Raw genomic sequence first — 55,376 nt, 5'->3', positions numbered from 1 at the left:
TCGTCCCATATCCGCGACTGCGGCCCGTCGATCACCGCCGTCACCACCTCCTCCTCGCGATGCGCGGGGAGGCAGTGGAGGAACACTGCATCGGGCCTGGCGCGCGCCATCAGCGTCTCGGTGACCTGATAGGGCATCATCGCCGCGAGCTTCTCCTCGGCATGCGCCTGGCCCATCGAGATCCAGGTGTCGGTGACGACCACGTCGGCGCCCTCGACCGCGCGCAGCGGATCGCGGTCGACGCTCACCCGCGCATTGGTGCCGGCGAGCGCGGCATTGGCCGCGTCGATCCAGCGTTGCTCGGGGTCATAGCCGGCGGGAATGCCCGCCACGACCGAGAATTTGAACAGCCCGGCCGCCTCGACGATCGAGTGCAGCACGTTGTTGCCGTCGCCGAGCCACGCCCATTTGAGCCCGGGCAGCGCCTTGCCGCTCTCGATCACCGTCTGCAGGTCGGCGACGATCTGGCACGGATGCGAGGCATCGGTGAGGCCGTTGATCACCGGCACGCTGGCGTGGGCCGCCATCTCCTCCAGCTTGGCGTGATCGTCGGTGCGCACCATGATCGCGTCGCAGAAGCCCGAGAGCACGCGTGCGGTGTCGGCGATCGTCTCACCGCGGCCAAGCTGGCTGGTGGTGCCGTCGAGGATCAGCGCCGACCCGCCGAGCTGGCGCATCGCCATGTCGAAGCTGACGCGCGTGCGGGTCGAGCTCTTCTCGAACACCATCGCCAGCACGCGGCCGGCGAGCGGGGCGTCGGTGTCCGGCTGCCCCTTCGGCCAGCCGGCGCGCGCGACTTTGCGATCGATCGCGTCCGCCAGGATGGCGGCGACGCCGTCCGCGCCGGCGGAGGCAAGGTCGAGGAAATGGCGCATCTTAAATCCTCCCCAAGCTTGTCTTGGGGAGGGGGACCACGCGCAGCGTGGTGGAGGGGCGGCGACGCAGTCGCCGGGCACCCGCGCCACGATCACGCCGCTGCGCGGCGCCCCTCCACCGCGCTACGCGCGGTCCCCCTCCCCGAGCAAGCTCGGGGAGGATTTGGAAGGCCTCAATCATCGCTGGCCGGCGCATAGGTCCGCGCCCCTTCGCTCAGCTTCTGGATGCACTCGGCGATATGGCTCTCGTCGATGATCAGCGGCGGCAGCACGCGGAACACATTCTCGCCCGCCGCAACCGTCAGCAGCCCGTGGTTGTCGCGCAGATGCGCCACGAACTCGCGGCTGACCGCCGGCTCCTTCATCTTGATGCCGAGCATCAGACCCTTGCCGCGGATTTCCTCGAACAGATGATCGTGGTTGGGGATCAGCTGCTCGAACGCGGCGCGCAGGCGCTCGCCCATGCGGGTGACATGCTCGAAGAAGCCCGGCTCCAGCATCACGTCGAGGATCGCCTGCCCCGCCGCCATGCCCAGCGGATTGCCGCCATAGGTCGAGCCGTGGGTGCCGAACGTCATCCCCTTCGCCGCCTCCTCGGTCGCCAGGCACGCGCCGAGCGGGAAGCCGCCGCCGATGCCCTTGGCCGCGGTCAGGATGTCGGGGGTGATGCCGTAATGCTCATAGGCCCACATCTTGCCGGTGCGTCCGTAGCCGCACTGGATCTCGTCGAGGATCAGCAGCAGGCCGTGCTCGTCCGCGGCCTTGCGCAGGCCCTGGATGAACTCGGGGGTGCCGGCGGTCATGCCGCCCTCGCCCTGCACCGTCTCGACCAGGAAGCCCGCGGTCTCGTCGTCGATCTTCGCCAGCGCGCCCTCGAGGTCGTTGAACGGAACGTAGTCGAAGCCCGGCAGCAGCGGCTCGAAGCCGTCGCGCATCTTCGCCTGGTCGGTCGCTGAGATCGCACCGAGCGAGCGGCCGTGGAAGGCGTTCTTGAAAGTGATCAGCTTGTGCCGCTCAGGATTGCCGTTGGCGTAGTGATAGCGGCGCGCGGTCTTGATCGCGCACTCGATCGCCTCGACCCCCGAGTTGGTGAAGAACACCGTGTCGGCGAAGCTGTTGTCGACGATACGCTGCGCCAGCGCCTCCCCCTGCGGCGAGCCGTAGAGGTTGGAGACGTGCATCAGCGTCGCCGCCTGCTCCTGGATCGCCTTGGTGAGGTGCGGATGCCCGTGACCGAGCGCGTTCACCGCGATCCCCGCGGCGAAGTCGAGATACCGCTCGCCTCGCTCGCCGATCAGATAGCAGCCCTCGCCTCGCACCGGCCGCACCCCGCACCGGGGATAGACGGGCATGAGGGGAGTGATGGCCACCGCGGGTCTCCTTTGTCAAAAAGCAAAGGGCGGCCCAGCCGGACCGCCCGGAGCGCGCTTTTATCGGGGAGCGGGCCGGGGGGTCAACACCGCCGTCCGCGCTTGGGCTCAGCTCTTGATCTTCCACCCCTTGCGCAGCAGCGCGTAGCAGACGAGACCGAGCACGACGTCGAGCAGCAGCACCACGGCGCTGCCGACCCACAGCGGCGAATCGGAATGGCCGATGAAGCCGTAGCGGAAGCCCGAGATGATGTAGAAGAACGGGTTGAGGTGGCTGACCAGCTGGAAGGCGGGCGCGAGCTTGTCGACCGAATAGAAGGTGCCCGACAGCAGGGTCAGCGGACCGACCACGAAGTTGGTGACCGCCGCCGAATGGTCGAACTTCTCCGCCCAGATCGACGTCAGCACGCCGATCAGCGAGAGGAACAGCGCGCCGAGAAAGCCGAACCACAGCACCGCCAGCGGATGCGCGGGTATGACGTGCACGCCGGGCCACAGCATCATCGCCGCCCAGATGGCGGCCCCGACCATGAACGCGCGCGTCACCGCCCCGCCGACCAGCGCCGCCAGCAGTTCCGACGTGGAGAGCGGCGGCATCAGATAATCGACGATCGTCCCCTGGATCTTGCCGACCAGCAGCGAGAAGCTCGAATTGGCGAAGGCGTTGGTCAGCATCCCCATCACGATCAGCCCGGGCGCGACGAAATCGGCGAAGGGCACCTGGGCGCCGCCGACATGCACGGGGCTGCGCGCGCCGACCGCGACGGTGAAAACCGCGAGATACAGGAGGTTGGTGACCGAAGGCGCCCAGATCGTCTGGAGCTGGACCTTGAAGAAGCGGCGCACCTCCTTGATATAGAGGGCTCGAAGACCGCCCCAATTGACGTTCCGGATGACGGGCACGCCAGGGGCGGGGATCAAGGGATTTTGCACGGGCTGGGGCTGGTCGGCCATCGTGGCGTCACCTATGCGCTGCCGCGGCTCCCCGCAACCCGGGGATGTGAAGAAGGACGGATATGAGCTGGAGCGAAGAGCGGATCGAGACGCTGAAGACGATGTGGGAAGCGGGCCAGACCGCGAGCCAGATCGCCGAGGCGCTGGGCGGGGTCAGCCGCAATGCGGTGATCGGCAAGGCGCATCGCCTGGGCCTGCAGCCGCGCCCGTCGCCGGTGAAGCCCAACGAGCCCGACGCGGCGCCAGCCCCGGTGAAGGCCGCACCTGCACCTGCGCCCGCGCCTGCCGCCGAGGCTCCGGCCGCTCCCGCCGCGCCGCGTGCGGCTGCACCGGAGCCGCGCCCTGCGCCCGACCAGCCGGTGCTGCGCTCGGTCGGCCCGGGCGGCTTCGTCCGCCAGAACCCTGGCGAGCAGGCCCCGCCGATCGCCCCCGCGCCGCCGCGCCGCCTGGTGCCGGCCAAGCCCAGTGAGGCGATCGCCGGCAAGACCACGCTGCTCGATCTCAACGACAAGATCTGCAAATGGCCGATCGGTCACCCCGGCGAGCCCGACTTCCACTTCTGCGGCGACAAGGTGAACCCCGGCTTCCCCTATTGCGTCGCGCATTGCGGCCATGCCTATCAGGCGCAACTGCCCCGCCGCGACCGCCGTCCGCCGCCGCCGCTGCCCTACGGCGGCCCGCGCGTGCGCTGAATCCCACGGACGTCCTTCTATCGTCACCCCGGACTTGTTCCGGGGTCCACCGGACGGCGAGCTCAAGTTTCGAGGTTCCAGCTGGAACCTCGGTGTCAGTCTTCGTGGAGACGTGGATGCCGGAACAAGTCCGGCATGACGGATTCGTGCAAGCTGATCGGGACGATCGAGTCTCGCCCTAGCTCAGCGATTCCCGCGCTTCGCGGAGCAATTTGGTCGCACTGCCCAGCCGGCGCCTGTCGAGCTTCGCCAGGAACTCGTCGGCCGTCGCGCGGCTGACCTTGTTGAGCGTGTCGAGCAGCGGCCTTGCGCTCTCGGTGAGGCGGATGCCCTTGGCGCGCCGATCATGGGCGACCGGCACCCGCTCGATCAGCCCCTGCGCCTCGAGCGCGTGGAGCTGGCGCACCAGCGTCGGTCCTTCGATCCCCACGATGTCGGCCAGCTCGCGCTGCGTCATCACCTCGGTCGACTGGTCGAGCCAGTAGAGCACGGTCGATCGTGCCAGCGTCATGCCGCAGGGTTTCAGCCGCTCATCCAGTTTGGCACGCCATCGACGACTGAGCAGTACGGATTCGCGGATGAACTCAAGCTCCGCGTGATCGGGAAGGTAAGCCATGGCGCACCTTGCCACGAAGTGCTTCAAAAGCAAGTTGTTGCCGGACAGCCCGCCGCGCCGGTGAGTTCCGGATCGGAACGCGCGCGAAACCGGCACCATTTCGGCGCCTCCCCGGACCTGCGATCGAGAGCCGGTGATTGGATGCGGCGCCGTGGCACCGAAACGGAGCAATCCGAATATTCTCCGGCAAGGCGCGGCGGGGTTTGAATTGGGCCGTCCTCTAGCCGGCGAGCCATCTATGAGCATCTGCGGCCGCGCCGCGACCGATCCCGACGCCCCGCTGCCGATCGACCGCACGCTTCGCGCGGTCACGATCGGATCGGCGCGCACAGCGCGGCAATGGAGCGCGGGCGGCGTTCGGCTGGCGGCCGCCGACGATGCCGCGCTGGCAACCGCGCCGGGCGAATACGCCGCGCTGTTCGACGGGCAGCTCCACAATGCGGCGGAGGTGATCGCGGCGCTCGGGCCGGGTGCGCCGGCACGCAGCGGCCCCGCCGAGCTCGCGCTCGCCGCCTATCGGCGTTGGGGCGAGGACTTCGCCGATCGCCTGATCGGGGACTATGCCTGCGCGGTCTGGGATGGGGAATCCCGCCGTTTGGCGCTCGCGACCGATCCCGGCGAGATGCGGCCGCTGTTCTACTGGATCGGCCCCCACGGCGAGCTGCGCTTCGCGAGCGAGATGGGGGCGCTGTGGAGCGAGGGCGACGTCCCCCGCAGCCTCGACGAGGACCGCATCTGCGAATGGCTGACGCTGCTGCCGATGGAGGCGGGCCGCACGCTCTTTTCCGGCATTGCGCGCGTGACCGGCGGCAGCGCGGCGGTCTGGGAGGCGGGCAGGTCGCGCACCACCCGCTGGTGGCGGCCCGAACGGCTGCCGACATTGCGCCTTCGCGACGACGACTATCCTCGCGCCGTGCTGGCTTGTCTGGAGGAAGCGGTCGCCTGCCGCATCGCCGGCGACGAGCGTATCGGCAGCCATCTGAGCGGCGGGCTCGACAGCAGCGGAGTGACCGCGCTCGCCGCCCGGCGCCTGGCCGGCGAAGGACGCAGCCTGACCGCCTTCACGGCAGCGCCCGACCACAGCTTCATCGAGCGGCCCGGGCGTTTCGGCGACGAATGGGGTCATGCCGCCCGGGTCGCGGCGATGCACGCCAATATCGAGCACGTCCGCATCTCGAACACCGACACCCCGTTGGAGGAAGTGCTCGACCGCCGCACCCAGGTGCAGGACGTGCCATTGCTCAATCTCTCCAACACCGTCTGGGGCAGCGCGATCGACCGCGAAGCGCGCGATCGGCGGATCGGCGTGATGCTGATCGGGCAGATGGGCAACATGAGCTTCAGCTACGACGGCGGCGAACTGCTGGGCATGGAGATGCGCCGCGGCCGCATCGACCGGGTGGCGGCGACGCTGCTTGCTATCCGCCGAGCGCAGCATTGGCGCTGGGCGACGCTGGCGGGTGCGTTCGCCGATGCCGCATTCCCCGACCTCGCGCGGCGGCTGCGCAAGCTGGTCGGCAAAGGTCCGCCCGAGTTCTTCGATTGCTGCGCGATCAACCGCGATTTCCTGCGCGCGCGCGGCCGCGAGGGGGAGGTGCTCGCCTATGGCGGCGACCTTCGGCGCCTCAGCGGCGGCGACAGTCGGATGCTGCGCCTCGGCGTGCTCGCCCGCAGCAGCATCCGCGGCGATTTCGCGCGGACCAGCCGACGCCTTTATGGCGTCGATACGCGCGATCCGACGATCGACCGGCGCCTGTTCGAGCTGTGCCTCACCATTCCCGAGGAACAGTTCCTCCACCACGGCGTGCATCGCTCGTTGGCGCGCCGGGCGCTGCGCGGCATCATTCCCGATTTGCTGGTCGACGAATATCGCAAGGGGCTGCAGGCGGCCGACTGGGCGCATGGCTTCGAGGCGGCGCTGTCGGGGCTCAAGGCGGAGGTCGCGCGGCTGCGCGAGAGCCGGGGGTCGACGAAGTGGATCGACCTCGACCGCGTCCAGCGCATGTTGGATGCCTGGCCGGGCGCCGATGCGGCCGGGCGGCTGATGGCGACCGAATATACCACCGCCGTCAGCCGCGCGATCGCTACCGGCCGCTTCATCCGCAAGATCGAAGGAGGCAACGCCTGAGCCGGCGGCCGAGCCTCGCCGAACGCTGGCAGGCGCGCCGTCCCGACGAGCGGCGGGCGTTGATCGAGGCATGCCTGACGCTCGCCGCCGCCTCGTTGCTGGTGAAGTGCCTGCCATTCCGTCGGATCGCCCGGCTTGCAGCGCATCCGCCCGCCGGACGCGCGCCGGTCGATCGGAAACAGGCCGCCGATACCGTCGCCTGGGCGGTGCGCGCAGCGGCGAAGCGCGCCCGCTTCCGCGCGGTCTGCATCGAGCAGGGGCTCGCTGCGCAATGGATGCTGCGCCGTCGCGGCATCGCGGCGACGATGCACTATGGCGTCGCACAGGATCCGGCACGCGGCCTTATCGCGCATGTCTGGGTGCGGATCGGCGAGCATGACGTGATCGGCGGCGAGACCGCCGGCCGCTTCACGCCGCTCGCGCGTTTCCCCGATGCGCCGCCGCTGCCCGGCTGATCGCCGTCACACGTCCTGCACCAGCCGGCCATACAGCTCCGGCCGGCGATCGCGGAAGAAGCCGAAGGCGGCGCGGTGGCGCTTGACGCGGTCGAGGTCGAGCGTCGCGGTGATCACGCCCTCCTCCTCCCGGCCCAGCTCGGCGAGGATGTCGCCGCGCTCGTCGGTGATGAAGCTGGTGCCGTAGAAGGTCTGCCCATGCTCGGTACCGACGCGGTTGGCGGCGACCACCGGCACCACGTTCGACACCGCGTGCCCCACCATCGCCCGGCGCCACAACCGCGCGGTGTCGAGGCCCGGATCATGTGGTTCGCTGCCGATCGCGGTCGGGTAGAACAGCACTTCGGCGCCCATCAGCATCATCGCGCGCGCGGTTTCGGGATACCATTGGTCCCAGCACACGCCGACGCCCAGCGTCGCGCCAGGCCCGTCCCACACCTTGAAGCCGGTGTTGCCGGGGCGGAAGTAGAATTTCTCCTCGTAGCCCGGGCCGTCGGGGATGTGGCTCTTGCGATAGACGCCGGCAACCTTTCCGTCGGGGCCGATCATCGCGAGGCTGTTGTAGTAATGCGGCCCGTCCGCCTCGAAGAAGCTGGTCGGGATATGGATGCGAAGCTCCGCGGCGAGCGCCTGCATCGCCTGGACCGCCTTGTGCTCGCCGACCGGCTTCGCGTTGGCGAACAGCCCCTCGTCCTCGACGCGGCAGAAATATTCGCCCTCGAACAGCTCGGGCGGCAACACCACCTGCGCGCCCTTCCCCGCCGCCTCGCGCACCATCGCGGAGACGCGCGCGACATTCGCATCGATATCGTCGGTGAAGGCGAGCTGGAGCGCGCCGACGGTGATCTCGGTCATCGGGTTCTCGGAATCTGTTGCGAAATGCAGTGGAAGCTGCCGCCGCCGGTCAAGATATGATCGGCGCGCAGCCCGACAACCTCGCGGTCCGGGAAAATCCGGCCGAACGCCGCCACCGCCGCCTGGTCGTTGGGCTGGCCGTAGAGCGGCACCACCACGCTCGCATTGCCGATGTAGAAGTTCATGTAGCTCGCCGGGATGATCTCCTCCTCGCGGCTCAGCACCCGGCCGGGCGAGGGTACGCGGGCGACTTCGATATGGCCGAAGCGCTCGGCGGTCTCGGCGGCGGCCTGGTAGACGCGCCAGTTGGGGTCGTTCTCGAACGCTTCAGGAATCGCAAGCACGCCCGGCGCCACGAACCGGGCGAGATTGTCGACATGCCCGTCGGTATGGTCGTTGAGCAGCCCCTCGCCCAGCCACAGCACCGAGGTGATGCCGAGATCGCGCTTCAGCCGCTCCTCGACCTCGGCGCGGCTCATGCCGGGATTGCGGTTGCGGTTGAGCAGGCATTGCTCGGTGGTGACGATCAGGCCGGTGCCGTCACCGTCGATCGCGCCGCCCTCGAGGATCCAGTCGCACGCCTCGGTCTCGATGCCGCGCTGCGCCGCGAGCCGCGCACCAATGTCCTCGTCGCCGGGGAGGTCATATTTGCCGCCCCAGCCGTTGAAGCGGAAATCGCGCGCAGTGCCGTCGCCGGTGACGATCGCGGCAGTGTCGCGCAGCCAGATGTCGCCGAACGGCTCCATCACCACGCCGGCGAAGGGCGCGAGCCGCTCCGCCGTCTCGGCTGCCTCGATATTGGCGGCGACCAGGAGCACCTTCTCGCCGCGCCCGTCCGCGTGGACCGCGCGCGCGAACGCCGCGACCTCCGCCTGAGCCGGTTCGAGATCGCGCTCCCACAGCTCGGGATGGCTGGGGAAACCGATCCATACCGCCTTGTGCGGCGCCCATTCGGGAGGAGGGGGACGAGTCATGCGCGCGCCCTTAGCGCCCGGCGCGGCTCTTGTCGCGGATCGCGCGGAACTCGTCGCCCGGCACCCAGTTCGGCCAGGCGGTCGAATTCCCCAGCTCCCGGCCGATTTGGTAGAACAGCGTCAGGTCCTGGACGACGCCCGACCAGTCCCAGTTGGGATCATATTCGTCCTTCGGGCCATGATAGCGGTTCTTGGTATAATCCTCGGCGGCCGCCTTCCCCGCCGCGACGCCGCCTTTCACGAGATCGTCGCCCGAATCGACGTAGAGCATCGGCACGCCATGCTTGGCGAAGCTGAAATGGTCGGAGCGGTAGTAATAGCCGTTCTGCGGCATCGGATCGGGATCGGCGCGGCGCCCCTGCGCGGCGAGCGCGCGGTTCAGATAGGCATCGAGCTCCGACTTGCCCTTGCCGATCACCACCACGTTCCGCGACGGCCCCGCGAGCGACAGCGCGTCCATGTTGATGCCGCCGACGGTCCGGTTCAGCGGATAGACCGGATGGTCGCCGTAATAAGCGGAACCGAGCAGCCCCGATTCCTCGGCCGTCACCGCCAGGAAGACCTGGCTGCGCGCCGTCGGCCCCGCCTTGGCGTTCGCCTCGGCCAGCGCGACCAGCGCCGCGGTGCCTGAGGCATTGTCGATCGCGCCGTTGCAGATGTCGTCGCCGTCCGGCGCCGCCTCGCAGCGGCCGAGATGATCCCAATGCGCGCTGTAGAGCAGATATTCGTTCGGCGCCTTGGTCCCCGGCAGGATGCCGATCACGTTCTTCGACGCATGCTTGCGCACGCCGACGTCGAAGCCGACCGACGCCTTCACGCCGGTGAGCGGCACCGCCTTGAATCCCTTGACCTTGGCGGCCGCAGCGAGCTTTGCGAAGTCCTGTCCGGCGCCCGCGAACAGCGCCTTCGCGGCATCGAGCTGGATCCAGCCGATCGCGGCGCTCTGGTCCATATGGCCGTTGGCGGCATCGGCGACCTGCTGCGGCCCGGTCCAGCTCGACTGGACGACGTTCCAGCCATAGGCGGCCGGCACGGTATCATGGACGATGATCGCCGCCGCCGCGCCCTGCCGCGCCGCTTCCTCGAACTTGTAGGTCCAGCGGCCGTAATAGGTCATCGCGCGGCCGTTGAAGGGGCCCTCCAGCGTCGCGCTCTCGTAATCGGGATCGTTGACCAGGATGACGACGGTCTTTCCCTTGACGTCGACGCCGGCATAGTCGTTCCAGCCCTTCTCGGGCGCGTTGATGCCATAGCCGACGAAGACGACGTCGCTGTCCTTGACGTCGATGCGCGGCGCCACGCGATAGCTCGCCACCACCATATCCGGGCCGTAGCGCAGCGACTGCGGTGCGCCGGCGCCGGTGAAGACCAGCGGGCTCACGTTCTTCGCGGTGAGCTCGACCAGCGGCACGTCCTGGAACCAGCTGCCGTTGTTGCCGGGCTTGAGTCCCGCCTTGGCGAAGCGGTCGGCGAGATAGGCGAGCGTCTTCTCCTCCCCGGGCGTGCCGGGGGCGCGGCCTTCGTAGGCGTCGGAGGAGAGGGTCTTGGTCACCTCCTTGAGTGTGTCGGTGGAGATGGGCGTGGTTTGGGCGAACGCCGGGACGCTGGAAAGCGTCAGGCCGGCCATGATCAACAGGCGCATCTATGGTCTCTCGTGACGAACGAAATCATGTTGTGGCAGCGCGCCCGCACCGTCGCAAGCGCTTGCGGTCCTCCAGCGGAATGCTAGCCTAGCATAGGAACGAGTTGGGGGACTCAATGAGGAAATTGCTGGGATACGTCGCGATCGCCGTAGCGATGGCGACACCGGTCGCTGCGGTGCGCGCGGCGGACGATGTCGCGATCCGGTTCGGTGCACGCGACAATGTGCTGGACGTCAGCATCTCTCCGGACGGCAAGTCGCTAGTCATCCTGCAGCCGAACGGGGCGCGGGGCACGGTCGCGTCGGTGGTACGGCTCGACGGAAGCGGGCCGCCGGCGATGAAGGGCATCCTCTACGCGAGCGGGAACCCGGAACGGCTGACCTATTGCCGCTGGGCAACCAATGATCGGTTGGTCTGCGGCCTCTATATGATCGATACCGTGTACGGGAAGAAGCGGGCGGGCACGCGGCTCCTTTCCGTCAACAGCGACGGGAGCGACCAGAAAGCCTTGACGGCCCGCGGCAACGACCGCTCGCTCGGCATCGTGCTGGGCGGCGGCAACGTGATCGACTGGTTGGGGGACAACGAGGACGGCTCGGTTCTGATGGCGCGATGGTTCGTGCCGGAGGCAACGACCGGCCACATCATCAGCAGCGAGCGCGAAGGCTATGGCGTCGAGCGCGTCAATACCCGGACCCTCGCTCGCAGGATGGTGGAGGCGCCCAACAAGCTGGCGGTCGACTTTGTTACCGACGGCCATGGCAACGTGCGGGTGATGGGGATCGCGCCGCGCAACACGGTCGGCCAGTCGAAGAGCTTCGTGGAATATCGCTATCGCAAGAAGGGCAGCAGAGAATGGCTGCCGCTCGGCACGGTCACCTACTCCAATTATCACGCCACCGGCTTCGAGCCTTATGCGGTCGATCCCGATCTCGACGTTGTCTATGGGCTGGAGGCCGTCGGCGGCCGGACCGGGCTCTACAAGATCGCGCTCGACGGAAGCCTCAAGAAGGAGCTGGTGTTCGCGGCGCCCGGTGCCGACGTCGACGAGCTGCTGACGATCGGCCGTCACGATCGTGTCGTCGGCGCACGATGGGTTACCGACAAGCGCAGGGCCGCAATGTTCGACCCCGAGCTCAGCCGATTCTCGGCGTCGCTGTCCAAGGCGCTGCCGGGCGCGCCGCTCGTCAATATCGTCGATGCCAGCGCGGACGAGCAGAAGCTGATCCTCTTCGCCGGCAGCGATACCGACCCGGGCCGCTTCTATCTTTATGACAAGGTAACCAAGCACCTGTCCGAAATCCTGCCGGTGCGGCCGCTGCTCGCGCAGGCCAAGCTCGCGGCGGTGAAGCCGATCAGCTATCCCGCCGGCGACGGCACGATGGTGCCCGCCTATCTGACGCTGCCGCCCGGGAGTGACGGAAAGAACCTTCCTGCGATCGTCCTACCGCACGGCGGCCCAACCTACCGAGACGAATGGAACTTCGACTGGCTGCCGCAATATTTCGCCAGCCGCGGCTACGCGGTGATCCAGCCCAATTATCGCGGATCGAGCGGCTATGGGATGGAATGGTTCCAGCAGAACGGCATCCGATCATGGCGCACCGCGATCGGTGATATCGACGATGCCGGGCGCTGGCTGGTCAAGTCGGGGATCGCCGATCCGTCGAAGTTGGCGATCGTCGGCTGGTCCTATGGCGGCTATGCCGCGCTGCAATCGGCGGTGGTCGATCCCAGCCTGTTCAAGGCGGTCGTCGCGATCGCGCCGGTCACCGATTTCGGTATCGTCCGCGAACAGGAGGAACGGGATGGCGGCGAGACGCCCGAAACGCTCGACGCGATCTTTGGAGACGCGGCCACCGCGCAGGAGGGTTCCCCGGCACGCCATGCCGATCGCTTCATCGCGCCGGTGCTGCTGTTCCACGGCGATGTCGATCAGAATGTCGCGATCGGCCAGTCGCGGCTGATGCAGGATCGCCTGAAGGATGTCGGCAAGAAGGTGGAGCTCGTCGAGTACAAGGGACTCGACCACCAGCTCGACGACAATGTCGCGCGCGCGGATATGCTCGATCGCGCGGACAAGTTCCTGCGCGCGTCGATGGGGATGTGAGATGCGAAAAGGGCGGCGCCTTGCGGTGCCGCCCTTTCGTTTGTCCGGAAATGCGCCGCGGCAAAGCCGCGTCGTCGGACGGCGCTTTCGGCGCCGCCGGCCGTTCGCGCTGAGTGTTCGCTCGAATTTAGCTGGCGCTAAATTCTTGCATCAGCGCGAATAGAACTCGACCACCAGGTTCGGTTCCATCTTCACCGGATACGGCACCTCGTCGAGGGTCGGCACGCGGGTGAAGGTGACCTTGGCATTGCCGTCCGGGGCCACATAGTCGGGGATGTCGCGCTCGGCGAGGCCCTGCGCCTCCATCACCAGCGCCATCTCCTTGGCCTTGTCGCCCAGGGTGATCTCGTCGCCCGGCTTCACCTGGCGGCTGGCGATGTTGCACTTGACGCCGTTGACGCGGACGTGGCCGTGGCTGACGAGCTGGCGCGCGGCGAAGATCGTCGGCGCGAACTTGGCGCGGTAGACCACCATGTCGAGCCGGCGCTCGAGCAGGCCGATCAGGTTCTGGCCGGTGTCGCCCTTCATGCGGGCGGCCTCGACATAGGCCTTCTTGAACTGCTTCTCGGTGACGTCGCCGTAATAGCCCTTGAGCTTCTGCTTGGCGCGCAGCTGGATGCCGAAGTCCGACATCTTGCCCTTGCGGCGCTGGCCGTGCTGGCCGGGGCCGTATTCGCGCTTGTTGACCGGGCTCTTCGGGCGACCCCAGATGTTCTCGCCCATCCGGCGGTCGAGCTTGTACTTGGCGCTGTTGCGCTTCGACATCAGTAAATCCTTGCAATTGCTAACGACGTTCGTCCCGGTATGCCGCTCTGCTGATCCATGGAGGAAGGCAGGGCCACCGCTTCACCGGGATGCGGGGCCGATTGCGAAGGCGCGCGCCTAGCCGCGCTTTCCCGCCAAGTCAAGCTGGACAGACCCCGCGCCGCCCGCCATCAGCCGCGCCCATGACAGAGATCCTCGATCCCGAAGACTGCACGACGATGCTGGAGGTGCGCGCCGGCGTCGACGACGTCGACCGGCGGCTGATCGCGCTGCTGAGGCGCCGCTTCGGCTATATGGACGCCGCCGCGCGCATCAAGCCGGAGCGGAGCCATGTGCGCGACGAGGCGCGAAAGGCCCAGGTGATCGCCAACGCACGCGCCGCCGCTGAAGCGACCGGAATGCCGGCGGACGCGATCGCCGAGCTGTGGGACCGGCTGGTCGAGGCCTCGATTGCCTACGAATTCGAGAAGTTCGACGCGCGCTGACGATCAGCGCCTGGTTCCTGGCCGCGCTATTTCATATCCAGCCCCTGCAGGCCGGTCCGACGCCGCGCGAAGGATTCCTGCGCCCGCTCGGTCATTGCGTCCCATTCGGCCTGAGTATGGCATTCGCGGGCGAAGAAATAGGATCCGGTCACTTGCGTGCGCCGACAGATCTTCTTCTCCTTGGCCGGTTTTTCGGTTGCAGCTGCTGCCTGGTCCGGCGCAGGTGTGGAAGGTCCCTGACCTGGCGCTGCGGCGGAAAAAGCCATTGCTGCAACCAACACGAGCAAAGACATTATCGAATCCCCCGATAGATCCGGGCATGCTATGCCGTTTCCTACAAAAGAGAAGAGTTCCTGCCGAATGCCGCGATCGCCGAACCGCAAGAGCGGCTGACGAGGCGTCGATCATCTATGATTTCGCGATGTTCGGCCGGCGCTGAACGATTTCCGCTATCGGGTCGACATGCTGCGAAGGTCCTGCATGCGCTCGACGCTCGTGCGATTGGCGGCGTCGATCGCATCCCACTCGGCACGGGTGTGACAGACGCGCTTGCCACCCATGATGCTGCCGGTCGGAGGAGCCTCCCTCCGGCAGATCTTGCGGTCGGGATCGTCCTTCTTCTCAGTCGCGGGCGCAGGGCCCTGCGCTTGAGCAGTCAGTGGAACGGATGCGAGAGCGACAAGCGCAAGCAACCTCAACGGCATCATAAAGACCCCCACTTGGCCGATTCGCAATATTGTTAGCTTGCTCGCTGACGAAAATCATCGATCAGATGCGCGGCCGCTTCTTCCCGTCGAGCGCCGACAACACGCCGCGCAGGGTCCGCAGCTCCTGGCTCGACCAGGCAGGCTTCGTCAGCAACGTACGCAGCGTCCGCTTGGTCGCGGGAACACGGTCGGGCGGGTAGAAATAGCCCGAGCGATCAAGCATCGCGTCGAGCTGTCCGATCAGGCCGTCGAGTTCCTCCTGCGGCGCCGGTGGATCGAGCTCGACCGCAGGCGGGCTCTTGAGGGCCGCACCCTTCGACCATTCATAGGCGACCAGGATCACTGCCTGCGCCAGGTTGAGCGAGCCGAACTCGGGGTTGATCGGCACCGTCACGATCGTGCGGGCGAGCGCGACATCATCGGTCTCGAGTCCCGACCGCTCGGGGCCGAACAGAATCGCCGAGCGGCCCGCCTCGCTGCGGATCGAGCGTGCGGCCTCTTCCGGCGTCACCACCGGCTTGGTCACGCCGCGCTTGCGCACCGTCGTCGCATAGACGTGCGCACAGTCGGCCACCGCTTCGGCGACGCTGTCGAACACGCGCGCGTCTGCGAGCACCACGTCGGCGCCGCTCGCGGCGGGGCCGGCGGCGGGATTGGGCCAGCCGTCGCGCGGGGCGACCAGGCGCATCTCGGTCAGCCCGAAGTTGAGCATCGCCCGCGCCGCCTTGCCGATGTTCTCACCAAGCTGCGGACGGACCAGGACGATGGCGGGCGGAAGCAAGTCGGCGCTCACCCCCGCCCCGCCTCGCTGACGTTGCCGGCGAACTCCTCGAAATCCTTGGCCTCGCGGAAGTCCTTGTAGACGCTGGCGAAGCGGATGTAGGCGACCGAATCGAGCGCCTTCAGCCCGTCCATCACCAGCTCGCCGATACGGCTCGCCGGCACTTCGCCATCACCCTGGGTCTCGAGCTGGCGCTGGATGCCGGAAACGAGCTGCTCGATCTGCGCCGAATCGATGCCGCGCTTACGGCAGGCGACGGTGATCGATCGCACCAGCTTGTCGCGGTCGAACAGCTGGCGGCGTTCGTCGCTCTTGAGCACGGTGAGCTCGCGCAGCTGGATGCGCTCGAAGGTGGTGAAGCGCGCGCCGCACGCCTCGCACTGCCGCCGCCGCCGGATCGCCGCCCCGTCCTCGGTAGGGCGGCTGTCCTTCACCTGGCTGTTCTCATGGGCGCAGAACGGGCAGCGCATTTTATTGCTCCTCGCGGAGAAGCGGCACCAGCCCGCTCCCCCACCCGGCCACCCATCTAGGATAGCTTGCTTGGGTGGCCGGGTGGGGGAGCGGGCTGGTGCCGGACGCGCGCACGCGCATCACGCATCAGGATAGATGGGGAAGCGCTCGCACAGCGCGCGCACCCGTTCGCGGACATTGGCCTCGACCTGCGCGTCGCCAGCCTCGCCGTTCTTGCGGAGGCCGTCGAGCACGTCCGCCACCATGTTGCCGATCTCTCGGAACTCGGCCGGGCCGAAGCCGCGCGTGGTGCCGGCGGGCGATCCGACGCGGATGCCGCTGGTCTTGACCGGCGGCAGCGGATCGTTGGGGATGCCGTTCTTGTTGCAGGTGATCGCGGCGCGCTCCAGCGCCTCGTCGGCATCCTTGCCGGTGACGCCGAGCGGGGTCAGGTCGACCAGCGCGAGATGCGTGTCGGTGCCGCCCGAGACGAGGTTGGCGCCGCGCTCGGCCAGCGTCGCGGCCAGCACCTTGGCATTCTCGACCACCGCCGCGGCATAGGTCTTGAACTCGGGCCGCAGCGCCTCGCCGAACGCGACCGCCTTGGCGGCGATGACGTGCATCAGCGGCCCGCCCTGGAGGCCCGGGAACACCGCCGAGTTGATCTTCTTGGCGATCGCCTCGTCATTGGTGAACACCGCGCCACCCCGGGGCCCGCGCAGCGTCTTGTGCGTGGTGGTGGTGACGACATGGGCATGGCCGAACGGCGAGGGATGGACGCCGCCGGCGACAAGGCCCGCGAAATGCGCCATGTCGACCATGAAATAGGCGCCGACCTCGTCCGCGATCGCGCGGAAGCGGGCGAAGTCGATGTGGCGCGGATAGGCCGAGCCGCCGGCGATGATCAGCGTCGGCCTGTGCTCCTTCGCCAGCCGCTCGACCTGGTCGAAGTCGATGAGGTGCGTGTCCGGCGTCACGCCGTACTGGACGGCGTTGAACCACTTGCCGCTCATCGCCGCGCGCGCGCCGTGAGTCAGGTGCCCGCCCGAATCGAGGCTGAGGCCCATGATCGTGTCGCCGGGCTTGGTCAGCGCCAGCATCACCGCGCCGTTGGCCTGCGCGCCCGAATGCGGCTGGACGTTGGCGAAGTCGCAGCCGAACAGCGCCTTGACGCGATCGATCGCCAGCTGCTCGACCTCGTCCGAGGGATGGCAGCCCTGGTAATAGCGCTTGCCGGGATAGCCCTCGGCATATTTGTTGGTGAACACCGATCCCTGCGCTTCGAGCACCGCCCTGGAGACGATGTTCTCGCTGGCGATCAGCTCGATCTGATGCTGCTCGCGGTCGAGCTCATGCGCGACGCCGGCGAACACCGCCGGATCGGCGTCGGCAAGATTGCGGGTGAAGAAACCGTCCGGCTGGACGTCGCTGAAAAGGGCGTGGCTGCTCATCGGGCATCTCCGTCAAGGTCGGGGGCGCCGAGCTTCTCGACGCGGCGGGTGTGGCGGTCACCGAGGAAATCGGTGGAAAGGAACGCGGTCACGCAGGCCTTGGCCATGTCGATACCGGTCAGCCGCGCGCCGAGCGCGATCACATTGGCATCGTTGTGCTGGCGGGCAAGCGCCGCCGAATAGGGTTCGGAGACCAAGGCGCAGCGGCATGCGCGCTCGCGGTTGACCGCGATCGAGATGCCGATGCCCGACCCGCACAGCGCGACGCCGCGCTCGGCCTGACCCTCGGCGATGGCGCGCGCGAGGCGGTAGCCATAGTCGGGATAGTCGACGCTTTCCGTGCTCTGAGTGCCGAGGTCGAGCACATCGTGCCCTTCCCCGCTCAGCCATTCGGCCAACGTCTGCTTGAGGGCGAACGCGGCATGATCCGCGGCAATGGCGATGCGCATGAAGGCGGCGGTTGTCCTTTGCGAAGGAATGTGGCGCCCACCTAGTCCTTCGCGGGCGCGAATGCCACCCCGATCGTGCATCTGGCCGCCGCTGCGCGTCACGAAACTGACACCATGCTGGCCTAGCGCCAATGGAATCCGTAAGATACGGGCTTTCCAAGCGGAGCATCGAGTTCAGACATGGGGTTGTCAGCCAAGGCGCCGGGCAACCGCGCCGTCCGCGGGGCGGTTCACCGCCATGAGCATCTCTCGAAACAGGGGCTGCTCGAACGCGCCTTCACCTTCGCCTTCCGCGGCCTGGTCTATGCCCAGATCTGGGAGGATCCCGAGGTCGACATGGAGGCGCTGGCGATCCAGCCGGACAGCCATGTCGTCACCATCGCCAGCGGCGGCTGCAACGTCCTCTCCTATCTCACCGCCAACCCCAAGGCGATCACCGCGGTCGACCTCAACACCGCGCACATCGCGCTCAACAAGCTGAAGCTCGCCGCGGCGAAGCACCTGCCCGACTATCCGGCGTTCCACCGTTTCTTCGGCGAGGCCGATTCGAAGGAGAACATCCGGGCGTACATGCACCATGTCCGCCCCCATCTCGACGAGACGACGCGGCGCTATTGGGAAGGCCGCGAGCTGATCGGGCGGCGGCGCATCTCGGGTTTCGCACGGGGTTTCTACAAGCGCGGGCTGCTCGGCGGCTTCATCGGCCTCGCGCACCTGATGGCCAAGGCCTATGGCGTCGATCCCAGGGTGATGCTCGAGGCCCGCACGATCGACGAGCAGCGCGAGATCTTCCGCACCAAGTTCGCCCCCTTCTTCGACAAGAAGTTCGTGCGCTGGGTGATCGACCAGCCCGCCTCGCTGTTCGGGCTCGGCATCCCGCCGGCGCAATATGAGTCGCTCGCCTCCGACGATCCGGAGGGGATGCGCACCGTGCTCCGGCGGCGGCTGGAGAAGCTCGCCTGCGATTTCGACCTCGCCGACAATTATTTCGCCTGGCAGGCGTTCGGCCGCGGCTACGGCAAGTCCCCCGAAGCGCCGCTGCCGCCCTATCTCAAGCCCGAGAATTATGCGGCGGTGGTCGAGCGCGTCGACCGCGTCGAGATCCGTCATGTCAACATGACCGAGCATCTCGGCTCGCTGCCCGACCAGTCGCGCGACCGCTATATCCTGCTCGACGCGCAGGATTGGATGACGGACGCGCAGCTGACGGCACTGTGGGCCGAGATCACCCGCACCGCCCGGCCGGGCGCGCGCGTGCTGTTCCGCACCGCCGCCGCGCCGTCGCTGCTGCCGGGCCGCATCCCGCAGGAGCTTCTCGACCGCTGGGATTATCGTGCGGAGGAGTCGCTCGACTACACGCGGCGCGACCGGTCGGCGATCTACGGCGGCGTCCATCTCTACGTGCTCAAGTAGATGGCGGAGGGCGACGCGCGCGACCATGCGCGCCATATGGATGCGATCTATCGCAGCCAGCGGCACGTCTACGACCTCACCCGCAAATATTATCTGCTCGGCCGCGACCGGCTGATCCGCGAGCTGGCGCCGCCGCCCGGCGGCAGCGTGATCGAGGTCGGCTGCGGCACCGCGCGCAACCTGATCGCGGCGGCGCGGGCGTGGCCGGAGGCGCGCTTCTATGGCTTCGACATCTCGGAGGCGATGCTGGAGACCGCGCGCACCTCGGTCCGCCGCGCGGGGCTGGACGGGCGGATCACGCTCGCGCAAGGCGATGCCACCAGCTTCGATCCCAAGGCGCTGTTCGGCTTCGACGCGCCCGACCGGGTGTTCATGAGCTACACGCTGTCGATGATTCCCGACTGGCGCGGCACGATCGCGCGCGGCGCCGAGGTGCTGGGACCGGGCGGACGACTCGCGATCGTCGACTTCGGCCAGCAGGAGGGCCTGCCCGCCGCGTGGCGCCGGCTGCTGTTCGCCTGGCTCGCCAGGTTCGACGTGACGCCGCGCGCGGAGCTCGAATCGGCCGTCCGGACGGTCGCTGCCGACCGCGGCCTGGCTGCCGACTTCCGCCCGCTTTACCGCGGCTATGCGTGGAGCGCCGCGCTGTCGCGCGCCTGACGCAATTCGCTCGAAATAGCGGCCGTTATCCCGTAAGAAGCGTTGAGGCCAGAAGCCAACGGCCCAACGTGGATAGGACGGGATGTCTGGAGACCTGGGCGAGCCGAACCGTTCGCCGAAAGCGCAAGCGGCTCCGCTGCACGAAGCGGGTGAGGCCTATCGCCCCCGCCACGGCGGTCATGAGCCGCAGATCCCGCCCTTTCCGGTCGACGAAGCCAATCGCCTGATCGAGTTCGGCTCGCGCTGGGCTGGGCCGCTGGTCTTCGTCCTCGCGCTCGGCGGACTCGGCTGGTTCCTGATCGGCTGACCTGATCGGCTGACCTGATCGGCGGGCCCGCGCGGCCGCCGTCCGGCTCCGGCCGGCTCTCGGCGAATCCCTCTCCAGGCACAGGTCGTCCCAAATCGGCGTAATCCGGCCGGGGTATGGCTTGCACCAAAACGGCGGCTGTGTCCTGCTGCGCCGCAGCACGGTTGCGCGCGGATTCACCATCGCGGGCGGCCGGGCGATCCCAAGGGGTCTGTTCGCGTCAATAACAATAGGTGTCGCATGTCAAAGATTGACCTAGCGATCCAAGGATATCCGAGTCGCCCTTCGATAGGGTCGGCTGCCCGGCGCAGCGCCAAGGTCTGGCTGTGCCTGATGCTGATCGGCGCCGATGCGCTCGCGCTGCTGGTCGGCTTCGCCATGGGCCTGCAGGTCGAGCAGCCGGGCAGCGTGTCCGGCCATGCCTGGTCCTCGCTCCTCGGCGGGATGGTCGTCTATGCCGGCGTCGCCTTCCAGAACCAGGCCTACAACCCGCGCTGCCTGACGAGTCCGACCAAGAGCTGCCGCGCGGCGCTGCTGTCGTTCGCCGCGACGGCGCTGATCTTCCTGCTCGCGGTGTTCTCGCTCAAGGTGACCGGCCGGCTGCCGCGGTTCGCGCTGTCGATCGGCGTGATCTCGACGGTCGTGGTGCTGATCAGCCAGCGCCTCCTCATCTGCCACATCGTCCGCCGGACCTGCGGCGACAAGCTCGAGGCCGAGCTGGTGATCGTCGACGGTGGCACGGTGCCCGACGAATGCCTGGGCAGCGACATCATCGATGCCGGCACCATGGCGCTGCGCTCCGACCTCGACGACCCCTATATGCTGAACCGCCTGGGCACGATCCTGAGGCACTATGACCGGGTGGTGATCAGCTGCACGCCCGACCGCAAGGCCGAATGGGCGCAGGTGCTGAAGGGCGCCAACATCCTCGGCGAGATCATCGTGCCCGAGATGAGCGAGCTCGGCCCGCTCGCGGTCCACGATCTGGGCGGCACGCCGACCGTGGTGGTGTCGCGCGGGCCGCTCAACCTCGCCAATCGCGCCAAGAAGCGCGCGCTCGACATCGCGCTCACTGTGCCGGTGCTGATCGTGTTGTTGCCGGCGATGATCGCGGTGGCGATCCTGATCAAGCTCGACTCGCCCGGCCCCGTCTTCTTCCGCCAGGAGCGGATGGGCCGCGGCAACCGCATCTTCCACATCCTCAAGTTCCGCTCGATGCACGTCGAGACCAGCGATTCGGACGGCACCCAGTCGACCCGGCGCGACGACGACCGCATCACCCGCGTCGGCCGCGTCATCCGCAAGACCAGCATCGACGAGCTGCCGCAGCTCATCAACGTGCTGCTCGGCGACATGAGCCTGGTCGGCCCGCGCCCCCATGCGCTCGGATCGAAGGCGGGGGACGAGCTGTTCTGGCGCGTCGACCGCCAATACTGGCATCGTCACGCGCTGAAGCCCGGCATCACCGGCCTTGCCCAGATCCGCGGCTTCCGCGGCGCGACCGAACATCGCCACGATATCGTCAACCGGCTCAAGGCCGATCTCGAATATCTCCACGGCTGGAGCCTGCTGCGCGACGTCGGCATCCTGGCCCGCACGGCCCAGGTTCTCGTCCACCGCAACGCTTATTGATTTGACCGCCGCCGGCGGATCGGGCGGCCGGCGGCAAGAATGCGTTAACTATTTTCGTCCAGAGACCACCGCGGCAACGAGGATCGGCGCGGTGGAGCATCTGACGAAGACGAGGGAAGCGACCCGGCTTCCGCATACGGGTCCGTGGACGATGCAGCCGTCCGCGTTCGACGCCGACGATTCCGCGCTGGAGCGGACGATCCAGGCGGTGTCCCGCTGGGCCGGCATCCTCGCTTTCGCAGGTGCGCTCGGGGCGATTCTCTTCTGGCTGATACGCTGATCTCTTCCGGGTGAATCGGCGGCCTGGCGCTCATCCTTTACGGCTGCTCCTGCCGGATTAACCAATAAGCCGTGCTGGCAGCGCGACCAGTTGCATTACGCCCGATGGGCAGGGCAGCCTTAACACTATAGCATGACCCGCATTGCTGCACTGCAATGAGGTCAAGAGCGCGTGCTTTGCTCTGGCGACAAGTATTTAGGTCGCAAATCTTTCGCAGGTGCGAAAGATAACGAAAGGACTCGGCCCTGTGTCGTTGCTGCGTTGCAGCAATCGGCGCTGCTCGCCGTCGGTCTGGCGTTCGGCGCCGGGCTGGCGTCGCCAGCCTATGCCCAGACCGATCCACAGGTTCAGGACACTATCCAGGCCAACGGCGCCAAGCCCGTCCCCAAACCGCCTCTGCAGATCGAGGCGTCGCTGGAGGCGGCCTATGACGACAACATCTATCGCGTCGACGATCGCACCACCGATCCGACCGACGATATCATCGTCACGCCCACCGTCCAGGTCACCTACGATCGCGACAACGGCATCCGCCGGCTGACGCTGCGCGGCCTCGCCGGCTACGACTGGTTCACCTCGAACGGCGGGCGCAGCAAGCCGCGGTTCGAGATCGAGGGGAGCGGCCGCTTCCTGGTCGCCGGCACCTGCGCGATCAGCCCGCTCGCCAATTATCGCCAGCAGCGCGCCGACTATGGCGACCTCAACTCCGCGACCGAGAACCTTCAGAAATTCTCGACGCTGGGGGTGTCCGCCGACTGCAAGCGGCCCGGCCTCTATCCGGTGGTCGCCTGGCAGCGCGACACGACGCGCAACGGCGATGGCTTCGAATATGCCGACCAGACCAGCAACCGCTATCGCGGCGGCATCGGCTACGATCGCCCGAGCCTGGGGTCGATCACCGCTTATTACGAGCACGTCACCGCCAATCGGCCGGGACTCGGGCTCGAGAACCGCAGCGACGCGGTCGGCGTGTCCTTCGAACGGTCGGTGTCGCCGCTGACCGAGATCAAGACCGACGTGCGCTACATGCACGTCGACAGCACTTCGGCCGCGGTGGGCGAATACAAGGGTCTCGCCTGGGATCTCAGCGTCGCCACCACCGCGATCCCGCGCGTCAAGATCACCGCGACTAACGAGCGGACGATCGTCAACGACAGCCTGATCGCGACCGGCTTCGCCATCCGCACCGCCTTCCGCCTGCAGGCCGACGTCAGCCTCAGCGAGCTGACCTCGATCGGCGCCTATGGCGAGTTCGCGCGGCGCGACTTCCGCCAGGACGCGGCGATCCGCCCGTTCAGCTACACCCGCGACCAGGTCAAGCAGTACGGCATCGTCCTCCGCCGCAAGCTCAACGACCGCTTCTCGCTCGAGGGAGGAGTCTCCCGCTTCGATCGCGAAACCAACAGCGATGTTTCCAACTACGGCGCCACCCGCGTGACGCTCGGCATAACGATGAGGTCTTGAACGATGAGGATATTGTCCTGGTCGGAGGCCAAGCTCGTGCACTGCATGGCCTCCATCGCGATTCTGGCCGCTGCCGCCCCGGCAGTAGCGCAGACGCCCGCCGCCCAGGCGCCCGCCGAGGTCGCCCAGGCCCCTGCGCAGGCGACGCAGGCAGCGGCGCCCGCCGCTGCCGCCACCACTCCGCCCGCGCCTACCGCCGCGGCGGGCCCCGGCTACAAGCTCGGCCCCGACGACGAGCTCAAGATCAGCATCTACGGCCAGCCCGACCTGTCGGTCACCACCCGCGTCAAGGCGGACGGCACCGTGCGCCTGGCGATGCTCGGTTCGATCCCCGCGGCGGGCAAGACCACGGTGCAGCTCGCCGAGGCGATCTCGGCCGGCTACAGCCAGGGCGGCTATCTCAACAATCCGCAGGTCGCGGTCGAGGTCTCGCAGTTCGTCAGCAACTTCGTGACCGTGCTCGGCAACGTGCCGCAGGCGGGCAACTATCCGCTCGACCGCTCCTACAGCGTCGCCGCGATGCTGGCGAAGGCCGGCGGTGCCAACGCCACCGGCGCCAATGCGGTGATCCTGACCCCGGCGGACGGCAGCGGCCCGGTGCGCATCTCGCTCGCCGACATGAGCGCGGGCGCCGGCCGCACGCTGAAGCCCGGCGACATCCTGTTCGTGCCGCCGGCGGAGAAGGTCTACGTCTACGGCCAGGTCCAGCAGGCCGGCGCGTTCAACTACGTGCCCGGCCAGACCTTCCGCCAGGCGCTGGCATTGGCCGGCGGCCCGACTCTCGCGGGCTCGACCCGCCGCATCAAGGTGCGCCGCGCCGGGAAGGAGATCGAGGACATCAGCCTCGACGACCCGGTGCAGCCAGAGGACGTCCTGATCATTCGCGAAAAGCTGTTCTGACGACGTTCCGGCGCCGCACCGGCGCTGATTTGGAGATGCGAGCATGAGCTGGAGCAAGCGATTGCAACGGTGGCTTCGGGCATTGGCGGGCGGCGCGGACAGCGGCCGCCGCATCCCCGAGGCCGTCGATTTTCCCCCGCTGCCGCTGCCGGAGGCGCCCGAGCCCCGGCTGTCGATGGCGACCGAGCCGGCGGCGCCGAAGATTGCCTACCGCCGCAACGCGGTGTTCACGGCGTTCAACACGGCGGTGCCGGTCACCGACCGCCACGGCCTCGCCGGCCGGCAGCGCGAGCTGGCGCGGCTGGTCGACGCGGTCGTCAACCAGCACAAGCACGCGCTGATCTTCGGCGCGCGCGGGTCGGGCAAGACCTCGCTCGCGCGCGTGTTCGGCGACCTCGCCGACGAGGCGGGGTGCGTCGCGCTCTACGGCTCGGCCAACGCCGATGCCGACGTCGACGCGCTGTTCCGCCCCTTCCTCGCCGAGCTGCCGCTGCGCGGGAATGCCGCCACCCAGGCGCCGCTCGACGTGCAGCAGCTCGGCAATCTGTTCGTCCAGAACCTGTCGCAGCGCGCGGTGCTGATCATCGACGAGTTCGATCGCGTCTCGTCGGAGCGCACCAAGCAGGACGTCGCCGCGCTGCTCAAGCTGCTCTCCGACATCCAGGCGCCGGTGCAGGTCGTGCTGGTCGGCATCGCCGCCAACGTCGACGGGCTGATCGCCGCGCATCCGTCGCTGCGCCGCCATCTCTATGCCCAGCCGACCCCGCCGATCGAGCGCGACGACCTCGCCGCACTGCTCGAACTGTGCGCCAAGCAGGCCGGGATCGCCTTCGAGGAGCAGGCGACGCAGACGATCGCCTCGGCCGCGATCGGCTCGCCCTATCACGCCCGGCTGTTCGGGATGCACGCAGCGCTGATCGCCGAGGCGGCCGACCATGAGGTGGTCACGCTCGCCGACGCGCGCCGCGGCCTCACCGATGCGGTCGCCGAATGGAGCGAGCTCACCCCCGGCCCGCACGCGCTGTTCGAGCGCGCGCTGGCCGAGGCAGGCCCGCTGCGCGGCGTGGTCGCGCTCGCCGGCGTACTGGCGGCGCACTCGCCCGCGCTCACGTTCGAGCGGATGACCGCGGCTGCCGCCGACCTGTTCGGCGATCAACTGAGCCGGCCGGAGTCGATTGACCGCGCAATCGGCCTGATCGGGCCGGCGCTGCGCGATACGCCGGTCACCGGCGAGTTCCAGTTCGAAGATTCGCTCGCGCCCCAATTCCTCGTGCTGATGGCGAACGGCACCGGTCGGATGACCGCCACGCCCGCTCATACGAGCGACAGCAACCGGGCGCGCGAGCTTCTGCAGGGAGTGGCAGGGCTATGACCGTCAGGGCAGCCGATCTCGTCGAAGCGCTGAAGGCGCGGTGGAAGCTGGTCGCGGCGATCGCGCTCGCGGTGTTCCTGGTGGTCGCGGCCATCACCTTCGTGATGCCGCGGCAATATCTCGGCAGCTCGTCGCTGCTGCTCGATCTGTCGCAGACCGATCCGACCGACAATGAGCAGCAGCCGGGCGCCCGGGTCGAGGTCGATTCGATCCTGGCGACCCAGGTCGATCTCATCCGCAGCGCCAAGGTGACCAACGAGGTCGCGCAGCGCGCCGGCTTCGTCGATGCGACGCCCGCCGACCTGCCCCCCGACGCGCGGCTGCAGCAGGCCGCCGCGCGGGTGCGCGCCGGGCTCAACGTCACCACCGGGCGGCAGAGCAACGTGCTGCAGATCCAGTTCCTCGACCCCGATCCGCAGGTCGCCGCCCGCGTCGCCAACCTCGCCGCCCGGATCTACATGCGCGAGCAGGTCGGCCTGCGCGCCGCCGCGGCCAAGGGTCTCGCCGAATGGTTCGAGGCGCGCACCGCCGACGTGCGCCGCCGCTACGAGCTGGCGCAGAAGCGGCTCTCCGACTTCCAGCGCGCGCACGACATCATCGGCGTCAACCGCATGGATCTGGAGGCGGAGAAGCTCAAGAACCTCTCCGCCTACCTCACCCAGGCCCAGGCCGACGCCGCTCAAGCCCACTCCAAGTCCGGATCGGGCGGCGTGTCCGACGTCCAGACCGCGCTGGTCGTGCAGAACATCGAGGAGGCGGTCGCCACCTCCTCGGCGAAGGTCGCCCAGCTCGCCAAAACGCTGGGTCCCAACCATCCGCAGATGGTCGCCGCCAAGGCCGAGCTCGCCGAGCTGCAGCAGCGTCTCAGCGCCGCCCGCGCCAATCAGGCGACGGCGATGACCGCGAACAGCTCCGCCGCCAGCCGGCGCGAGGCCGAGCTGCGCGCGGAGATGGCGGCACAGGAGGATCGCATGATCCGCATGTCGGGCGTGCAGGACCAGCTGATGGTCATGCAGCGCGACGTCGAGGCGGCGCGCCAGACCTACGACACCGTCCGCCAGCGCTTCAACGAGGCGGCGCTCAAGAGCCAGATCTCGCAGCCCAACGCGACCATGCTCGACGAGGCGACGGTGCCGCTGCTCCCGGCGCGGCCGAACATACCGTTGTTCCTGATCGCGGGCCTCGCGCTCGGGATGCTCGCCGGCGTCGCCGCGATCGTGCTGAGCGAGATCCTGCGCCCGCGCGTCCGCACCGCGGGCGGCCTCGCCGCCGCGACCGAGGTCGAGGTCATCACCGATCTCTCCCCCAAGGCCAGCTCGCCCGAGGGCTGGTTCGTTCCCCGACAGGAGGCTGCATGAGACTGCGTTCCACCGCGGGCGCCAGCCCGCTGATCACCGAAAGGGCGCCCCCGCCCCCCGCGACCGGGGACGAAGCCGCCGGCTCCGCCATCCTGCCGCTGCTGGAGCATGGCGACACGCGCGTCGATCCGCTGCTCACCGCCGCCTTCGATCCCGGCGATCCCTATGTCGCCAAGGTCCGCAAGGTGCGCGCGAAACTGCTCGCCACCGCGCGCGAATCGGGCGGGATCGACGGCCGGCTGAAGCTCGCGCTGCTCTCGCTCCAGGGCGGCGACGAAGCGCCGATCCTCACCGCCAACCTCGCCACGGTGATGGCGCAGATGGACGGGCCGACCATGCTGGTCGACGCCGATATCGAGCGCCCGTCGCTCGACCGGCTGCTGAGGCTCCCCAACCAGATCGGCCTCGCCGAGCAGCTCGCCGGCATGGCGCTGCGGCTGCCGCTGATGCCGACCGCGATCGAGCGGCTGTGGCTGATGTCGGCCGGCCAGGCGGCGAGCGGCAACGCCACATTGGTCGAGCGCGGCGCCTTCGCCGAGGTGGCGGACCGCTGGAACCTGCCCGCGGCCAACCTGCTCGTCTATCTCGCCGAGCGGCCGCGCGGCACGACCGCGTTCGGCAACATCCTCGAGAAGTTCGACGCGGTGGTGCTCGTCGCCCGGCGCGGGGTGACGCCGCTGTCGGAGATCCGGCGCGCGATCGACGACCTCGACCGCCACCGCGTGCCGATCGCCGGCTCGGTGATGAGCTGACCGCCTTTCACGTTCACGGCAAGAGGGAGTGGGCCCGATGCAGGGATATGCGACGCCGCTCGACTGGGCTCGCCACGGGGGTGGCGAAACCGGCGGAGATCAACATGAGACGGTCAACATCGGCGGCGTGCCGGTGTCGACGCTGTCGCTTCAGGCGCTGATCGACCGGATGCTGCGGGAGGCGCCGCGCCGCATCGGCGCAGGGATGCCGCCGCTGCTGGTGTTCGACTGCAACGGCCATGGGCTGTCGCTCAACGACAGCGACCCCGCCTTTCGCGCCGATCTCGCCAAGGCGGACCTCATCCATGCCGACGGGCAGGTGATCGTCGCCGCCTCCCGCTGGTTCGCGCCCGCGCCGATCGCCGACCGGTCGAGCACCACCGACATGTTCATCGACAGCCTGCCCGGTGCCGCGGCGCATAAGGTCCGCTACTTCTTGCTCGGCGGCACCGAGGAGGTGAACGCCGCCTGCGCCGAGCGCATCACCGCGACGACGCCGGGCCTCGAGCTCGCCGGCCGCCGCAACGGCTACTGGAAGCCCAAGGAAGAGGCCGACGTGATCGAGGCGATCAACGAGGCCGCGCCCGACGTGCTGTGGGTCGGCACCGGCAAGCCGCGCGAGCAGGCGTTCTGCGTGCGCAACAAGAAGCGCCTGCGCGCCGGCTGGGTCGTCACCTGCGGCGGCCTGTTCAACTACATCACCGGCGACTATCCGCGCGCGCCGCAGTGGATGCAGGACGCGGGGCTCGAATGGCTCCATCGCATGGCGACCAACCCGCGCCACCTCGCCTGGCGCTATCTCACCACCAATCCCCATGCGCTGTGGCTGATCTGGAAGCATCGCCATGGCTGAGGCCCAGGCCATCGCCAGCCCCCCGACCAAGACGCCGCTGCGCGCGACGCTGGCGCGGTTCGGGCTGGCGAGCATGTCCTCGGCCTTCGTCTCGGCGAGCCATTTGCTCGTCCAGCTCGTCTCGGTGCGCCGGCTGTCGGCGACCGAGGTGGGCACGCTCGCCTTCCTGCTGGTGATCATCCAGCTCGGCTACGGCCTCTCCAACGCGCTGGTCTCGACGCCCTATGCGATCGCGGTCAACCAGCGGTCGGAGGAGGAAGGCGATCATGGCTTCTTCTTCCCGCTCAACCTGCTGCTGTCGCTGGCGCAGGGGCTGATCTGCGCCGGCATCGGCTGGGTGATGGCGGGGCCACTCGCCGCCGCCGCGTTCGGGGCGGCGGGTGTCGTCTCGCTGTTGCGCTGGTTCGGCCGCGCCACCTCCTATGCCCATCACCGGCCGGCGACCGCCGCCTTCTCCGACTTCGTCTATGCCGGGCTGGTCACCGCCGGCGTCGCCGGGACGCTCGCCTTCGGTCCGCGGCTCGAGCTGTTCGGCGCGGTGCTGGCGACGGCCGGCCTCGTCGGGCTGGCGCCGTTCGGCCTGCGCTTCCTCGCCCGCCACCGCCCGCTCGGCCTCGTCCGCGCCTTCGGCGACTATCGCGAGGTGTGGAAGCGCCAGTCGGCCTGGACGCTGATCGGCGTGATCACCACCGAGGCGACCTCCAACGCCCACAGCTATGCGGTGACGGCGCTCGCCGGCCCGGCCGCCTTCGCGCCGATCGCGGTCGGCGCGCTGTTCTTCCGTCCGGTCAACGTCTGCATCACCGCGCTCACCCAGCTCGAACGGCCGCGCATGGCGCGCGCGGTCGCGCATGGCGACGAGCGGGCGGCGCGGCGCTCCTCGCAGGCCTTCACGGCCGCGCTCGCGCTGGTGTGGCTCGCCACCTCGATCACCGCCGCGGTGATCCTGTGGTTCTTCCCGCACATCCTGATCCGCCCCACGCTGTCGGTGACGACGGTGACGATCGCCGCCGCGCTCTCCTCGCTGCTGACGCTGGTGCAATGCCTGCAGTCGCCGATGAGCGTGCTGACCCAGGCGCGCGGCGCCTTCCGTCCGCTCGCCGCGACCAGCGTGCGCAGCTGCCTGGTCGGCATCGCCGCCGTGCTGGCACTGACCTTCACCGTGCCGCCGGTCTACACCGTCGCGGGGGTGGTGCTGTCGCAGCTGGTGATGATGCTCGGCATCCTCCGGCTCGAGCGCCGCCTGCGTCCGGCGGCGGCGGAGGCAGCCCGATGAGCCTGCGCGCGACCTGGTATCGTCGCTCGACGGCGAACACGGCGCCTACGTCGCGGATCGCGCGCTCCGCCGCCGCGGCGAACGCGGCCGGCGAAGGCGTGACGCTGCCGATCGCGCAGGTCGTCTATTTCGTCTTCCTGATGCTGATCTTCATCGGCCAGCAGCCATTCTCGCCGCGCACGCAGGAGCAGCTGGTGGCGGCGGCCAACAACAGCGACGGGTCCGACGGGTTCAAGCAGGCCTTCTTCATCGGCTTCGCGCTGCTGCTCACCGGCATCGAGCTGTTCCGCCGGCACGAGGTCAAATACCGCTTCACCTTCTGGCCTTTGGTGGTGATGCTCGCCTGGTTCCTGTTGTCGTGCACCTGGGGCGTCGATCCGTTCGTCTCGTTCAAGCGCGTGATGCAGCAGGTGATCGTGATCTACATCACCTTCCTGTCGCTGGCGCTGCTGGGGCCGCAGAAGCTCTACGAGACGCTGCGCGCGGCGCTGATCGCCTCGCTCATCATCTGCTGGATCTCGCTGCCGCTCACCCCCAACGCGGTCCACCCGCCGACCGAGAGCGACAAGGCGCTGGTCGGCGCGTGGCGCGGCTTCTTCTTCCACAAGAACATCGCCGGCGCGGTGATGGCGCTCACCTTCGTGGTGTGCGCCCATGCCTTCTTCTCGACGCGCAAATGGTACTACGCGGTGCTGAGCGTGCTGGCGCTGGTGTTCGTGATCGGCACCAAGAGCAAGACGTCGACCGCGCTGTGCTTCGTCATCCTGCTGGTGAGCTCGGTCTATCGCCTGCTCAGCGGTTCGATCTCGAAACGCGCGGTGCTGCTGCTGCTGGTCGGCGCCGGGGGAGTCGCCTTCCTCTGCCTGTACATCGCCTTCCAGCCGACGATCGAGCGGCTGTTCGCCGATCCCACCTCCTTCACCGGACGCGTGTCGATCTGGAAGGTCGATTTCGATTATCTCGCCGACCACCCCTATTTGGGCGCCGGCTTCGGCGGCTTCTGGCAGGTGGGTGAGCTTTCCCCCTCGCGCCAGTACATCAACCAGCAGTTCCACCTGTTCACCGCGCATTCGCACAACGGCTACCTCGAGATCCTGGTCACCACCGGCCCGATCGGCCTGATCCTGCTGCTGCTCTCGTTCGTGGTGATGCCGGCCTATTGGTTCCTGACCGGCGCCACGCGCAACAACGTGCTGCTGCTGTCCTCGGCCTTCGGGATCTGGAGCTTCGTGCTCTACCAGAACCTGCTCGAGACCTCCTTCTTCGACAAGGACCGGCAGGTCTGGATCATCTTCCTGTCGGCGATCGCGGTCGCCCACGCCTCGTTCAAGTCGGTCGAGCGCCCCCGTTGGCGCCGCCATTCCCGCCCCGCCCACTCTCTCGCCGGAGCCGCCGCATGACCGACGTCGCGATCTGCGTCGCCACCCGCAAGCGCCCGCAGGGCCTGACGCGCACGCTCCGCTCGCTGGCGGCGCTGGACACCGCGCGTGACGTGGCCGTGGTCGTCGCCGACAACGACGGCGAGGGCCGCGAGGGCATCGCCGCCGCGGAGATGCTCCGGGCCGAGGGCTATCGCTGGCCGCTCCACCTGCTGACGGTGGCCGAGCCCGGCATTCCCCAGGCGCGCAACGCGTTGGTCGCGGCGGCATTGGCGCTGCCGGGCGTCCGCTTCGTGGCGATGCTCGACGACGACGAGGCGGCCGAGCCCGGCTGGGTCGAGGCGATGCTCGCCTGCCAGGCGGCGACCGGCGCCGACGTGGTCGGCGGCGCGGTGCTGCGCGAGCTGGAGGGCGAGGTCGCGCCCTGGGCGAAGGCGCATCCGCTGCTCCAGCCCAAGTCGCGCGGCACCTCCGGCCCGGTCCCCCTGGTCGACAGCACCGCCAACGTGCTCATCGCTGCCGACGCTCTGCGGTCGATCGGCGAGCGGCCCTTCAACGAGCAGATGGCGCTGACCGGCGGGTCGGACAAGCAGCTCTTCACCCGGATGCAGCGCGCCGGTGCCCGCTTCGCCTGGGCCGAGGACGCCCGCGTCACCGAGCTGATCCCGGCGAGCCGCATCACCTCGAAATGGCTGCTGATGCGCGGCTACCGCATCGGCATGACCGACATGCTGATCGATATCTTCCATTCGAGCCGCTTCAAGGCCGCCGCCGCCGAGGCGCCGCGCATCGCCGGCGGGGTCGTGATCGGCGGGATCGGCGCCGCGCTGACGCTCGACCGCGGCAAGCGCATCGTCCGGCTCGGTCAGGTCTATCGCGCCGCCGGCAAGATCGCGGCGCTCACCGGCCATCGTTACGAGGAATACAGCAAGGTGCACGGCGCATGATGCACGACCCGATCCAGCCCACTTTCTCGGTGGTGATCCCGCTCTACAATCGCGCCGCCATCGTCGGGAAGACGATCCGGTCGGTGCTCGACCAGGATTATCAGGACTTCGAGATCATCGTCGTCGACGACGGGTCGAAGGACGATCCCGCCCCGGTGATCGCCGCGTTCGGCGACCCGCGCATCCGCTACATCCGGCAGGCCAATGCCGGCGGCGGCGCGGCGCGCAACCGCGGCATCGAGGAAGCGCGCGGGCGCTATGTCGCCTTCCTCGATTCGGACGACCAGTTCCTGCCGGGCAAGCTCTCGATCATGGCGGCCGCGCTGCCGCACGACGAGCTCACCGTGCTCTATTCGCAGATGAAGGTCGACCGCGGCGTCGACCGCTACTGGGTCCGCCCCGACCGCGGCATCCGCGAGGACGAGGACGTCGGCGAGTATCTGTTTTGCGCCAACCAGTTCATGCAGACTTCGACGCTGGTGGTGCCCGCCGCCCTCGCCAAGCGGGTGCGCTTCGATCCCGCGCTCAAGAAGGGCCAGGACCTCGACTTCAGCGTCCGCCTTCAGGTCGAGGGCGCGCGCTTCCGCATGATCGAGCAGCCGCTGACGATCTGGCTCGACGCGACCGAGATGGGGCGCACATCCTACGTCCGCGGCTACGAGACCTCGCTCGACTGGCTCGATCGTTGCGGCCACCTGCTCACCAACCGCGCCCGCCACGGCTACCGCGCGACCGTGCTCGCCTATCACATGGCGCCGATCCGCCCGATCGCGACGATCCGCGAGCTGGTGCGGGGGCTGTTGTTCGGCGGGGTGCCGCCGCGCATCCTCGCCCGGCAGCTGCTGCGCTCCTACCTCCCCAAGTCGCTCTACCGCTCGCTCGTCAACCAGTTCGTCCATCGCTTCGGCCAGGCGGGCAAGTAATGGCGCGCGCCGTCCGCCCTCTGGGACCGGCCGAAGTGGAGGAGCCGCCGCTCTTCTCGGTGGTGGTGCCGACCTACAACCGCCACGCGACCGTTATCGAGGCGGTGGAATCGGCGCTCGCCCAGACCGTCCGCGATATCGAGGTGATCGTCGTCGACGACGGATCGAGCGACCGCACGCCCGAGGCGCTCGCGGCGATCCCCGATCCGCGCCTCCACGTCATCGTCCAGGACAATGCCGGCGCCTCCGCCGCGCGCAACCGCGGCATCACCGAGGCGCGCGGGCGCTACGTCGCCTTCCTCGATTCGGACGACCGGTTCCTGCCCGAGCATCTCGCCGACCTGCTGCCGCTGCTGGCGCAGGGCGACGACATCGTCGCCTACAGCCGCGTGATCGTCGACCGCGGCTCGGGCCGCCGCTTCCTCAAGCCCTATCGCGAGATCCGCCTCGGCGAGAGCGTCGACCGTTACCTGATGTGCGAGCGCGGCTTCATCCAGACGAGCAGCCTCGCCCTCCCGCGCGGGCTCGCCCGGACGGTGCGCTACCGCGAGGACGTCCGCTTCGGCGACGACACCGATTTCGCCGTGCGCCTCTCGCTCCATGGCGCGCGCTTCCTGATGGCGCCGCGCGCGACCGTGCTGTGGGCCGACCGCCAGACCGACAACCGCCTGTCGCAGGTCCGCTCGAACATCGGCAACCTGACCTGGCTCAAGGACCTGCGCCCGCACATCTCGGCGCGCGCCTATTCGGCCTATATGGGCTGGCACGCCGCCAAGAGCATCTGGCCGACCAGCCGCCGCACGGCGCTCCGCTATTATCTGGACGCGCTTCGCCACGGCGCCTTCCGCCCGCACGTCGCGGCGATCGTGCTCCTGCAGATCATCATCCCCGACGGCCTCTACCGCCGCACCGCCGACCGGTGGATCGCCTTCCTCAGCCGCTTCAAGGGCTACCGCATATGAGGCGCCGCGTGTTCATCGCGGGCTTCGCCGCCGCGACGGCCATGCCGCTCGCCACCAGCGCGGTGCGGTCGGTGCCGCCGATGCCCGACACCGGAGGCCCGGGCCTTGACGCACGGGCGCGGCGCAGCGGCCGGCGTTTCGGCTGCGCGATCAAGTCGAGCCAGCTCGCCAAGGATCCGCCCTTCGTCGCCGCGGTGCTGCGCGAGGCGGGGATGATCGTCCCCGAATATGAGCTCAAGCGGCACGTCACCCAGGCCAAGCCGGGCCGCTACGATTTCAGCGGCGCCGACAAACTGGCCGACTTCGCCGAGGAGCATGGCCTCGCGATGCGGGGGCATACGCTGGTCTGGTACACCTACAACCCGCCCTGGATCGACGCAGCGCTGGCGCAAGCCAAGGGGCCGGCGCGCGAGGCGCTGCTGACCGGCTACATCGACACCGCGATGCGCCGCTACGCCGGGCGGATCGGCGAATGGGACGTGGTCAACGAGGCCGTAGAGCCCAAGGAGGGCCGCCCCGACGGGATGCGCGCCAAGAACCCGTGGGCGCAGGCGTTCGGCGAACGCTATATCGACATCGCCTTCCACGCCGCGCGCGAGGCCGATCCCAAGGCCCGGCTGTTCCTCAACGATTTCGGGCTGGAGCATGATTCGCGCCGGTGCGCGGCGCGGCGCGACGCGACCCTCAAGCTGCTCGAACGGCTGCTCGCCCGCGGCGTGCCCGTCGATGCGCTCGGCGTCCAGAGTCACCTCAAACCCTATCGCGAGGGCTTCTCCGAACGGGTGTTCGCCGATTTCTTGGCCGAGGTGCGCAGCATGGGACTCGGCATCGGGATCACCGAATTCGACATCGCCGACCGTCACGGCCCGGGCCGCCTCGACCTGCGCGACGCCGACGTCGCTGCGGTCGGCCGCGCCTTCCTCGACGTCGCGCTCGACAGCGGCGCGGCCGGGCCGGTGCTGAGTTGGGGCCTGTCCGACCGCTATTCCTGGCTGTCGACCTACCCCGAATATCGCTGGCCGGACGGACAATTCTCGCGCGGGCTGCCGCTCGACGCCGATCTCAACCGCAAGCGGCTGTGGGCGGCGATGGCGGCCGCATTCGACAAGGCGCCGACCCGCGCCGCACAATCAGGACAAGCACAGGGAATGCCCGCATGAGGATCGCGCCGCTGACAGGACTTCGCGGGATCGCGGCGGTGGCGGTGCTGCTCTACCATATCCCCCATCACGCCGCCTTCGCCGCCTTTGCGATGCCGCTGTTCTCGCGCGGCTATCTCTGCGTCGACCTGTTCTTCGTGCTGAGCGGCTTTGTCATCTCGCTCGGCTATTACGAACGCGTGGTGAGGCGGCCGGGATGGGCGAGCTACGGCGATTTCCTCGTCAACCGCATGGCGCGGGTGTGGCCGCTCCATTTCGTGGTGGCGCTGGTGTTCATCCTGCGCGTCCTGGTCAACGTCTCGGGCGAGCAGCCGGTCGCCCTCACCCCGGCCAATGTCGTCTCCAACCTGCTGATGGTGCAGAGCTGGGGCTGGGGCACGCAGGCGTTCGCCGGCAACAGCTGGTCGGTCAGCACCGAGCTGGTCGCCTATCTCGCCTATCCGCTGATCGCGCTGATCGCCTTCTCGCGCTTGGCATGGCTGCAGGCGATCGGCTCGGTCGCGCTGCTGGTGCTGGTGGCGGCGCTCGGACACGGCTCGCGCGGGCCGCTCGACGTCAATGACGCCGATTCGATCCTGCCGGTGCTGCGCTGCGTCGCCGGCTTCTCGCTCGGCGTGCTCGCCTATCGCATTGCGCAGAAGCCATGGTGCGAGCGGCTGCTCGGCGGCGAGCGCGGGTTCGTCATCGCCTGCGCCGTGATCTTCCTTGCCTTCCTGATCCCCGGCGGCGACGTGATCGTTGCGATCAGCTTCCCGCTGCTGGTGATCGCCGGCTATTACGACGGCCGCCTCGCCCGCGCGACGCTGGCCAATCCGGTGTCGTTCCACCTCGGGCTGATCAGCTATTCGATCTACCTCTGGCACCCGCTGGTCCGCGACGTGTTCGCGCGCGGCATGGGAGTCGCGCACCGCCATGGCTTCGTCGGCTGGGATTGGGCGTTCCTGATCGCGACGCTGGTCGTGACCTGGCTCATCTGCTGGGCGAGCTACCTGCTGATCGAGGTGCCCGGCCACCGCGCCGTCAAGCGGCTGGAGCAGCGCCTGGTGCGCCCGCGCCCGGTGCTCCAGCAAGCCCCCGCCGAGTGACGATGGGCAGGCCGAGCACCGTCATCGCCGTCCCAACCTTCCGCCGGCCGGAGCGGCTGCGCCATCTGCTCGACACGCTGGCCCGCCTCAAGGGGATCGAGGATGCGATGCTGCTCGTCGCCGACAATGACGATGTGGGCCGCGAAGGGGTCGCGGTCGCCGGCGCGGCCGCGGCGAACGGCTTTCCCGCCCCGATCGCAATCATCACCGTACCCGAGCCAGGGCTGACACATGTCCGCAACGCCATCGTCGAGCAGGCGCTGCGCTATCCCACGATGCGCCGGCTGGCGATGATCGACGACGACGAATGGCCTGGTCCCGAATGGCTCGCCCAGCTGATCCTGGTCCAGCGGAACACCGGCGCCGGCGTCGTCGCCGGGCCGGTCGAGCCGAGATTCGTCGAGGACGCCCCCGGCTGGGCGATGCAGACATTGGTGTTCCGCCCCGAGCAGCGCCGCGAGGGCCTGACCGACATGCTCTATGCCGCCAACAACCTGCTGGTCGAGCGGCGGGCGCTGGAGGCGATCGAGCGCCCGTGGTTCGACCCCGCCTTCAACTTGAGCGGCGGCGAGGACATGGACTTCCTGACCCGCCTCCGCGTGGCGGGCGTCACCTTCGCCTGGGCGCCGTCGGCAGTGGTCTATGAATCGGTCGGCCCCGAACGCGCCCGCAAGAGCTGGGTGCTCAGGCGCATGTGGCGGATCGGGATCACCGACATCATGGCCGCGCGCAAGCGCCGTACCGGCGCGCTCGGGCGGCTCGCGCTCACCGCACGCTCGCTCGCCCTGCTGGGCCTGCGCACGCTCCTCCTGCCGACCATGGCATGGCAGGTCGAGCGGCGGCTCGACATTGCCGGCCAATGGGTGAAATCGGCCGGGCGCCTCTACGCCTTGGCGGGCGGGAGCGACGCGATCTACGCCGCCGCCGCAGATGACGGGACTCAGCGCTCGCGCAGCTGAAGCCTGAACTTGCGCAGCAGGCGCGCCAGCTCGGCGCGCTCGCCCGGCTCCAGGCCCAGGATCGCCCGATCGGCCTGCGTGAAATGGGAGACGATCGCGTCCTCGACCAGGCGCAGACCTTCGCCGGTCAGCCGCGCCATCAGCAACCGGCGATCCGCGGCGTCGGGCTCGCGACCGATCAGCCCGCGCCGCTCCAGCCGGTTGAGGCACGCCGTCATCGCACCGGAGGTGAGCAGGACCGATTTCCGCAACGCGGTCGGACTCAGCTGATAGGGCGCGCCCGATCGCCGCAGCGTGGCGAGCACGTCGAGCTCGGTGTAGCTGAGGCCGTGATCCTGCAGATGCCTGCCGGCACGAGACTGCAGCAGCGCCCCCAGGTGCAACAGGCGCCCGACCACCGCCATCGCCGACGTGTCCAGCTCCGGCCGCTCGCGCGCCCAGTCGCGCAACAACTGGTCGACGATGTCCTCGTCCGGGTGAGGCGGCGTTGTCGGTTCGGGCATGACGTAATCTTCATATAAAGTATCTTGACATGAAGATGTATCTCCGGAAGCTTCCCCTACGCAAGCTGTTTCGGGGAGCGTCCATGCAATCGATGATGCGAATGCTGGCCTGGGCACTCGTTCCGCTCGCCGTCCAGGCGGCTCCGGCGCGTGCGGAGGCGCCAGCCGACCGCATCGTGATCGAGCCGCATACCGTCACGCTCCCGACCGGCGAGACGCTGTCGTACGAGATCGGCACCCTCTACGTGCCCGAGAACCGCAGCAAGCCAACGAGCCGCCGGATCGGCATCGGCTTCGCGCGCATCAGGGCGCCGCAACCGACCGGCGCGCCGCCGGTCTTCTGGCTTCCCGGCGGTCCGGGGCTGAGCGTGCTCGGTGCCTTCACCGATACCGACGAGGCGTCGCGCAGCCGCCTGCGCTCGTGGCTGACCTTTGGCGCCGTCGGCGACCTGGTGGTGGTCGAGCAGCGCGGCTACACCCGGCGCGGCGAGATGCTCGAGGAGACGGCCGACGCCGTTCCCCTCGACCGGCCGGCCTCCGTACGGGCCGATGCGCTGGCGATGCAGGCGCTGGCCCGGCGCGCGGTCGCGCACAATCCCGACAAGGACCTGTCGGGCTATACGATCGAGGCGTTCGCGACCGACGTCGACGATCTGCGGCGCGCGCTCGGCTATGACAAGGTCAGCCTGTTCGGCGGCAGCTTCGGCTCGCAATGGGCGCTGGCGGTGATCCGCTTCCACCCCGAGGGCGTGGCCCGGGCCGTGCTGTCGTCAGTCGAACCGCTGAACGACGGGTTTGACATGCCGTCGCACGTGTTCGCCGCGCTTCAGCGGATCGCCTACGACGCCGACCGCGATCCGGGCCTGGCGCCCTGGCTGCCGGAGGGCGGGCTGATGGGGGCGATCCAGGCGCTGCACCGGCGCTTCGCCGCCGGGCCCGTGCGCGCGACCGTAAACGACGACCACGGCCGGCCGCAGACGGTAGTGCTCGGCGCCGAGGATCTGCAGCTCGCGCTCCTATCCCACACCGACGACGCGGCGCATTGGCCCGCCTTCATTCTGTCGCTCTACCATGGCCATTACGACGACTGGGCGCGCGAGACGATCGACGACCGGCGCGCCGGCCCGGTGAAGCTGATCGGGCCGCTGGTCGACAGCAGCCTGGGGGCGACGCCCGATCGCGATTATCTGCTGCGGACCGACCCCGCCGTCGGCCTGATCGGCAGCTGGAACTACGAAGCGAACTTCGCCTCGGCCACCGACTGGCCGACGCCGGACATGGGCGACGCCGTCCGGCGACCGATCGTGACTCCGGTTCCGATCGTCTTCGTCCATGGCGACTGGGACACTTCGACCCCGGTCGAGAACACGCTCGGCCTGCTGCCCTATTTCCCAAACGGCCATGCGATCCTGGTGCATCGCGCCGGGCATGACGGCACCTTCTACCAGCTGCGCAAAAACCCGGCGGCGAAGCAGGCCATCTATGATTTCCTGAGGACGGGAGCGACCGCGGCCCTGCCGACCGACGTGGCGCTGACCGTCCCCAGGTTCGACGTGCCGGGCTTTCCGCCGCCGCTCGCCGGCACCCCGCGCTGACGCGAGACGGTGCCGGCGAGTCGGACCGCTTCCGCTCAGGACGATGACCAGGCGCGGAAGCCCTTGACTACCATGTCGCCCGAGCCGTCGTCGTAGGCGCTGGTCGTCTTCACCGCGACGTCCATGATCGGATACCAGCGGAAACCCTTGAACGGGTTGACGCTCTGATAGGTCTCCACCCCGTCGACGAACCAGGTGATATAGTCGGGCTGGATGTCGACCGCATAGCTGTGGAAGCCCTGCGAGAAGCCGGACAGCCCATAGGCCGCCTCCGCCTGGATCACCGAGCCGCGCTGGAACGTCCGCACGGCATTGGCGCCGCCGTGGATCGTCGACGCGATGTAGCGGTCGAAATCCCAATAGCTCTCGTAGCCGAAGCCTTCGAACACATCGATCTCGGGCGGCCAGCCCGAGGTGGAGATCAACCAGAACGCCGGCCAGGCACCGCGACGGCTCGGCATCTTCGCCACCCACTCATATTGGCCATAGCCGATCTGGGTCGACGGCGTGTTGTGGCCGCTCAGCACCACCGAGCCGTAATAGTAGCTCTTGCCGTTGTAGCTGATCGGCGACTTCAGCTTCTGCGTGTGCATCACCAGGCCGTTCCAGGTGTAGCGCAGCGGCGCCTCGATGTCCTTGTCCCGATAGACCCACCCATCGAGGTACAGGCCGGTCTCGCCATTGGCCGGCTGCGCGCGTCCGTTCGGGAGCTGGGTCGACCAGGCATCGTCATGGCCGGTGTCGGTCCACCACATCTTCGCCCTGCTCATCTCATATTGCAGCGTGCCGGTCGCCTTGAAGGTGCGCGGCGCGCGGAAGCCGGTGGTCGCAGACGCCGTCGCCACGGCGGACGAGCTCGCGGTGACGCTCACCCAGGACGTACCCTGATTCGCGCCCCACGGTGCCTCACGTAGTTTCACCGCGAATTGCTGACCGGCGGTCGCCGACACGATCGGCACGCTGATGGTCTGACGCAGCGGATCGCCCGGCCGAAATACCACGACGGTGTCGACGGTGCGATAGTTGGTGCCGGCGACCGCCTTGGTCGTACCCGATCCGTTGACGGTGGTGACGCGCGCGATCACCGTGTTGGGCGTCGGCCGGTCGAGCGTGACGGGCACGTTCGCCACGCTTGCGCCCGGACGGAATACCGCGGATCCGAGCGAAAGGGTCGCCTTGGCCGGCAGGCTGGTGCCGTTCGCGAAATCGAAGGTCGCGAAGGCGTTGGTAGTCGACACGCTCGTCGCCGACAGCGTCGATGCCGCGGTCGGCGCCGAGGCGGTCGGCTCGGTGGTGGCAACCGGTGTCACCGGCTCGTTGATGACGACCAGACCTTCGGTCTTGGCCGCCGCAGTCGTGGTGGTCGAATCGCCGTCGCCGGCACATCCGGCGAGCGCGCAAAGAGAGAGAGTGCTCGCAAGCGAGCACAGGACGTAGCTTCGCATGTTAAATCCCCCGCTGCTGGCGGATCGGTCGAGTCCGCCCGCGAGGGATGTAACCGCTTACTGGTTAATATTTTACAATATTTTACAATTTTGCGATGAGTTGTTTCGTTACGGCTATCATCTGCGTAACGATATAATAGCAATGGCCGCGGTCATTCCGCGGCCACGCTGAGCTCCTCCGCGATCGGCTGCACCGCCCGGCCGATGCCGGTGTAGGTGAAGCCCGCGGCCGTCACCGCTTCCGGCCGATAGATGTTGCGCAGGTCGACGAGCACGTCGCCCGCCATCACGCCGCGCAGCTTCTGGAGGTCGAGCGCGCGGAACGCATCCCATTCGGTGACGATCACCAGCGCCACCGCATCCTTCGCCGCCTCATAGGGCGAGTTGGCGAACTCGGTGCCCGGCAGCAGCGGCCGCGCCGCCGCCATGCCCTCGGGATCGAAGGCGCAGACCTGCGCGCCGCCGTCCTCGAGCGCCTGGATGACCGCGAGGCTCGGCGCATCGCGCATGTCGTCGGTATTGGGCTTGAAGGTGAGTCCCAGCACCGCGACCTTGCGCCCGCGCACCGATCCGCCGCAGGCGGCGATCACCTTGCGCCCCATCGCGCGCTTGCGCGTGTCGTTGACCGCCACCGTCGCCTCGACCAGCCGGATCGGCGTGCCGGCGTCCTCGGCGGTCTTGACCAGCGCCAGCGTATCCTTGGGGAAGCACGAGCCGCCATAGCCCGGCCCGGCGTGGAGGAACTTGGACCCGATGCGGTTGTCGAGACCGATGCCGCGCGCCACCTGCTGCACATCGGCACCGACCTGCTCGCACAAATCGGCGACCTCGTTGATGAAGGTGATCTTCATCGCGAGGAAGGCGTTGGCGGCATATTTGATTAGCTCGCTCGTCCGCCGGCCGGTGAACAGGATCGGCGAATGGTTGAGGTAGAGCGGGCGATAGACTTCCTCCATCACCGGCCGCGCGCGATCGTCCTCGATGCCGATGACGATGCGGTCGGGACGCTTGAAGTCCTGGATCGCCGCGCCCTCGCGCAGGAACTCGGGGTTGGAGGCGACGGCGACCTCGGCATCGGGGTTGTGCTCGCGCAGGATGCGCTCGACCTCGTCGCCGGTACCGACCGGCACGGTCGACTTGGTCACCACCACGGTGAAGCCGCGGAGCGACGGCGCCATCTCGGCGGCCGCGGCATAGACATAGGAGAGGTCGGCATGGCCGTCGCCGCGCCGCGCCGGCGTGCCGACCGCGATGAACACGACATCGGCCTGCTCGACCGGCTCCGCCAGTTCGGTCGAGAAGGACAGGCGCCCCGCCGCGACGTTGCGCTCGACCAGCTCGTCGAGCCCGGGCTCATAGATCGGGATCTCGCCGCCCTTGAGCCGCGCAACCTTGCCCGCGTCCTTGTCGACGCAGACGACCTGATGCCCGAAATCCGCCAGGCAGGCGCCCGACACCAGGCCGACGTAACCCGACCCGATCATCACGATCCGCATCGTGAATCTCCTCTAATATATGGTTTGAATTATGCCGCGCGACGCGGCTCGACCCGTGCTTCGAGCAATTCGTTCATGATCAGCTCGACATCGTCCGCCATCTCGTCGCGCGACAGCGCCATCGCCATGTTGGCGTGGAGAAAGCCGACCTTGTCCCCACAGTCATACCGCGTGCCGGCGAAGGTCAGGCCATGGAACGGCTGGTCGCCGATCATCCGCGCCATCGCGTCGGTGAGCTGGATCTCGCCGCCCGCGCCCTTCTCCTGGCCGGAGAGGATCCCCATCACCTCGGGCTGGAGGATGTAGCGGCCGATCACCGACAGGTTCGACGGCGCCGTGCCCGGAGCCGGCTTCTCGACCAGCCCCTTCACCTCGGTCAGCGGACCGTCGGCCGCGCCCGGCGTGATGATGCCGTAGCGGTGCGTATGCTCGTCAGGGACCACCTCGGCGCAGATCACGTTGCCGCCGACGCGGTTGTAGGCGTCGATCATCTGCTTGAGGCAGCCCGGTTTGCCGACCATGAAATCGTCGGCGAGGAGGACGGCGAACGGCTCGTCGCCCACCACGTCGCGCGCGCACCACACCGCATGGCCGAGCCCCAACGGCTCCTGCTGGCGGACATAGGTGACCGCGCCCGGCCGGAGGCGCGTCGGCCCCAGGATGTCGAGCGACTTGCCGCGCCCGCTCATCGTCGTCTCGAGCTCGAAGGCGATGTCGAAGTGATCCTCGATCGCCGCCTTGCCGCGGCCGGTGACGAAGATCATCTGCTCGATCCCCGCCTCGATCGCTTCGTCGACGGCATATTGGATCAGCGGCCGATCGACGATCGGCAGCATTTCCTTGGGGATAGCCTTGGTTGCTGGAAGGAAGCGGGTGCCGAGGCCACCCACGGGGAACACAGCCTTACGAACCGGTTTTGCACTCATAACGGATACCTCCCGTCGCTGCGATGCAGCATAAATTCTACGTCATGACGTCGCAATTTCGGCTCGCCGTTCCGGTGGCACCGATGATCCGTATTTTCGCGAAAACAGACGCCGCGGGCGACTCAGCCCGTCGGATTAACCGACATGAGCAGCCAGTCGCGGAACGCGTGCATCGCCGCATCGGGAGCGCGGGTCTTGAGCCGCGTCAGCCAATAGCGGCCGGTCTCCACCTCCAGCGCGAACGGCCGCACCAGGTCGCCGCGATCGAGCGCCGGTGCGAACATCGCCGCCGGCAGCAGCGCGATGCCACTCCCCGCCATCGCCGCGGCGGCGGTCGTCACCGACGAATCGAACACCGGCCCGTGCAGCGTGGGACAGGGCACGCCGGCCGCGTCGAACCAGCGCGACCACTCGTCGGGCCGGTAGGAGCGCAGCAGCACCTCGCCCGCGAGATCCTCCACTCGCGCGATTCGCTCCGCCATCGCCGGCGCGCAGAGTGGCGTCAGCGGCGCCGCCATCAGCGGATCGGCCTCGACCCCGTGCCAGGCGCCGTCGCCGAAGCGGATCGCGTAATCGAGCCCCTCCCCCGCCAGGTCGACGCGATTGTTGTTGGTGCGGATGCGCAGGTCGACGAAGGGGTGCGCGGCGTTGAACTCGGCGAGGCGCGGCAGCAGCCAGCCGGTCGCGAAGGTGCCGACCACCCCCACCGTCAGCACCTCACGCAGCCGCCCGCCGGCATAGCGGTCGAGCAGCGCCGAGATACGGTCGAAGCTCTCGGCCAGCACCGGCACCAGCGCCGCCCCCTCGTCGGTGAGCGCGAGCCCGCGCGGCAGGCGGTGGAAGAGCTGCACGCCCAGCACGTCCTCCAGCCGGTTGACCTGATGGCTGACCGCCGCCTGGCTGACGCACAGTTCCAGCCCGGCGCGGGTGAGGCTCAAATGCCGCGCCGCCGCCTCGAAGGCGCGTAGAGCATTGAGCGGCAGCTGGGAGCGATCCATTCACAGACCCCAATTTTTCGAGTGGCTGGGCCGAGTTATGATCGTTTGTGCGCCCGCCGGCCAGCCGACATCCTTGCCGCATCGACAAGGGAGACGAGGACGATGGACCGGCGGGAGATGCTGTTGGGAATGAGCGGGCTTGCGGCGATCACACTGATCGACGTTCGATTGGGACAAGCCCAGAAGACCGCCGATTTCGGCGGACGATCCTTCGCCGAAACGATCCGCGGAATCGAGCGCCGGACCGGTGGCCGGCTGGGCCTGGCGGTGCTCGACACCCACAGCGGCCGCCGTTTCGCCCATCGCGGTGACGAGCGTTTCGCGCTGTGCAGCACCTTCAAATTTCTTTTGAGCGGCGCGGTACTCCACGCGGCCGACTCCGGGCGGCTCAAGATGAGCCGGACGCTGACGGTGCGGCGCGCCGACATCCTCGGCAACTCGCCGGTGACCGAGCGGAACGTCGGCCGCGCGATGACGCTCGCCGAGCTCTGCCACGCGACGATGACCACCAGCGACAATGCCGCTGCCAACCTGCTGCTGCCGGTGATCGGCGGTCCGGCCGGCCTGACGCGCTTCGTGCGCGCGCTCGGCGACGAAGTGACCAGGATCGACCGCTACGAACCGATCCTCAACGAGGCGATTTCGGGCGACCCGCGTGACACCACCAGCCCGCTGGCGATGCTGCATTCGCTTCGCGCCTTGACGCTCGGCCGCGTGCTGACGCCCGCCTCGCGCCGCACGCTGACGGGCTGGATGCTGGCGAGCCGCACCGGCGCGACGCGCCTGCGCGCCGGCGTCCCGCGCGGCTGGCGCGTCGCCGACAAGACCGGCACCGGCCAGCGCGGCAGCAACAACGACATCGGCCTGCTGTTGCCGAACGGGCGGCCGCCGATCCTGGTGACGTCCTATCTCAGCGGCAGCACGGCGAGTTCCGACGCCCTCGCGGCCACCCACGCCGCGGTAGCGCGGGCGATCGCTTCGGCAGTGAGTGAAAGCGCGATCGCCGCCTGAAATCCCTAATCCTCCCCCGCCAGGGGGAGGTGTCAGTCCCCGCGAAGGCGGGGACTGACGGAGGGGGAGGTCGGCGACAAACTATCGGCGTGCTTCCGCCCCCTCCGTCACGCTTCGCGTGCCACCTCCCCCTGGCGGGGGAGGATCGGAAAGAGCCTAAGCCGCCAGCCGCAACTCCAGCCGTCCCCAGATCTCCACCAGCGCATCGACCAGCTCGCGCATCATCGCCGTGTCGTGCGTCGGACCAGGAGTGAAGCGCAGCCGCTCCGTCCCCCGCGGCACGGTCGGATAGTTGATCGGCTGGACGTACACCCCATACTCGGCGAGCAGAATGTCGCTGATCCGCTTGGCCTTGACCGGATCGCCGACCATCAGCGGCACGATGTGCGTGACCGAGTTCATCACGGGCAGCCCCACCTCGGCCATCATCGCCTTCAGCTCCGCGGCGGCCGCCTGCTGCCCTTCGCGCTCGACGCTCGACTCCTTGAGGTGCCGCACGCTCGCCAGCGCGCCGGCGACCAGCACCGGCGACAGCGAGGTGGTGAAGATGAACCCCGGCGCGTAGCTGCGGATCACGTCGACGATCGTCTGGTCGGCGGCGATATAGCCCCCCATCACGCCGAACGCCTTGCCCAGCGTGCCCTCGATGATCGTCACCCGGTCCGCCACCGCGTCGCGCTCGGAGATGCCGCCGCCGTGCGAGCCGTACATGCCGACCGCATGGACCTCGTCGAGGTAGGTCAGCGCATTGTAGCGGTCGGCGAGGTCGCAGATCGCGGCGATCGGCGCGATGTCGCCGTCCATCGAATAGACGCTCTCGAACGCGATCAGCTTGGGCGTCTCGGGATCGTCGGCGGCGAGCAGTTCCTCGAGGTGCGCGAGGTCGTTGTGCCGCCACACCCGCTTCTCGCAGCCCGAATTGCGGATGCCGGCGATCATCGAGGCGTGGTTGAGCTCGTCCGAATAGATGATGCAGCCCGGCAGCACCTTGGCCAGCGTCGACAGCGTCGCCTCGTTCGAGACATAGCCCGAGGTGAACAGCAGCGCGCCTTCCTTGCCGTGCAGATCGGCGAGCTCGGCCTCGAGATCGATATGGTAATGCGTGTTGCCGCCGATGTTGCGCGTGCCGCCGGAGCCGGCGCCGACGTCGTGCAGCGCTTCCTCCATCGCCGCGATCACCTTGGGATGCTGGCCCATCGCGAGATAGTCGTTGGAGCACCACACGGTGATCGGCTTCGGCCCATTGTGTCCGGCGAAGCAGCGCGCGTTGGGGAACATGCCCTTGTTGCGCAGGATGTCGATGAACACACGGTAGCGCCCCTCGGCATGAAGCCGGTCGATCGCCTGCGTGAAGACCCGCGAATAATCGACCTTGCGGGCGCCCAGTTTCTCGTCGTTCATGGCCCGCCCCTCTACCGCAGCCGGCGCGCAGGGACCAGCGGACAATTTGCCCCAGGCCGCCCTGCTTCAGAACAATACCTTTCCCGCAGATTATGCTAGGTTATCCACATCGCGACAAACCGAGTCGAGTCGCGCGGCACGCCCCGCGACAAGCGAGTGGTTGTCTCTCTCCCTGATCGCGATGGGAGTGGTAGCATGACGAACGGATTGGACTTGGCCTATTACCGTCGCCGCGAGGCGCAGGAGCGCGCCGTGGCGGAGAGCTGCGGCGACATGATGACGCGCCGGCTGCATCTCGAACTTGCCGATCGCTATGCCCAGCTGGCCCGACTGATGGTCCCCAACGATCCGCCGGCCCCGTCAGCGGCGGCCTGACGCTTCATCCTCGAAACAACTTCGATCGTGCTCCTGCGAAGGCAGGAGCCATGGATCACGGGCGGATCGCTTGCGGCCCGGGCTCCTGCTTTCGCAGGAGCACCGAAGTACGTCACGAGGGCGCCCCTAAAGCTCCGCCACCCTGTCCAGTCCATAGCGCGCCAGCGCCGGCGCAAGGCTCCGTGCGCGATCGTCGAGCCGCGTGAACACCGCCAACCCCTCACCGGCGGTCTCGGGCCAATCCTGTCCCTCGGTCAGATGCGCGATGCGGCGCGCGATTCCCGGCCCTCCGTCGACGAAACGCACCGGGCGCGGTGCGGCCGCCGTCAGCTCCTCCTCGACCAGCGGGAAATGGGTGCAGGCGTTGACGATCACGTCGATGCGCTCGCCGCCCGGCTGGCCGAACAAACCGTCCAGCACGCGCGCATAGGCGGCGGGATCGGTCGTCTCGCCCCTGAGCTTCGCCTCGGCCAGCTCGACCAGCTCGGCCGAACCGTGGCGCAGCACCAGGCAATCGGCGGCGAAGCGCGCCGCGAGGTCGTCGACATAGGGCTGGCGCACCGTCGCGTCGGTGCCGAGCACGCCGATCGCTCGCGTCACGCTCATCGCGGCGGCGGGCTTGATCGCGGGCACGGTGCCGACGATCGGCAGATCGAGCGCCGCGCGCACCGCCGCCAGCGCGATCGTCGAGGCGGTGTTGCACGCGATCACGATCAGCCGCGGGTCGTAGCGCTCGGCGAGCCGCCCGAGCAGCGCCGGCACCCGCGCCGCGATCTCGCTCTCGCTGCGCGTCCCATAGGGGAATCCCGCCGAATCCGCGACATAGACCAGCGGCGCGCGCGGCAGCAGCGCGCGGGTCGGCGCCAGCACGGAAAGCCCGCCCACGCCCGAATCGAAGAACAGCAGGGGACGGGTATCGCTCATCGCCGCGCCGCTTCGCGCAGCGTCGCCGCGCCGTCAAATATCAAATAGATGATCGGGATTATTGCGCCGCTGACGGGAGCCCCCTACCTTCGCCGCGGGAACAGGGGACAATGGCCGCGGAAATCGTCTGGATACCGCCGCTCGGCGCGCTGCTGCTCGGCTATCTGCTGGGCTCGATCCCGTTCGGCGTGGTGCTGACGCGACTCGCCGGAGCGGGCGACCTGCGCCAGATCGGCTCGGGCAACATCGGTGCGACCAACGTGCTGCGCACCGGCCGCAAGGGCCTCGCCGCGGCGACGCTGCTGCTCGATGCGCTGAAGGGTTTCGCCGCGGTCTGGATCGTCCACATGATCTGGCCGGGCGACGAGCTGCTCGCCGCGGCCGCCGCTTTCGTCGGCCATTGCTACCCTGTGTGGCTCGGCTTCAAGGGCGGCAAGGGCGTGGCGACGCTGATGGGCATCGTGCTCGCGCTCTACTGGCCATGCGGTCTCGTCTATGCGGCTGTATGGCTCGGGCTGCTCGCGGCGCTGCGCATCTCCTCGGTCGCCGGCATGGCGGCGGCGGTGAGCGCGCCGGTCAGCGCCGCGGTGTTCGGCCGCTTCGACGAGGTGTTCCTGCTGATCGCGCTGGCGCTGATCGTGCTGTGGAAACACCGCGACAACATCGACCGCCTGCTCTCCGGCACCGAGCCCAGGGTCGGCGGATCCAAGACCAAAACCGAGGCGCGTGGCTGAGGCGAGCGCGGCGGCAAGGCTGCGCCTGATCCGCACGCCCGGCGTCGGCCCGGTCACCTATCGCCAACTCGTCGCCCGCTTCGGCTCGGTCGAGGCGGCGATCGAGATGCTGCCGGCCCTCGCCCGCCGCGGCGGCGGCGAAGCGCCACGGCTGCCCGACGAGCGCACGATCGCCCGCGAGATGGCGGCGGTCGAGCGGCTCGGCGCCCGTTACTGGTTCGTCGACGACGATGATTACCCCCCGCTCCTCGCCGAGCTCGAGAACGCCCCGCCTGCGCTGATCGTCCGCGGCGAGCGGGCGCTGGCCGCCCGCACGGTGATCGCGATGGTCGGCGCACGCAACGCCTCCGCCGCCGCTTGCCGCTTCGCCCGCGGGCTCGCCGCCGAGCTCGGCCAGACCGGCGCGGTGATCGTCTCGGGCCTCGCGCGCGGCGTCGACACCGCCGCGCACCGGGCGAGCCTCGCCACCGGCACGATCGGCGTGATCGCCAGCGGCATCGACATTGCCTTCCCGCCCGAAAATGCCGAGCTTCAGGAGGAGGTCGCGCGCCAGGGCCTGCTGATCGCCGAGCAGCCGCCCGGCGCCGAGCCGCTCGCGCGCCACTTCCCTTCCCGCAACCGCATCATCGCCGGCCTCGCGCTCGGCACGGTGGTAGTGGAGGCGGCGCCACGCTCGGGTTCGCTGATCACCGCCCGCATCGCCGCCGAGGTCGGGCGCGAGGTGATGGCCGTGCCCGGCTCCCCGCTCGACCCGCGCGCGCAGGGCTGCAACCTGCTGATCCGCGAGGGCGCCACGCTGGTGCAGTCGGCCGCCGACATCCTGGAAGCGGTGCGCCCGATCGACCCCCGCGCGGTGCGCGCGCCGTCGCGCCCGTTCGATGCCGGCCCCGCCGCGGATCCGACCGATGCCGAGCGCCGCGCCGTCGCGGGGCTGCTGGGCCCGGTGCCCGTGGCGGTCGACGAGCTGGTCCGCCAGTCGGGCCTCGCGCCGGGCATCGTGCAGACCCTGTTGCTGGAGCTGGAGCTCGCCGGCCGGCTCGAGCGTCACGCCGGCGGCCGAGTCAGCCTTCGTCCGCTGTAGGGCGGATCGACACATACAAATCCTCCCCCGCCAGGGGGAGGTGTCAGCCGCAGGCTGACGGAGTGGGAGGACGCAACTCACTAACGGTTCGCTTCCTCCCCCTCCGTCACGCTTCGCGTGCCACCTCCCCCTGGCGGGGAGGATTGAAGGGGCCTCTCTAGCGGCAGGCCGCCTCCACCGAATCGAGGCGGCACAAGGTCGCGCGATCCAGCTGCGCCATGGCCCAGGCCGCCTGGTCCTTCGTCGGTGTCAAACGGAAGGCGACCTGAAGAACATAGAGCTTGCTCTCGCCGGCAACGCTCCGCTGGAACATCGTCTCCGGCTTGCCGGTCTGCGGATTCAGCGGGCAGTCAATCCGGATATCCACGCCGCGCGCACCGGAGACCGGCGCACCCGCCTTCGCCCCGGGGCAGCTCTGGCTCCACAGGCCGGCCATGCGGTCGGCGAATCCTGCGGGGTCGAGCGGACCGGCGAAGGTGAGCGTCGTGATCATCCGCGTCCACTGCTCCACGGTCTCCCCCTTCGGCACCTGCTCCTCGATGCTCGTGCGGCCGTTGTCCTGCTGGTGCGCGACGACGAACCCGTCCGCCTTCGGCCAGACCAGCCTTTCGCCCGCCTGGGCGCCGAGCAACGCCGCGACGATCATCAAACCCCGCATCATTCTCCCCCGGTTCCGAAACCGCCCGGCTTGACGGAACGACGCGCCGCCCTCACCTGACGCTCCCCGCTTGACGCCTCCCGCCGAGCCTCTCCACCCTCGCGCGTACACGTAAGGGACACGAACAGAAGCCCATGCAGCTCGTCATCGTCGAATCGCCCGCCAAGGCCAAAACCATCGAGAAATACCTCGGCAAGGACTATCGCGTCCTCGCATCCTACGGCCATGTCCGCGACCTGCCGGCCAAGGACGGCTCGGTCGATCCCGACCAGGGCTTCGCCATGGAGTGGGAGACCTACGCCGACAAGACCAAGCAGCTGAAGGCGATCGCCGACGAGGCCAAGAAGGCCGACCGGCTGATCCTCGCCACCGACCCCGACCGCGAGGGCGAGGCGATCAGCTGGCACGTCCGCGAGGTGCTCAGGAACCGCAAGGCGCTGCCCAAGGAGGTCGAGCGCGTCACCTTCAACGCGATCACCAAGCCGGCGATCCTGACCGCGATGGAGCATCCGCGCGATCTCGATATCGACCTGATCGACGCCTATCGCGCCCGCCGCGCGCTCGATTACCTCGTCGGCTTCACCCTGTCGCCGGTGCTGTGGCGCAAGCTGCCCGGCGCCAAGTCGGCCGGCCGCGTCCAGTCGGTCGCGCTCCGCCTGATCGTCGACCGCGACCGCGAGATCGAGGCGTTCCGCGCCCAGGAATATTGGTCGGTCGAGGCAGCGTTCGAGCACGACGGCACCGCCTTCACCGCCCGCCTCACCACCTGGGAGGGCAACAAGCTCGACCGCCTGGCGATCGGCGACCAGGGCACCGCCGAGCGCGCCAGGGCCGATGTCGAGGCCGGCCGCTTCACCGTCGCCAGCGTCGAGACCAAGCCGGCGACCCGCAACCCGCCGCCGCCGTTCACCACCTCGACCCTGCAGCAGGAGGCGGCGCGCAAATTGGGCTTCTCGGCGAGCCACACCATGCGCATCGCCCAGGCGCTCTACGAGGACGGGCTGATCACCTACATGCGGACCGACGGCGTCCAGATGGACGGCTCGGCGATCGACGCCGCGCGCAGGGCGGTGACCGAGCGCTATTCGGGCCATTACGTCCCCGAGAAGCCGCGCCAGTACCAGACCAAGGCCAAGAACGCCCAGGAAGCGCACGAGGCGATCCGCCCGACCGACTTCGGCCGCGACAAGGCCGGCAGCGGCGATCACGCCCGGCTCTACGACCTGATCTGGAAGCGCGCGCTCGCGAGCCAGATGGCGTCCGCGCGTATGGAGCGCACCACCATCGACCTCGAGGACGGCACCGGCCGCACCGTGCTGCGTGCGACCGGTCAGGTCGTGCTCTTCCCCGGCTATCTCGCGCTTTATGAGGAAGGCCGCGACGACAGCGACGACGAGGATTCGCGCCGCCTCCCCCTGCTCCGCACGGGCGACGCGCCGGCCAAGACCGGCGTCACCGCCGAGCAGCATTTCACCCAGCCGCCGCCCCGCTTCTCGGAGGCGTCGCTGGTAAAAAGGCTGGAGGAGCTCGGCATCGGCCGTCCCTCGACCTACGCGTCGATCATCCAGGTCCTCAAGGACCGCGCCTATGTCCGCGTTGAGAAGAACCGCTTCTATGCCGAGGAATCGGGCCGGCTGCTGACGGCCTTCCTCGAACGCTTCTTCGAGAAATACGTGAGCTACGACTTCACCGCCGGCCTGGAGGAGGAGCTCGACGACATCTCGGGCGGTCGCGCCGAGTGGCAGGCGGTGCTCGACGCCTTCTGGCGCGACTTCAAGCCGCGTACCGAGGAAGTGAAGGAGCGCCAGCCGAGCGAGATCACCGCCGCGCTCGACGAATTCCTCGAGCCTTATCTCTTCCCGGCCAAGGCTGACGGCAGCGATCCGCGCCTCTGCCCCAATTGCGGCGTGGGCCGCCTGTCGCTGCGCGGCGGGCGGTTCGGCGCCTTCGTCGCCTGCTCCAACTATCCCGAGTGCAAATACACCCGCCGCTTCGCCCAGCCGGGCGGCGCGTCGGGCGAGGACAGCGGCCCCGACAACCTCGGCACCGATCCAGAGACCGGGTTGGAGGTGTCACGCCGCGCCGGACGGTTCGGCCCTTATCTCCAGCTCGGCGAGGGCAAGGATGCCAAGCGCGCCTCCATCCCCAAGGATGTCCCCGAGCCGGTCGAGCTCGAAATGGCGCTGAAGCTCCTGTCGCTGCCGCGCACGATCGGGAACCATCCCGAGACCGGCAACCCGATCACGGCGTCGATCGGCCGCTACGGCCCCTATCTCGCCCACGACGGCAAATACGCCCGCCTGTCATCGACCGCCGAGGTGTTCGAGACCGGCATGAACGCGGCGGTGGTCAAGCTGGCGGAGGCGGCGGCGAACGGCGGCCGACCCGCACGCGGCGCCGCCCGCGAGCCGCTCAAGGTGCTGGGCAAGCATCCGCGCACCGAGGCGGAGATCAAGCTGATGGACGGCCGCTACGGCGCCTATGTCACCGACGGCACCACCAACGCGACGCTGCCCAAGTCGGTCGACAAGGACCAGCTGACGCTTGAGGAAGCCGCCCAGCTCATCGACGCCCGCGCCGCCGCGGCGCCGGCGAGGAAGGGCAAGAAACCGGCGAAGAAGGCTCCCGCCAAGAAGGCCGCCAAGAAGAAGTAGAGTCCAGTGCTCCTGCGAAGGCAGGAGCCTTGGCCTCAAGCGACACGTCAGCGGCCACGGCTCCTGCCTTCGCAGGAGCACGAGCAGGGAATCAGGCCGCCAGCCGCGTCGTCAGCTGCAGCCACGCCCGCGCCGCCTTCTGCGCCTCGGCGACTTCGCGCGCGGTCATGTCCTCGGCGATCTCGGCGCGGCACTCCTGCGCGCGAGTGTTGCCCTGCATCGCCGCCAGGTTGAACCATTTGTGCGCCTCGATCAGGTCGACGTCGACCCCCTCGGAACCGCTCGAATAGGCCATTCCCAGCTCGAAGCAGGCGCGGACGTTGCCGCGCGCGGCCTGGACCAGCCGGCTCTCGATCAGGAAATTCGCACTCGTGAGACTCTGACCCATGATTGCTCCCCTTGGTCTTTCTCTCCGACCAGGGGTTCTGCAACCGGCGGCGTCACCAAATGGTTAACGGGGTTAACCCTGTCCGTTCACCACGACCGCGACATTGTCGATGAGGCGCGTGCCCCCGATCCGCGCCGCCGCCAGCAGCCGCATCGGCCGGGCCGGATCGGGCTCGCCCAATGTCTCGGCATCGACCAGCGCGACATAGTCGATCGCGAAGCCCGCCGCGCTCAGCGCCTCGCGCGCCTGCGCCAATGCCGCCGTGGCATCACCGCCCTCGCCGATCGCCCTGGCCGCCGCCCCCAGAGCGCGCGGCAGCGCGACCGCCGCGGCGCGATCCTCGGGCGCGAGGTAGGCGTTGCGCGACGAGAGCGCCAACCCATCGTCGTCGCGCTGGGTCGGCACGCCGACGATCTCCAGCCCCATGTCGAGATCGGCCACCATCCGCCGGATCACCGCGAGCTGCTGGAAATCCTTCTCCCCGAACAGCGCGAAATCGGGCCGGACCTGATTGAACAGCTTGCTCACCACCGTCGCCACCCCGTCGAAGTGACCAGGCCGCGCGGCGCCGTCGAGCCCTTCGCTCACCCCCGCGACCGACACGTTGGTGGCGAAGCCCGCCGGATACATCTCCTCCACGGTCGGCATCCACAACAGGTCGACCCCGGCATCGCCCAGCATCCGCGCGTCGGCCGCCTCGCGGCGGGGATATTTGTCGAGATCCTCGTTCGGCCCGAACTGCTTCGGATTGACGAAGATCGACACCACCACCCGCTTCGCCAGCCGCTTCGCCTCGGCGACCAGCGCCATATGGCCGGCGTGGAGCGCGCCCATCGTCGGCACCAGCGCGACCCGCTCGCCGGCGTCGCGCCAGGCGGCGATCTCGGTCCGAAGATCGGCGACGCGACGGATGGTTTGCACGGAGTTTGGCCCTTCGATAAAGCGCTGAGAAAGCGCGGCCTTCTATGGGGGGTGCCGACGGCGATCAAGCAGGGGAATCAGGCGTCTTGGCGGACGGTTCTGGAGTACACGTCATCGTCTTCGCCAACGAAAAGGGCGGGACGGGCAAGTCGACGACCGCGGTCCATACCGCGATCGCGCTTGCTGCGCGCGGCGCGCGGGTCGCCGCGTTCGATCTCGACCATCGCCAGCGCACGCTCGGCCGCTATCTGGACAATCGCGCCGCGACCATCCGCCGCACCGGCCAGGACCTGCCGATCCCGGTCCACGAGACCCACGACGGCGAAAGCCTGGTCAAGTTCCAGCAGGCGCTCGAACGATTGGGAGCGGACGCCGACTTCCTGGTGATCGACACGCCGGGCCGCGACGATCGCTTCGCCCGCATGGCGGCGACCAACGCCGATACGCTGGTCACACCGATGAACGACAGCTTCGTCGATTTCGACCTGATCGGCCAGGTCGACCCCGACACGTTCAAGGTCACCCGCCCCAGCTTCTACTCCGAGCTGATCTGGGAAGCGCGCAAGACCCGCGCCAAGGCGGACGGCGCCACCATCGACTGGGTGGTGCTGCGCAACCGCCTCCAGCACATCGAGGCCCGCAACATGCGCCGCGTGTCGGAGGCGATCGACCAGCTCTCCAAGCGCGTCGGCTTCCGCGTGATCCCCGGCCTCAGCGAGCGCGTCATCTACCGCGAGCTCTTCCCCCAGGGCCTCACCATGCTCGATTCGCGCGCGTTCGGCGAGATGGGGCTGGCGCATGTCGCCGCGCGGCAGGAGCTGCGC

The 55,376-nt window shown here is 68.7% G+C and carries 54 protein-coding genes (2 of these 54 cut by a window edge); 31 read left to right on the top strand and 23 right to left on the bottom strand.

The window, feature by feature from the left end; all coding sequences use genetic code 11:
- From argF to LZK98_RS04360, 3 genes are all read right to left on the bottom strand, one after another.
- Positions 1-875: the 5' portion of an ornithine carbamoyltransferase gene (gene argF / locus LZK98_RS04370; protein ID WP_233785190.1), read on the bottom strand. 64 nt of this gene lie to the left of the window's left edge; only the first 875 of its 939 coding nucleotides appear in the window; its start codon is at positions 873-875; its stop codon lies beyond the left edge, outside the window.
- Positions 876-1,048: 173 nt separating this feature from the next.
- Entirely contained in the window at positions 1,049-2,245 is a 1,197-nt protein-coding gene (locus LZK98_RS04365; protein ID WP_233785189.1) for an aspartate aminotransferase family protein, read from the bottom strand.
- Between the two features lie 108 nt (positions 2,246-2,353).
- Entirely contained in the window at positions 2,354-3,199 is an 846-nt protein-coding gene (locus LZK98_RS04360) for an ABC transporter permease (protein WP_233785188.1), read from the bottom strand.
- A gap of 62 nt (positions 3,200-3,261) precedes the next feature.
- Here LZK98_RS04360 and LZK98_RS04355 point away from each other — a divergent pair, with 62 nt between their 5' ends.
- Positions 3,262-3,891: a GcrA family cell cycle regulator gene (locus LZK98_RS04355; RefSeq protein ID WP_233785187.1), complete on the top strand. Its 630-nt coding sequence runs from the start codon at positions 3,262-3,264 to the stop codon at positions 3,889-3,891.
- 178 nt (positions 3,892-4,069) lie between these two features.
- Here LZK98_RS04355 and LZK98_RS04350 read toward each other — a convergent pair whose 3' ends face one another.
- A complete protein-coding gene (locus LZK98_RS04350) occupies positions 4,070-4,402 on the bottom strand; it encodes a MarR family transcriptional regulator (RefSeq protein ID WP_233785186.1) in 333 nt (110 codons plus the stop codon).
- 343 nt (positions 4,403-4,745) lie between these two features.
- Between LZK98_RS04350 and LZK98_RS04345 the strand changes: the two genes are divergently transcribed.
- Both LZK98_RS04345 and LZK98_RS04340 read left to right on the top strand, forming a co-directional pair.
- Positions 4,746-6,635, top strand: coding sequence for an asparagine synthetase B family protein (locus LZK98_RS04345; RefSeq protein WP_233785185.1), 1,890 nt, complete (start codon positions 4,746-4,748; stop codon positions 6,633-6,635).
- A gap of 59 nt (positions 6,636-6,694) precedes the next feature.
- Positions 6,695-7,090 carry a lasso peptide biosynthesis B2 protein gene (locus LZK98_RS04340; RefSeq protein WP_233785184.1) on the top strand — a complete coding sequence of 132 codons (396 nt, stop codon included), beginning with the start codon at positions 6,695-6,697 and terminating at the stop codon, positions 7,088-7,090.
- 6 nt (positions 7,091-7,096) lie between these two features.
- Here LZK98_RS04340 and aguB read toward each other — a convergent pair whose 3' ends face one another.
- The 3 genes from aguB to LZK98_RS04325 are packed head-to-tail and all read right to left on the bottom strand — an operon-like array spanning position 7,097 to position 10,546.
- Positions 7,097-7,945, bottom strand: coding sequence for an N-carbamoylputrescine amidase (gene aguB, locus LZK98_RS04335; RefSeq protein ID WP_233785183.1), 849 nt, complete (start codon positions 7,943-7,945; stop codon positions 7,097-7,099).
- Positions 7,942-8,919 (bottom strand): agmatine deiminase family protein, encoded by a 978-nt coding sequence (locus tag LZK98_RS04330; protein ID WP_233785182.1) that lies wholly within the window; start codon positions 8,917-8,919, stop codon positions 7,942-7,944. The genes aguB and LZK98_RS04330 overlap by 4 nt, the downstream gene beginning before the upstream one ends.
- 10 nt (positions 8,920-8,929) lie before the next feature.
- Positions 8,930-10,546, bottom strand: a complete 1,617-nt coding sequence (locus tag LZK98_RS04325) for a M28 family metallopeptidase (protein ID WP_406694167.1) — start codon at positions 10,544-10,546, stop codon at positions 8,930-8,932.
- Positions 10,547-10,677: 131 nt separating this feature from the next.
- Here LZK98_RS04325 and LZK98_RS04320 point away from each other — a divergent pair, with 131 nt between their 5' ends.
- Positions 10,678-12,672, top strand: a complete 1,995-nt coding sequence (locus LZK98_RS04320; RefSeq protein ID WP_233785180.1) for an alpha/beta hydrolase family protein — start codon at positions 10,678-10,680, stop codon at positions 12,670-12,672.
- A gap of 150 nt (positions 12,673-12,822) precedes the next feature.
- Here LZK98_RS04320 and rpsD read toward each other — a convergent pair whose 3' ends face one another.
- Entirely contained in the window at positions 12,823-13,437 is a 615-nt protein-coding gene (rpsD, locus tag LZK98_RS04315; RefSeq protein ID WP_233785179.1) for a 30S ribosomal protein S4, read from the bottom strand.
- Between the two features lie 182 nt (positions 13,438-13,619).
- Between rpsD and LZK98_RS04310 the strand changes: the two genes are divergently transcribed.
- Positions 13,620-13,922, top strand: a complete 303-nt coding sequence (locus LZK98_RS04310; RefSeq protein WP_233785178.1) for a chorismate mutase — start codon at positions 13,620-13,622, stop codon at positions 13,920-13,922.
- Positions 13,923-13,948: 26 nt separating this feature from the next.
- Here the strand turns inward: LZK98_RS04310 and LZK98_RS04305 are convergent, their stop codons facing one another.
- The 5 genes from LZK98_RS04305 to rpiB form a co-directional block, all read right to left on the bottom strand.
- The gene (locus LZK98_RS04305) at positions 13,949-14,215 is read right to left on the bottom strand and encodes a hypothetical protein (protein ID WP_233785177.1); all 267 of its coding nucleotides are present in this window, start codon (positions 14,213-14,215) and stop codon (positions 13,949-13,951) included.
- A 475-nt stretch (positions 14,216-14,690) separates the two neighbouring features.
- Entirely contained in the window at positions 14,691-15,410 is a 720-nt protein-coding gene (locus tag LZK98_RS04300) for an RNA methyltransferase (protein ID WP_233786504.1), read from the bottom strand.
- An 8-nt stretch (positions 15,411-15,418) separates the two neighbouring features.
- Positions 15,419-15,880, bottom strand: a complete 462-nt coding sequence (gene nrdR, locus LZK98_RS04295) for a transcriptional regulator NrdR (RefSeq protein WP_233785176.1) — start codon at positions 15,878-15,880, stop codon at positions 15,419-15,421.
- Positions 15,881-16,000: 120 nt separating this feature from the next.
- A complete protein-coding gene (glyA, locus tag LZK98_RS04290) occupies positions 16,001-17,311 on the bottom strand; it encodes a serine hydroxymethyltransferase (RefSeq protein ID WP_233785175.1) in 1,311 nt (436 codons plus the stop codon).
- Positions 17,308-17,760, bottom strand: a complete 453-nt coding sequence (rpiB, locus tag LZK98_RS04285; protein ID WP_233785174.1) for a ribose 5-phosphate isomerase B — start codon at positions 17,758-17,760, stop codon at positions 17,308-17,310. Before rpiB ends, glyA begins: the two co-directional genes overlap by 4 nt.
- A gap of 180 nt (positions 17,761-17,940) precedes the next feature.
- Between rpiB and LZK98_RS04280 the strand changes: the two genes are divergently transcribed.
- The 19 genes from LZK98_RS04280 (at position 17,941) to LZK98_RS04190 (ending at position 37,442) form a co-directional block, all read left to right on the top strand.
- Positions 17,941-19,173, top strand: coding sequence for a DUF3419 family protein (locus LZK98_RS04280; RefSeq protein ID WP_233785173.1), 1,233 nt, complete (start codon positions 17,941-17,943; stop codon positions 19,171-19,173).
- Positions 19,174-19,833 carry a class I SAM-dependent methyltransferase gene (locus LZK98_RS04275; RefSeq protein ID WP_233785172.1) on the top strand — a complete coding sequence of 220 codons (660 nt, stop codon included), beginning with the start codon at positions 19,174-19,176 and terminating at the stop codon, positions 19,831-19,833.
- An 82-nt stretch (positions 19,834-19,915) separates the two neighbouring features.
- Entirely contained in the window at positions 19,916-20,140 is a 225-nt protein-coding gene (locus LZK98_RS04270; protein WP_233785171.1) for a hypothetical protein, read from the top strand.
- A gap of 240 nt (positions 20,141-20,380) precedes the next feature.
- Positions 20,381-21,772: an exopolysaccharide biosynthesis polyprenyl glycosylphosphotransferase gene (locus tag LZK98_RS04265; RefSeq protein WP_264757867.1), complete on the top strand. Its 1,392-nt coding sequence runs from the start codon at positions 20,381-20,383 to the stop codon at positions 21,770-21,772.
- A gap of 1 nt (position 21,773) precedes the next feature.
- A complete protein-coding gene (locus LZK98_RS04260) occupies positions 21,774-22,052 on the top strand; it encodes a hypothetical protein (protein WP_233785170.1) in 279 nt (92 codons plus the stop codon).
- 261 nt (positions 22,053-22,313) lie between these two features.
- Positions 22,314-23,516 (top strand): porin family protein, encoded by a 1,203-nt coding sequence (locus tag LZK98_RS04255; protein WP_233785169.1) that lies wholly within the window; start codon positions 22,314-22,316, stop codon positions 23,514-23,516.
- 3 nt (positions 23,517-23,519) lie between these two features.
- On the top strand, positions 23,520-24,416 hold the full coding sequence (locus LZK98_RS04250) for a polysaccharide biosynthesis/export family protein (protein WP_233785168.1): 897 nt from the start codon (positions 23,520-23,522) through the stop codon (positions 24,414-24,416).
- 43 nt (positions 24,417-24,459) lie between these two features.
- Entirely contained in the window at positions 24,460-25,788 is a 1,329-nt protein-coding gene (locus LZK98_RS04245) for an nSTAND1 domain-containing NTPase (protein ID WP_233785167.1), read from the top strand.
- The gene (locus LZK98_RS04240; RefSeq protein ID WP_233785166.1) at positions 25,785-27,146 is read left to right on the top strand and encodes a GNVR domain-containing protein; all 1,362 of its coding nucleotides are present in this window, start codon (positions 25,785-25,787) and stop codon (positions 27,144-27,146) included. The genes LZK98_RS04245 and LZK98_RS04240 overlap by 4 nt, the downstream gene beginning before the upstream one ends.
- The gene (locus LZK98_RS04235) at positions 27,143-27,898 is read left to right on the top strand and encodes a P-loop NTPase family protein (RefSeq protein ID WP_233785165.1); all 756 of its coding nucleotides are present in this window, start codon (positions 27,143-27,145) and stop codon (positions 27,896-27,898) included. Before LZK98_RS04240 ends, LZK98_RS04235 begins: the two co-directional genes overlap by 4 nt.
- Before the next feature lie 37 nt (positions 27,899-27,935).
- On the top strand, positions 27,936-28,751 hold the full coding sequence (locus tag LZK98_RS04230; RefSeq protein WP_233785164.1) for a WecB/TagA/CpsF family glycosyltransferase: 816 nt from the start codon (positions 27,936-27,938) through the stop codon (positions 28,749-28,751).
- Positions 28,744-30,027 (top strand): lipopolysaccharide biosynthesis protein, encoded by a 1,284-nt coding sequence (locus LZK98_RS04225; protein ID WP_233785163.1) that lies wholly within the window; start codon positions 28,744-28,746, stop codon positions 30,025-30,027. The genes LZK98_RS04230 and LZK98_RS04225 overlap by 8 nt, the downstream gene beginning before the upstream one ends.
- Positions 30,024-31,427 carry an O-antigen ligase family protein gene (locus tag LZK98_RS04220; protein WP_233785162.1) on the top strand — a complete coding sequence of 468 codons (1,404 nt, stop codon included), beginning with the start codon at positions 30,024-30,026 and terminating at the stop codon, positions 31,425-31,427. Before LZK98_RS04225 ends, LZK98_RS04220 begins: the two co-directional genes overlap by 4 nt.
- On the top strand, positions 31,424-32,353 hold the full coding sequence (locus tag LZK98_RS04215; RefSeq protein WP_233785161.1) for a glycosyltransferase family 2 protein: 930 nt from the start codon (positions 31,424-31,426) through the stop codon (positions 32,351-32,353). Before LZK98_RS04220 ends, LZK98_RS04215 begins: the two co-directional genes overlap by 4 nt.
- Positions 32,350-33,276: a glycosyltransferase family 2 protein gene (locus LZK98_RS04210; RefSeq protein ID WP_233785160.1), complete on the top strand. Its 927-nt coding sequence runs from the start codon at positions 32,350-32,352 to the stop codon at positions 33,274-33,276. Before LZK98_RS04215 ends, LZK98_RS04210 begins: the two co-directional genes overlap by 4 nt.
- Entirely contained in the window at positions 33,276-34,238 is a 963-nt protein-coding gene (locus tag LZK98_RS04205; protein ID WP_233785159.1) for a glycosyltransferase family 2 protein, read from the top strand. Before LZK98_RS04210 ends, LZK98_RS04205 begins: the two co-directional genes overlap by 1 nt.
- A complete protein-coding gene (locus LZK98_RS04200; protein ID WP_233785158.1) occupies positions 34,235-35,398 on the top strand; it encodes an endo-1,4-beta-xylanase in 1,164 nt (387 codons plus the stop codon). Before LZK98_RS04205 ends, LZK98_RS04200 begins: the two co-directional genes overlap by 4 nt.
- Positions 35,395-36,483: an acyltransferase family protein gene (locus tag LZK98_RS04195; protein WP_233785157.1), complete on the top strand. Its 1,089-nt coding sequence runs from the start codon at positions 35,395-35,397 to the stop codon at positions 36,481-36,483. Before LZK98_RS04200 ends, LZK98_RS04195 begins: the two co-directional genes overlap by 4 nt.
- 2 nt (positions 36,484-36,485) lie before the next feature.
- Positions 36,486-37,442 carry a glycosyltransferase family 2 protein gene (locus LZK98_RS04190; RefSeq protein WP_233785156.1) on the top strand — a complete coding sequence of 319 codons (957 nt, stop codon included), beginning with the start codon at positions 36,486-36,488 and terminating at the stop codon, positions 37,440-37,442.
- On the opposite strand, the gene LZK98_RS04185 is transcribed toward LZK98_RS04190, so the two are convergent.
- Positions 37,424-37,945 (bottom strand): MarR family winged helix-turn-helix transcriptional regulator, encoded by a 522-nt coding sequence (locus tag LZK98_RS04185; RefSeq protein WP_233785155.1) that lies wholly within the window; start codon positions 37,943-37,945, stop codon positions 37,424-37,426. The two genes, LZK98_RS04190 and LZK98_RS04185, sit on opposite strands and share 19 nt — an antisense overlap.
- Before the next feature lie 83 nt (positions 37,946-38,028).
- Here LZK98_RS04185 and LZK98_RS04180 point away from each other — a divergent pair, with 83 nt between their 5' ends.
- On the top strand, positions 38,029-39,540 hold the full coding sequence (locus LZK98_RS04180) for an alpha/beta hydrolase (protein WP_233785154.1): 1,512 nt from the start codon (positions 38,029-38,031) through the stop codon (positions 39,538-39,540).
- Between the two features lie 35 nt (positions 39,541-39,575).
- Here LZK98_RS04180 and LZK98_RS04175 read toward each other — a convergent pair whose 3' ends face one another.
- The 4 genes from LZK98_RS04175 to LZK98_RS04160 all read right to left on the bottom strand — a co-directional run bounded on the left by LZK98_RS04175 (position 39,576) and on the right by LZK98_RS04160 (position 44,405).
- Positions 39,576-40,985, bottom strand: coding sequence for a family 16 glycosylhydrolase (locus tag LZK98_RS04175; protein ID WP_233785153.1), 1,410 nt, complete (start codon positions 40,983-40,985; stop codon positions 39,576-39,578).
- Positions 40,986-41,137: 152 nt separating this feature from the next.
- Positions 41,138-42,481 (bottom strand): UDP-glucose dehydrogenase family protein, encoded by a 1,344-nt coding sequence (locus LZK98_RS04170; protein WP_233785152.1) that lies wholly within the window; start codon positions 42,479-42,481, stop codon positions 41,138-41,140.
- Between the two features lie 29 nt (positions 42,482-42,510).
- Positions 42,511-43,407 (bottom strand): UTP--glucose-1-phosphate uridylyltransferase GalU, encoded by an 897-nt coding sequence (galU, locus tag LZK98_RS04165; protein ID WP_233785151.1) that lies wholly within the window; start codon positions 43,405-43,407, stop codon positions 42,511-42,513.
- Between the two features lie 122 nt (positions 43,408-43,529).
- Complete coding sequence (locus LZK98_RS04160) at positions 43,530-44,405, bottom strand: LysR family transcriptional regulator (RefSeq protein ID WP_233785150.1); 876 nt, start codon at positions 44,403-44,405, stop codon at positions 43,530-43,532.
- Positions 44,406-44,507: 102 nt separating this feature from the next.
- On the opposite strand from LZK98_RS04160, the gene bla reads away from it, so the two are divergent.
- Positions 44,508-45,416, top strand: a complete 909-nt coding sequence (gene bla / locus LZK98_RS04155) for a class A beta-lactamase (RefSeq protein WP_233785149.1) — start codon at positions 44,508-44,510, stop codon at positions 45,414-45,416.
- Positions 45,417-45,572: 156 nt separating this feature from the next.
- Here bla and hemA read toward each other — a convergent pair whose 3' ends face one another.
- A complete protein-coding gene (hemA, locus tag LZK98_RS04150) occupies positions 45,573-46,817 on the bottom strand; it encodes a 5-aminolevulinate synthase (RefSeq protein ID WP_233785148.1) in 1,245 nt (414 codons plus the stop codon).
- Positions 46,818-47,012: 195 nt separating this feature from the next.
- On the opposite strand from hemA, the gene LZK98_RS04145 reads away from it, so the two are divergent.
- Positions 47,013-47,192 (top strand): hypothetical protein, encoded by a 180-nt coding sequence (locus tag LZK98_RS04145; RefSeq protein WP_233785147.1) that lies wholly within the window; start codon positions 47,013-47,015, stop codon positions 47,190-47,192.
- A 126-nt stretch (positions 47,193-47,318) separates the two neighbouring features.
- Here LZK98_RS04145 and murI read toward each other — a convergent pair whose 3' ends face one another.
- Positions 47,319-48,116 carry a glutamate racemase gene (gene murI / locus LZK98_RS04140; protein WP_233785146.1) on the bottom strand — a complete coding sequence of 266 codons (798 nt, stop codon included), beginning with the start codon at positions 48,114-48,116 and terminating at the stop codon, positions 47,319-47,321.
- A 110-nt stretch (positions 48,117-48,226) separates the two neighbouring features.
- Here murI and plsY point away from each other — a divergent pair, with 110 nt between their 5' ends.
- Both plsY and dprA read left to right on the top strand, forming a co-directional pair.
- Entirely contained in the window at positions 48,227-48,850 is a 624-nt protein-coding gene (gene plsY / locus LZK98_RS04135) for a glycerol-3-phosphate 1-O-acyltransferase PlsY (protein WP_233785145.1), read from the top strand.
- Complete coding sequence (gene dprA / locus LZK98_RS04130; RefSeq protein ID WP_233785144.1) at positions 48,843-49,931, top strand: DNA-processing protein DprA; 1,089 nt, start codon at positions 48,843-48,845, stop codon at positions 49,929-49,931. The genes plsY and dprA overlap by 8 nt, the downstream gene beginning before the upstream one ends.
- Before the next feature lie 157 nt (positions 49,932-50,088).
- Here dprA and LZK98_RS04125 read toward each other — a convergent pair whose 3' ends face one another.
- Positions 50,089-50,577: a hypothetical protein gene (locus LZK98_RS04125; RefSeq protein WP_233785143.1), complete on the bottom strand. Its 489-nt coding sequence runs from the start codon at positions 50,575-50,577 to the stop codon at positions 50,089-50,091.
- 146 nt (positions 50,578-50,723) lie between these two features.
- Here LZK98_RS04125 and topA point away from each other — a divergent pair, with 146 nt between their 5' ends.
- Positions 50,724-53,243, top strand: coding sequence for a type I DNA topoisomerase (topA, locus tag LZK98_RS04120; RefSeq protein ID WP_233785142.1), 2,520 nt, complete (start codon positions 50,724-50,726; stop codon positions 53,241-53,243).
- A gap of 91 nt (positions 53,244-53,334) precedes the next feature.
- Here the strand turns inward: topA and LZK98_RS04115 are convergent, their stop codons facing one another.
- Positions 53,335-53,631, bottom strand: coding sequence for an SEL1-like repeat protein (locus LZK98_RS04115; RefSeq protein ID WP_233785141.1), 297 nt, complete (start codon positions 53,629-53,631; stop codon positions 53,335-53,337).
- 72 nt (positions 53,632-53,703) lie between these two features.
- Complete coding sequence (gene panC / locus LZK98_RS04110) at positions 53,704-54,552, bottom strand: pantoate--beta-alanine ligase (protein WP_233785140.1); 849 nt, start codon at positions 54,550-54,552, stop codon at positions 53,704-53,706.
- Positions 54,553-54,638: 86 nt separating this feature from the next.
- Here panC and LZK98_RS04105 point away from each other — a divergent pair, with 86 nt between their 5' ends.
- Positions 54,639-55,376 carry the 5' portion of a division plane positioning ATPase MipZ gene (locus LZK98_RS04105; protein WP_406693824.1) on the top strand. The gene runs 57 nt beyond the window's last position, so only the first 738 of its 795 coding nucleotides appear in the window; the start codon lies at positions 54,639-54,641; its stop codon lies beyond the right edge, outside the window.

It is taken from the genome of Sphingomonas cannabina (assembly GCF_021391395.1).
GTDB lineage: Bacteria > Pseudomonadota > Alphaproteobacteria > Sphingomonadales > Sphingomonadaceae > Sphingomonas > Sphingomonas cannabina.
Note: the sequence above shows the minus strand (reverse complement) of the source record. Positions and strands in the feature narration are given on the sequence as shown.

Excerpts from the sequence above, each read along its gene's own strand:
- topA (WP_233785142.1), top strand. The coding sequence starts at position 50,724 with ATGCAGCTCGTCATCGTCGAATCGCCCGCCAAGGCCAAAACCATCGAG.
- rpiB (WP_233785174.1), bottom strand. The coding sequence starts at position 17,760 with ATGCGCATCGCCATTGCCGCGGATCATGCCGCGTTCGCCCTCAAGCAG.
- LZK98_RS04180 (WP_233785154.1), top strand. The coding sequence starts at position 38,029 with ATGCAATCGATGATGCGAATGCTGGCCTGGGCACTCGTTCCGCTCGCC.
- LZK98_RS04250 (WP_233785168.1), top strand. The coding sequence starts at position 23,520 with ATGAGGATATTGTCCTGGTCGGAGGCCAAGCTCGTGCACTGCATGGCC.
- LZK98_RS04175 (WP_233785153.1), bottom strand. The coding sequence starts at position 40,985 with ATGCGAAGCTACGTCCTGTGCTCGCTTGCGAGCACTCTCTCTCTTTGC.
- rpsD (WP_233785179.1), bottom strand. The coding sequence starts at position 13,437 with ATGTCGAAGCGCAACAGCGCCAAGTACAAGCTCGACCGCCGGATGGGC.
- LZK98_RS04230 (WP_233785164.1), top strand. The coding sequence starts at position 27,936 with ATGCAGGGATATGCGACGCCGCTCGACTGGGCTCGCCACGGGGGTGGC.
- LZK98_RS04210 (WP_233785160.1), top strand. The coding sequence starts at position 32,350 with ATGATGCACGACCCGATCCAGCCCACTTTCTCGGTGGTGATCCCGCTC.
- LZK98_RS04240 (WP_233785166.1), top strand. The coding sequence starts at position 25,785 with ATGACCGTCAGGGCAGCCGATCTCGTCGAAGCGCTGAAGGCGCGGTGG.
- LZK98_RS04350 (WP_233785186.1), bottom strand. The coding sequence starts at position 4,402 with ATGACGCTGGCACGATCGACCGTGCTCTACTGGCTCGACCAGTCGACC.
- LZK98_RS04115 (WP_233785141.1), bottom strand. The coding sequence starts at position 53,631 with ATGGGTCAGAGTCTCACGAGTGCGAATTTCCTGATCGAGAGCCGGCTG.
- LZK98_RS04145 (WP_233785147.1), top strand. The coding sequence starts at position 47,013 with ATGACGAACGGATTGGACTTGGCCTATTACCGTCGCCGCGAGGCGCAG.
- bla (WP_233785149.1), top strand. The coding sequence starts at position 44,508 with ATGGACCGGCGGGAGATGCTGTTGGGAATGAGCGGGCTTGCGGCGATC.
- LZK98_RS04360 (WP_233785188.1), bottom strand. The coding sequence starts at position 3,199 with ATGGCCGACCAGCCCCAGCCCGTGCAAAATCCCTTGATCCCCGCCCCT.
- LZK98_RS04220 (WP_233785162.1), top strand. The coding sequence starts at position 30,024 with ATGAGCCTGCGCGCGACCTGGTATCGTCGCTCGACGGCGAACACGGCG.
- galU (WP_233785151.1), bottom strand. The coding sequence starts at position 43,407 with ATGAGTGCAAAACCGGTTCGTAAGGCTGTGTTCCCCGTGGGTGGCCTC.
- LZK98_RS04160 (WP_233785150.1), bottom strand. The coding sequence starts at position 44,405 with ATGGATCGCTCCCAGCTGCCGCTCAATGCTCTACGCGCCTTCGAGGCG.
- LZK98_RS04310 (WP_233785178.1), top strand. The coding sequence starts at position 13,620 with ATGACAGAGATCCTCGATCCCGAAGACTGCACGACGATGCTGGAGGTG.
- murI (WP_233785146.1), bottom strand. The coding sequence starts at position 48,116 with ATGAGCGATACCCGTCCCCTGCTGTTCTTCGATTCGGGCGTGGGCGGG.
- LZK98_RS04235 (WP_233785165.1), top strand. The coding sequence starts at position 27,143 with ATGAGACTGCGTTCCACCGCGGGCGCCAGCCCGCTGATCACCGAAAGG.
- LZK98_RS04225 (WP_233785163.1), top strand. The coding sequence starts at position 28,744 with ATGGCTGAGGCCCAGGCCATCGCCAGCCCCCCGACCAAGACGCCGCTG.
- LZK98_RS04320 (WP_233785180.1), top strand. The coding sequence starts at position 10,678 with ATGAGGAAATTGCTGGGATACGTCGCGATCGCCGTAGCGATGGCGACA.
- LZK98_RS04215 (WP_233785161.1), top strand. The coding sequence starts at position 31,424 with ATGACCGACGTCGCGATCTGCGTCGCCACCCGCAAGCGCCCGCAGGGC.
- LZK98_RS04270 (WP_233785171.1), top strand. The coding sequence starts at position 19,916 with ATGTCTGGAGACCTGGGCGAGCCGAACCGTTCGCCGAAAGCGCAAGCG.
- LZK98_RS04275 (WP_233785172.1), top strand. The coding sequence starts at position 19,174 with ATGGCGGAGGGCGACGCGCGCGACCATGCGCGCCATATGGATGCGATC.
- LZK98_RS04190 (WP_233785156.1), top strand. The coding sequence starts at position 36,486 with ATGGGCAGGCCGAGCACCGTCATCGCCGTCCCAACCTTCCGCCGGCCG.
- LZK98_RS04195 (WP_233785157.1), top strand. The coding sequence starts at position 35,395 with ATGAGGATCGCGCCGCTGACAGGACTTCGCGGGATCGCGGCGGTGGCG.
- LZK98_RS04185 (WP_233785155.1), bottom strand. The coding sequence starts at position 37,945 with ATGCCCGAACCGACAACGCCGCCTCACCCGGACGAGGACATCGTCGAC.
- nrdR (WP_233785176.1), bottom strand. The coding sequence starts at position 15,880 with ATGCGCTGCCCGTTCTGCGCCCATGAGAACAGCCAGGTGAAGGACAGC.
- plsY (WP_233785145.1), top strand. The coding sequence starts at position 48,227 with ATGGCCGCGGAAATCGTCTGGATACCGCCGCTCGGCGCGCTGCTGCTC.
- LZK98_RS04245 (WP_233785167.1), top strand. The coding sequence starts at position 24,460 with ATGAGCTGGAGCAAGCGATTGCAACGGTGGCTTCGGGCATTGGCGGGC.
- LZK98_RS04125 (WP_233785143.1), bottom strand. The coding sequence starts at position 50,577 with ATGATCGTCGCGGCGTTGCTCGGCGCCCAGGCGGGCGAAAGGCTGGTC.
- LZK98_RS04280 (WP_233785173.1), top strand. The coding sequence starts at position 17,941 with ATGGGGTTGTCAGCCAAGGCGCCGGGCAACCGCGCCGTCCGCGGGGCG.
- LZK98_RS04325 (WP_406694167.1), bottom strand. The coding sequence starts at position 10,546 with ATGGCCGGCCTGACGCTTTCCAGCGTCCCGGCGTTCGCCCAAACCACG.
- LZK98_RS04265 (WP_264757867.1), top strand. The coding sequence starts at position 20,381 with ATGTCAAAGATTGACCTAGCGATCCAAGGATATCCGAGTCGCCCTTCG.
- aguB (WP_233785183.1), bottom strand. The coding sequence starts at position 7,945 with ATGACCGAGATCACCGTCGGCGCGCTCCAGCTCGCCTTCACCGACGAT.
- hemA (WP_233785148.1), bottom strand. The coding sequence starts at position 46,817 with ATGAACGACGAGAAACTGGGCGCCCGCAAGGTCGATTATTCGCGGGTC.
- glyA (WP_233785175.1), bottom strand. The coding sequence starts at position 17,311 with ATGAGCAGCCACGCCCTTTTCAGCGACGTCCAGCCGGACGGTTTCTTC.
- LZK98_RS04205 (WP_233785159.1), top strand. The coding sequence starts at position 33,276 with ATGGCGCGCGCCGTCCGCCCTCTGGGACCGGCCGAAGTGGAGGAGCCG.
- LZK98_RS04200 (WP_233785158.1), top strand. The coding sequence starts at position 34,235 with ATGAGGCGCCGCGTGTTCATCGCGGGCTTCGCCGCCGCGACGGCCATG.
- LZK98_RS04345 (WP_233785185.1), top strand. The coding sequence starts at position 4,746 with ATGAGCATCTGCGGCCGCGCCGCGACCGATCCCGACGCCCCGCTGCCG.
- LZK98_RS04170 (WP_233785152.1), bottom strand. The coding sequence starts at position 42,481 with ATGCGGATCGTGATGATCGGGTCGGGTTACGTCGGCCTGGTGTCGGGC.
- LZK98_RS04330 (WP_233785182.1), bottom strand. The coding sequence starts at position 8,919 with ATGACTCGTCCCCCTCCTCCCGAATGGGCGCCGCACAAGGCGGTATGG.
- LZK98_RS04355 (WP_233785187.1), top strand. The coding sequence starts at position 3,262 with ATGAGCTGGAGCGAAGAGCGGATCGAGACGCTGAAGACGATGTGGGAA.
- LZK98_RS04305 (WP_233785177.1), bottom strand. The coding sequence starts at position 14,215 with ATGTCTTTGCTCGTGTTGGTTGCAGCAATGGCTTTTTCCGCCGCAGCG.